The following is a 56,470-nucleotide window of genomic DNA, read 5'->3' as shown; positions in this document are numbered from 1 at the left end:
GCCTGCAGATGGACACCGCCCACCTGGGCGCACGCGACGTCGTGCCGTTCCTGCTGGAGGCGGACGTCGACGGCCCCGCGGCCCGGGCCCAAGAGGTCCTGGCCGACTGGGACATGGACCAGGACGCCGACTCGGCCGGAGCGGCGTTCTACAACGCCGTGTGGCCCCGCCTACTCGACCTGACCTTCGACGAGCTCCCCGAGGAGTATCCGATGGGCGGGTCGTCGCGCGGCTGGCTGGTGGTCTCGCGGCTCCTTGAGGACCCGGACTCCCACTGGTGGCAGGGCGAAGAGGTGAGCGGCCGGGACGCGGTCCTCGCCGCGGCCATGGAGCAGGCCGCCGACGAGCTGTCGGAGCGCTTCGGCGACGACCCGTCCGGGTGGCGCTGGGGCGAGATGCACACTCTCACCCCCACACACCCGTCCCTGGGCACGTCGGGCATCGGCCCGGTCGAGTGGATCTTCAACGGCAGCCCGGTCCAGACGTCCGGAGGCTCCAGCACCGTCAACGCCACGGGCTGGGACCATGCCGAGGGCTATGAGGTGACGTGGGTGCCGTCCATGCGCATGGCCGTGGACATGGACGACCTGGACGCCGCACGCTGGATCGACCTGACCGGTCCCTCCGGGCACGCCTTCCACCCGGACCGCGGTTCCCAGACCGAGGCGTGGGCGACCGGGGAGACCGTTCCGATGCCCTTCACCCGTGGTGCCGTGGAGGAGGCGGCTGAGGACACCCTCGTTCTCGTCCCCTAATCCCCTGGGGACGGGGCGGTTCCGTTCTCCGCACGTGCCGCGCGGCGCAGCAGGACCCCTCCGACCTGGGGGAGCACCAACACGCTGAGCATCGCGGCTCCCACCAGGGACGCGGACAGCGCTCCGTCGAGGGCCCCGGTCTCCTGGCCGATGGCCGTCAGGACCACCACCAGGGGTAGCGCCGTCGCCGACATCAGGGCCAGCGGCGCGCGCTGCCCTCCGGGCAGGTCCCCCTTCGACAGGAGGTAGTCCGGGCCTCCGCGCACCACCAGGAAGGCCGCCAGGAACACCGGGACCAGCAGCAGGGCGACCGGGTCGGACAGGAGCGCCCTCAGGTCGAAGCGGACGCCGGTCATCACGAAGAACAGGGGGATGAGGAACCCGAAGCCGAGCGCGTCCATCTTCGACTCGACCTCCTCCGCCTCCTCGGGGTGGTTGGTCGTGAGCATGAGCCGCACGATCACCCCGGCGGCGAACGCCCCCAGCAGCGCGTCCAGCCGCATGCTCGCGGCCACCCAGACCAGCAGGACGGTCAGCAGCATGCACAGCCGCACCGCCAGCTGCGCGCTGGAGCCGAGCGTGGCCCTGAGGAGCCGTCCCAGCCGCTCCGAGGGCGGGCGGGTGGCCCGCCAGGCCGCCAGCCCTGCCAGTGCGAAGAACCCGAGCAGCAGGAGGGTGCCCTCCAGCGGGCGGTAGCCGCTGAGCAGGAGGGCGATGAGCACGATCGGCCCGAACTCGCCCACCGTGCCCGACGCCAGGAAGCGCGTGCCGAAGGGGCCTTGGAGCGCCCCGGCATCGCGCAGGATGGGCAGCACCGTTCCCAGCGCCGTGGTGGTCAGCGCCAGCCCGACGATCAGCGCCGTCTGCGACGCCCCGAACGCCGCCCCGGCCAGGAGCAGTCCTACAGCGACCGAGACGATCCAGGCCAGCAGCGCGCGCCTGAGCGGACGCCCCGCGATCCGGGCGAAGTCGATCTCGTACCCCGCCATGAACATCAGCAGGGCCAGTCCGAGGTCGGCGAGCATCCCGACGGCCTCGTGCTCGTGCACGACGCCGAGGACCGCCGGCCCCAGGACGATGCCGAAGACGATCTCCAGGACGGTGGCCGGGATCAGCACCCAGCGCGCGAGCTGGTCGCTCACCAAGGGCGCCAGGAAGGCCGCCACCAGGATCACGAGCAGGATGCCCAGGGCTTCAGCGCCCGCCTCTTCCACGTCTCCCCCTCCGCCGAACGCAGGGGAACCCTATGGCGCGCAAGGGGTGTCACCCGGGGTGACACGCCCAGGTGCGCGCCCTGCCTGCGGGGTCAGGAGCCCGTGGTGGGGGCGGTGAGCGGGATGTCCCAGTCGAGCGCGCGGGAGAGCTCCTCCTCCCGCCGGCGAGCGGTCTCCGGGTCGACCGGATCCACCGGGCGCTCCAGGCTCATGTCGCGGCTGCGTCGGACGTTCTCCTCGGCCCGCCCTCGCCGCACCTCCTCGTAGGCGTTCAGGGCCGCCTCCGTCCCGTCGCAGTCCCGCAGCGCCTTGGCCAGCACGACGGCGTCCTCGGCCGCCATGGAGGCGCCCTGCCCCGTGGCCGGGGAGGCGGCGTGCGCGGCGTCCCCGATGAGCAGCGCGCCCCCCTTGCGCCAGGGGGCGCCCGGCGCGATGTCGTGGGCGTTGGTCGCCATCACCCGCTCCCCCGTCGCCTCCACGATGCGCGCGGGGACGGGTGCGTCCCCCAAGGCCGGCATCAGTCGGCGCTCCCAGGCCCCGGGGGCAGGGGAGGAGAGCTCCTCACGCGTCAGTTCCGGGGCGCTCAGGCGGGCGAACCAGAACACCTCGCCTTCCGGGGAGACGGTGTAGCCGAAGAACCAGCCCTGGCCCCGGATCATGTCGATCCTGCCGCGCGCGTGCGGCGGCTCATGGTCGCGCGTGTAGCCGTAGAAGATGTTCTGTCCGGCGTAGCGGATGCCGGCCGCGCCCCCTCTGCCGGGGTCGACGTAGGACCGCACGGACGAGCCGAGCCCGTCGGCACCCACCAGTACGTCGCCCGAGGCCTCGCCGCCGCCGGAGAACACGGCCGAGACGCTCCCCTGACCGTCGTGGCGTGCGGAGATGAAGCGCTCCCCTTGGCGGACGGTGATCCCGCGCCGCACCGCCTCGTCGTGCAGCGCACGCCGCAGGTCCGCCCTGCGCAGGCAGCGGAACCGGCTGAGCGGGTCCCCCGGCGCGTCCAAGCGCCGATCGGCCTGCACCTGCCCGTCCGGCGTCGCCGAGCGCAGGTCGGTGAGCGCGAACCCGGTCTCGGCCACCGCCTCGGCCGCCCCCAACCGGTCCAGGGAGCGCATGCCGTTGCCCGCGATGGTCAGGAACGCCCCGATGTCCTCGCCGCTGCGCGGGTGCGCCTCGTGGACCGTGGCAAGGACCCCGACCCGCTCCAGTGCCAGTGCGGACGCGAGCCCTGCGATGCCGCCCCCGATAATGAGCGCGTGCACGGTGGCACCACCGTCCCTTCCGCAGCCGTCGGGCCCCTGCCGTCGCCCCCACTCTGCCACCCCCGCCCTGCACCGCCGGCGCCCCGCCCGGTTCCGGCCGGCGGCGCCGCCGTAGAATTCCGCGGGTCGGACGCGCCCGGAGCGGCGCGGATGCCCCGGATGCGGTGAGGGAGTGAGCGGACCATGGCGTTCTTGGAGCGCATCGCCTCGTTCGTGGGGCGCTGGTTCGCCCTGCTGGTCCTGGCCGGAGCGGTCGCCGGGATGCTGCTGCCGGAGCGCTCCGCCGCGCTGGCCCCGCACATCGCTCTGCTGCTGGGCGTGATCATGTTCGGGATGGGCCTGACGATGCGGCCGGTGGACTTCACGATCGTCGCCAAGCACCCCAAGGCGGTGCTGCTGGGGGTGGCCGCCCAGTTCGTGGTGATGCCGCTGCTGGGCTGGGGCATCGCCCACCTGTTCGGCCTGGAGCCGCTGCTGGTGGTGGGGATGGTGCTGGTCGGCGCCTCGCCCGGCGGGACGGCCTCCAACGTCATCGTCTACCTGGCCCGCGGCGACGTGGCCCTGTCGGTGGCCATGACCTCGCTGTCCACGCTGCTGGCGCCCCTGGTCACGCCGCTGCTGGTGCTGGGGCTGGCCGGGTCGACGCTGCCGGTGGACGCGGGTGATCTGTTCGTGTCGATCCTGGAGGTCGTCCTGGTCCCGGTGCTGATGGGCCTGGCCCTGCGCGCGCTGGCCGGCCGCCTGGTGGCCCGGGTGCTGCCGCTGCTGCCGCTGGTCTCGGTGGGCGGCATCGTGGTCGTGGTTGCCGCGGTGGTCGGCGCCAACGCCGACGCGGTCGCCTCCACCGGCCTGCTGCTGGGCGCCGCGGTGGTGCTGCACAACCTGTGCGGCCTGGCGCTGGGGTACGGCGTGGGGCGCGCCACGGGCCTGCCGGAGTCGGCGCGCCGCGCGGTGGCCATCGAGGTCGGCATGCAGAACTCGGGGCTGGCCTCGGCGCTGGCGGCGGCCCACTTCGCCCCGCTCGCCGCGCTTCCGGGCGCCCTGTTCTCGGTGTGGCACAACATGTCCGGGGCCCTGGCGGCGACCCTGTGGGCGCGCCGCCCGACCGGTGAGGCGGCCGACGGGGGGCCGGATCCCGCGCGTTCTTCGCGCTAGGACGGGAGATCCGGCGCGGCCGGGGTACAACCGCAGGTAGGACGCACCGCGGAACGCCTTTCCCCAGGGTATGGGCGGTGTTCCGACCGGCGCGCCCCGCACCTGCACAACTACTGTCCGTATTCGAATGTGAGCCGTCCGTACATGCCTGCCGAGCGGCCCCTCCCCTCCCCCCGGAGACGCCATGCACCTGGATTCCTGCCGAGAACTCAAGAACAGACTGCGCGGCCGGATGGTCGCCCCCGCCGACGCCGCCGCCCCCACCCTCGCCCTGGGGATCGGTGAGCCCCAGCAGGGCCGGTTCAGGCTGGCGGTGCGGGTGCGGGAGAGCGCACCCGTGAGCGACCTGCTCGCACGGATCTCCGATGAGGCCCGCGGCGAGGTCGACGTCGTGGAGGTGGGCGAGGTCCAGGCCCTGTCCCCCTTCGCCCCGGACGCCCTGCGCAAGCCGCTCCGGCCGCTGGTCCCCGGCTGCTCGGTCGGCCACCCGGAGGTCACCGCCGGCACGCTCGGGGCGTTCGTCGAGGTCGACGGCGCGCTCTACGCGCTGTCCAACAACCACGTGCTCGGGAACACCGGCCGGGCGAGCATCGGCGACCCGGCGCTGCAGCCCGGCGTCGCCGACGGCGGCCGCGAGGACTGCGACCGCGTCGGCGAGCTCGCCGCGATGAGCGAGCTGAGCGACGTGCGGGCGAACGTGGTGGACGCCGCGATCGCGCGGGTCGACGACCGGGCCGGGCACGACCCCGGCCGCTACCCGGGAGGCCCCGTCACCGGGGCCGCCCCGGAGCCCGGGGGCGCGAGGGCCGTGGAGAAGGTGGGGCGCACGACCGGGCACACCCGCGGGCGGATCACCGCCTTCGAGGTGGACGGGCTGCGCGTGGCCTTCCCCGGCGGCACGCTGGTCTTCGACGACCAGCTGGAGGTCTCCGGCGACGGCGGCCCGTTCAGCGCCGGCGGCGACTCCGGGTCGCTGATCTGGACCGGCGAGGAGCGCGAGGCGGTCGGCCTGCTGTTCGCCGGCAGCCGCTTCGGCGGCCCCGACGGCACCGGGCTGACCTACGCCAACCCGATCTGCGCGGTGCTGGAGGCGTTCGGCGCCCGGCTGGCCGCGCCGTGACGACGCTGCGCCAGGCGAGGCTGGCCAAGCGGCTCGTCCGCCGGTGGCTGGGCGACGACCCGCGGGTGCGGGGCGTGGGCATCAGCGGCGGGCCGCAGGCCGGCTTCGCGGTGGAGGTCCTGCTGGAGCGCCCGCTCGACGAGGCTCCTCCGGACCGCCAGCCGGTCGACTCGTCCGAGGACGGGCCGGGCGAGGTCCCCCTGCTCTGGCACGTGGTGGGGCCGGTCGAGCCCCGGGAGCAGGATTCGGGGCAGGACCCCGGGCAGGGGCCGGGCGGCTGACCGCCGCCCGGCCCCGCCCTGTCAGGCCAGGGCGCTCATCACGTGCTTGACCCGCGTGTAGTCCTCCAGGCTGTAGGCCGACAGGTCCTTGCCGTAGCCCGAGCCCTTGAACCCGCCGTGCGGCATCTCCGATGCGAGGCCGCCGTGGGTGTTGACCCAGACGGCGCCGAAGTCCAGCTCGCCGCTCATGCGCAGCGCGCGGGCGTGGTCCCGGGTCCACACCGACGACGCCAGCCCCTGCTCGACCCCGTTGGCCAGTTCGACGGCCTCCTCCTCGGTGGTGAAGGACTGCACGGTCAGGACCGGCCCGAAGATCTCCTCGCGCACGATCTCGTCGTCCTGGCGCAGGCCCGAGACGACGGTGGGCGCGATGAAGTAGCCGCGCTCCCCCGCCCGGGTGCCGCCCGTCTCCACCTTGGCGTGCGAGGGGAGGCGCTCCAGGAGCCCGAGGACCCGGCCGAACTGGTCGGCGTTGTTGAGCGGTCCGAAGTCGGACTCCTCGGTGGCCGGGCGGCCGGTGCGCTGCTCCGACGCGCGCGCTACGAGTTCGGCGGTGAAGGCCTCGCGGATCGGCTCGTGGACGATGACCCGGCTGGCGGCGGTGCAGTCCTGCCCGGCGTTGAGCATCCCGCCCGCCAGGATGCCCTGCACGGCCGCGGGGATGTCGGCGTCCTCGAAGACCACGGAGGGGGCGTTGCCCCCGAGCTCGAGGTGCGGGCGTTTCAGGTCCTCGGAGGCGGACTTGGCGACCTGGACGCCCGCGCGCGTGGATCCGGTGAGCGAGACGAGCTGCGGGACGCGGTGCTCGACCACGAGCCGCCCGGTGTCGCGGTCCCCGGGCAGGACGTTGAGCGCGCCCTGGGGAAGGCGGGGGGCGGCGATCTCGGCGAGCATCACGGTCGTGGTCGGCGTGCTCTCGGCCGGCTTGAGCACGACGGTGTTGCCCGCCGCGAGGGCGGGGGCGATCTTCCAGACCGCCATCATCAGCGGGTAGTTCCACGGCGTGATCTGCGCGCACACCCCGACCGGCTCGCGCCGGATCCAGGAGGTGCAGCCCTCCATGTACTCGGCGGCCGAGCGCCCTTCAAGGTGCCGGGCGGCCCCGGCGAAGAAGCGCAGGTTGTCCACGCACATCGGGATCTCCTCCTCCAGCATGGAGGAGCGGGGCTTGCCGGTCTCGCGGCATTCGGCGTCGGCGAACTCACCGGCCCGCTCACGCAGGGCGTCGGCGATGGCGAGCAGGGCGTCCTGGCGCTGGGCCGGGGAGGCCCTGCGCCAGGTGCGGAACGCGCCCTGGGCCGCCTCCATCGCGGCCTCCGCCTCCGGGGCGCCGCACACGACCGCCTGCCCCGCGCGCGCTTCGGTGACCGGGTCGGTCAGCTCCAGGGTGCGGCCGTCGGCGGCGGGGACGAAGTCCCCCGCGATGAAGGCCGGCAGGGTGTCGAACTCACGAGTGCGCATCGGGTCGGTCGCCTCTCTTCTTCGGTTCATCGTCGAACGGGTGCGCTCCACCGGCCGGTCAGTCCAGGTAGGTGGGGGCGAACATGCGCAGCACGGCGGGCAGGACGACGACGCTCGGGCCGGGGGCGGCCAGAGCGGCGGCCAGGTCGTCGCCGAGCCGTTCGACGCTGGAGAGCACCGCGGGCACCCCGAAGGACCCGGCGAGCGCGGCGAAATCGGGGCGGGCCAGTTCGGTGTGGGAGGCGCGGCCGAAGGCGCCGTTCATGTACTCGCGGAGGATGCCGTAGCCGCCGTCGTCGACGATCAGCCAGGTGACGTCCAGGTCGTGCTGGCGGGCGGTGGCCAGCTCGGCGATGCCGTACATCGCGCCGCCGTCGCCGGAGACCGCGAGCACGGGCCCGTCGTGGGCCGCGGCCGCTCCCAGCGCGGCGGGCAGGCCGTAGCCGAGGCCGCCGGTGCCCTGGGCGCTGTGCATCGCGCCGCCCCTCGGGTCCCAGGCCGACCAGGCCCAGTAGCCGAGGACCGTCATGTCCCAGTAGCTGGGGGCACCGTCGGGCAGCGCCTCGCGCACGGCCTGGAGGACGCGGATCTCGGTCTCCAGGTCCTGTCCTGCCAGGCGCTCGGCCACCTTGCGCTTGACCTGGGCGGTCTCCCGCTCGGCGCGCTCCCGGCGCTCAGCGCGTTCCGAGCCCTCCCGAGGCCTGAGGCGCGCCGAGATCGCCTCCAAGGCGGCGGCCGCATCGGCGTGGAGGCCGAGCGCGGTGCCGTTGGCCTCCAGCTTGCCCAGGTCGGCCTCGATCTGGATGACACGGCCCTTGGGGCGCATCGTGTGGTAGTTGCTGGACAGCTCACCCAGGCCGGAGCCGACGACGAGGAGGACGTCGGCCTGCTCCAGGTAGTCGGTGGTGTGGCGGTCCTCCAGCCAGGACTGCAGGGAGAGCGGGTGCTCCCAGGGGAAGGCGTCCTTGCCGCCGAAGGTGCAGGCGACCGGCGCCTGCACGTGCTCGGCCAGGCGCAGCAGCGCGTCCTGCGCCCCGGCCCGGGACACACCGCCTCCTGCGAGGACGACGGGCCGCTCCGCCCCGTCGAGCAGGCGCACCGCCTCCTCCACCAGCTCGGCCCGGGGGCGCAGGGGCTCCGGGGCGCCGTCGACGTCGGCGACCGCGGGCAGCCCGGCCGGGCCGAGAAGGACGTCCTGAGGGATTTCCACCCAGGTGGGCCCTGCGGGCCCCGACGCGGCGCTGCGCCAGGCCTCGGCGATGGCCGAAGGGATCTGCGACGCATGGCGCACCGTGTGCACGGACTTGACGACCCCTCGGGCCGCGGCCGACTGGTCGGGCAGCTCGTGCAGGAACCCGCGCCGCGCGCCGCCCAACCCCTCGGAGGGGATCTGGCTGCTGATGCACAGCACCGGCGCCGACGCGGCCGCCGCCTCCTGGAGGGAGGCCAGGGTGAGCAGGGCCCCGGGCCCGGTCGACACCAGCAGGGGCGTGACCTCCCCCGTCAGGCGCGCGTGCCCGTCGGCGGCGAACGCGGCGTTGTTATCCACCCTGCTGGAGACGAACCGCACCTCGGGCCGGGCGTGCAGGGCGTCGAACAGTCCGAGCGCGTGCTGGCCGGGGATGCCGAACGCGGTGTGGGCCCCTAGGGCGATCAGCGTCTCGACGGCGACATCGCCGCCGTTGCGGGGTCGGGTCACGGGGCACGGCCTTTCGGTGCGGTTCAGTGCGGTCCGGTGCGGTTCGGCTCGGGTGGACGGCTGGGTGCTTTCGGGGCCGCGGCGCCGCCCCGCAGGGAGCGGACGGGAGGGGCGGCGCCGCGGCGGCCGCTCAGCCCTTGTTCAGGGCCAGGACGCTGACCAGGTCGTAGGCGACGTGGCTGGCGGCGGTGGCGGTGATCTGGGCGTGGTCGTAGGCCGGGGCGACCTCGACGACGTCGGCGCCGACCAGGTTGCACGAGCCCAGGCCGCGCAGGATCTCCAGCAGTTCGCGGCTGGTCATCCCGCCCGCCTCGGGGGTGCCGGTGCCCGGGGCGTGCGCGGGGTCGAGCACGTCGATGTCGACCGACACGTACAGCGGCCGGTTCCCCACCCGCTGCCGGAGCGCGTCGGAGATCTCGTCGACGCCCTTGCGCATCACGTCGGCGGCGGTGACGATACCGAAGCCGAACCGGCGGTCGTCCTCCAGGTCCTTCTTGCCGTAGAGGGGGCCGCGGGTGCCCACGTGGCAGATGGCCTCGGTGTCGAGGATGCCCTCCTCCACGGCCCGGCGGAAGGGGGTGCCGTGGGTGTAGGGCTCGCCGAAATAGGTGTCCCAGGTGTCCAGGTGGGCGTCGAAGTGCACCATCGCGATCGGGCCGCGCTGAGCGTGCAGCGCGCGCAGCAGCGGCAGGGCGATGGTGTGGTCGCCGCCCAGGGTGACCATGCGGGTCCCGGCCTGGAGGAACCCGGTGGCGGCCTCCTGGAGGGTCTCCACCGCGTCGCCGACGGAGTAGGGGTTGACCGCGATGTCGCCGCCGTCGGCCACCTGCACCTCGGCGAAGGGCGACACGTCGAGTCCGGGGTTGTAGGGGCGCAGCAGGCGGCTGGCCTCGCGGATGGAGGCGGGGCCGAACCGCGCGCCTGGCCGGTAGGAGACGCCCGTGTCGAAGGGCACCCCCACCACCGCGATGCCGGCGTGGTCGACCTGGTCCAGCCGGGGCAGGCGGGCGAAGGTCGCCGGCCCGGCGAACCGGGGGACGCGGCTGGAGTCGGTGGGGCCGATCGGTGCGGACATCGTGGAAGGCCTTCCTGGTGTCGGGTTCGCTGTCGGTGGAGCGCGGGAGGGGCGGGCCGGGTCAGCCCGCCCCCTCCTGTGCGGCGGCCGGGCTCGTCCGGTCGCCGGGGCCGGGGGCGGGCCGCTCGTGCGCGTCCGCCCCGGCGTCCGCGCCGTCCCCGGGCCCGGCCCCGCCGCGGACGCGGCGCTGCCAGGCGGCCAGGACGGCGGGGTCGGTGGGCCTGGTGGCGAGGCTGACCGCGACGTAGGCGATCAGCGCGGCGCCCAGGCCGTAGTAGATGGGCTCGTTGGCGAGCATCCCCTCGGCGGCCATCGTGGCGACGACGGTGACCGATCCGGTGAGCATGGAGGCCAGGGCCCCGGCGCGGGTGCCGCGCTTCCACACCAGCCCGCCGAGGACGGCCACGAGCAGGCCGCCGACCAGGATGTTGTAGGCGACGGTCAGCCCGGCGACCACGTCGTCCACGAGCAGGGAGACCCCGATGGTGCCCGCGCCCAGCACCAGCGTGGTGATGCGGTTGGAGGCGACCCCGTCGCGCCCGCCGCCGGCGTCCTGGCCGTTCTCGCCGCCGGTGTCGTTCCCGCCGCCCGTGCCGCGCCGCCACAGCCGCCGCACCTCGGGCATCAGGTCGGTGGAGGTCACCGCCGAGCAGGCGATCAGGGCGCCGCTGGCGGTGGACATGACCGCCGAGAGGGCGGCGGCCAGCACCAGCCCGGCCAGGCCCGTCGGCAGGGTGTCGGCGACGATGACGGAGAAGGCGTCGTCGGGGTTGTCCAGGCCGGGGAAGAGCACCGCCGCGGCGGTGCCGATGAGCGCGCCGGCCACGGCGTAGACCAGGCAGTAGATCCCGGCGCCCAGCCCGCCGCCGGTGACGGTGGCGTCGTTGCGGCCGGTGAAGACCCGCTGCCAGATGTCCTGGCCGATGAGGATGCCCAGGGAGTAGATGAGGAAGTAGGTGAGGATCGTGCCGCCGCCGATGGTGAACGGCGCGAAGTGGTCGGGTCCCAGCGATTCGCGCATCCCGGAGAACCCGCCGGCGTGCCAGACGGCCACGGGGGTCAGGACCAGCAGCAGGCCGAAGGTCTTGATGAGGAACTGGGCCATGTCGGTCAGCGTCACCGACCACATTCCGCCCAGGGCCGAGTAGGTGACCACGATCGCGCCGCCCAGGACGACGGCGACGGCGCGGTGCATGTCGAACAGCCCGCTGAACACCGTGGAGAAGGCCAGGGTCGAGGGCACCGTGAGCATGAAGGTGTAGCCCCACATGACCAGGCCGGACACCGCGCGGGAGTTGCCGCCGTAGCGCAGGTCGAGCATCTGGGCCACGGTGTAGACCCGCAGGCGGGAGATGCGGCGCGCGAAGAAGGCGTGCAGCGCGATGATGCCGGCGCCGATCGCGCCGACCATCCAGGCGCCGGACAGGCCGTAGGTGTAGCCCAGGCCGACGCCGCCGATGGTGGAGGCGCCGCCCAGGACGACGGCGGCCATGGTGCCCGCGTACATGAACGGGCCCAGCCTGCGGCCCGCGACCAGGTAGTCGGAGCGGTCGCGGGTGCGGCGCATGCCCCACCAGCCGAGGGCGACCATGCCCGACAGGTAGAGCGCGATCACCGCGAGGTCGATCGTCATGGGGGCTCCTCGAACGGGGGAGTGTCCTGGCCTACGGGGGTCCGAGACGCGGATCACCGGATTCCTGCACGTTAAGGCCGCATAAGCTGGCCCGTAACTGGATGTTCCGTACAGTCCGGTCCCTATTCCCTGGTCGTTCGGTCTCGTTCCCCCTCCCCCGGCCCCTCGTCGGTGACCTGCGGGAAACACGCGCCCGGGGAGCGGGCGGACGGAGAGGGGGGCCGGTGCACGGTGACGGGAGCGTGCCGCTCAAGAGCCTGCTGGACCGGCGCGACCTGGGGCTGCGCGCCGTGGTGCTGCCCGAGGGGGAACCGCCGTCGGTGCGCTGGGCCGCGGTGAGCGAGCTGCGCGACCCGGCCCCCTACCTGATCGGCGGGGAGCTGGTGCTGACCGCCGGGGTGAACATGTCCACCGACCCCGCCGACCTGGAGGAGTACGTCTCCGGACTGGTGCGGGTCGGCGCGGGCGCGCTGGGGTTCGGGGTGACCCCGGTCTTCGACGAGGTCCCGGGCGGCCTGGTGGAGCGGTGCGCCGCGCACGGGCTGGCGCTGGTGGAGGTGGCCCGCACCACGCCGTTCGTGGCGGTGGGGCGCGCGGTCGGCGCGCTGGTGGAGGAGGGACGCGTCGAGGCCGTGCGCCGGGTGAGCGAGGCGCACCGGGCGCTGGTGCGGTCGGTGACCGCGGCCGCCCCCGCCGAGCGGGTGCTGTCCACGCTGGCCGGCGCGCTGGACTGCTGGGCGGTGCTGCTGGACGGGCCGGGGGCCGGCGCGCGGCTGGGCGCCGCCTCGCCCCCCGGGGAGCTGGGCGCCGAGGTGGCCGAGCTGGCCGGGCGGCTGCGCCGCCCGCGGGGCCCACGCAGCGCCAAGGCGGTGCTCGGCGGTGACGAGGTGTTCCTGCACGCGGTGGGCGAGCCGCCGCGCGAACAGGGCGTGCTGGTGCTGGGGCGCCCCGAGGCGCTGGACATGGCCGAGCGGGCGGTCCTGGGCACGGCGGTGGCGCTGCTGGGGCTGCTCTCGCGCGGGACGGCCTCGGCGGCGCCCGGCCCCCTGCTGTGCCGGCTGCTGCTGGACGGGCAGGGGGCGCCGGGGCTGGGGCCGATGCTCGCCCCGCTGGCCGGCCGGGCGGCGGAGAACGGCGCCGGCGGCGCCGGCGGCACCGACGACGCAGCCCCGGAGGGCGGCTACCGGGTGCTGCACGCGGTGCGCGCCGGGCGGGGTCCCGCGCCCTCGGCGGCGGACGCGGCGGCCGCCCTGGGGACCGAGGTCGCGGACCCGGGGACGCCGGGCGGCCGGGGGCCGGTGCGGGCGGTGGCGGCCGACCTCGGGGACGCCCGGGCGCACGCCGACGCGCTGGACGACCTGTACCGCCGGGGGTGGCTGGGGGCGCTGAGCAGGCCGGTCCCGGTGCAGGAGCTGCCCGAGGCCGACCGGGAGGCGGCCGCACTGCTGGTGCGGGCGCGCGCTGCGGCCCGCCCGCTGGTGGCGCAGGGCGGGGAGGACCCGTTCGAGGCCGTCATCGACCCGGCGGCGGCGGAACGGGCGGCGGTGGGCCTGCTGGGGCCGCTGGCGGCCGAGACCGAGAGCGCGCGCATGCTGCGCGGGACCCTGCGTGCATGGCTGGCCCGGAACGGCAACTGGGACAGGACCGCCGCCGACCTGGGCGCCCACAGGAACAGCGTGCGCTACAGGATCGGAAGGATCGAGAGGGACCTGGGCATCGACCTGTCCGACCCCGAACAGAGGATGCGGATGTGGTTCGCCGTGACACGCGCGGGCCAGGCGACGGGCTAATACGGAGTAGCAGGTACCCCGCTCCGGCCCGCCTGGCGGGCGGCGGTCCGCAGGGGCGCTGGGTCGTGTCCGTGTCCGGCGCCGTGGTGCGGCTTGCGCCCTCTCCGTTGTTGATCTCGGGGAAGTCGGCCTTGTACCGGCCGGTACAAGGCCGACTTCCCCGAGATCAACAACGGGCCTGCCCGCGGGGGTGTCCGCCGGGTCCCCGACCGACCTGTCGTTGCAGTACTAAGGCCTTCCCGATCCGGTGTACCGCTCCGCTCCGGCCAGGGCCAGGGAGACGATGCGTTCGGTCAGGGTCTCGGGGGTCTCCTCGGGGTGTTGGAGGAGCCAGTCGGTCAGGGCGTCGGCGGCGCCTGCGGCGAGGTGGGCCAGGACCTCGGCGTCCTTCTGGGAGACCAGGCGCCCGCCGTCCGGGGCGGCGGTGCCCGTGACCACCAGGGAGGTGATCTCCTCCATCACCCGGCAGCGCGCCTGGAAGACCTCGCGGGAGAAGGGCTCGCCCTGGGTCCGGGCCTGCTGGTAGAGGACCACCCAGCTCTCCCTGTTGTCGGCGACGAACTGGAAGAACGCCCGCAGCCCCGCCCACAGGCCCTCCTCGGGGGCCGCGCGGCCGGAGACGCCGGCGCGGACCGCCTCCACCAGCCGGTCGGCCTCGCGGCGGATGCACGCGGTGAAGACGCCCTCCTTGGAGCCGAGGTAGATGTAGACCATCGGCTTGGAGATGCCCGCCTCCTCCGCGATCTCCTCCACGCCGGCGCTGTGGTAGCCCCGGCGGGAGAAGACGCGGATGGCCGCGTCGATCATCTGCTGCTCGCGGACCTCCCGGGGGAGCCGCCTGTGCTTGGTGCCCACGGCGCACGAGCCTATCGAGGCGCGCCCGCGCCGGCCCCGGCCGGTCGGCAGGGCCGAAGGTCCGCACGAGGTCCGCACGAGGTCCGCACAGCGCCACCGGGGTACCCGGTTGATTGCACTCCGTATACAGCGATTGGCCTGATCCGGCCAGGAAACCCCCCTGGATATGCCCCCCGTCGCCTTTTATGGGGCCCATTGCGACCGGCCTGACCTGAGGAGATAAGGCGCAGCTAAAAGCCGATCGCCGAGTTGGACCGGTGCGCCCGAACGCGCGCCGTCCGCTGTTCCGATGTATCACGAGCCGCGCCTCAGCTAGGCACGTTGTGCAACAACCGTGTTGCTCAGCGGAGGATTCGCTTATAGTCGCCAACTGTTTACCGATCGTCCGGTGGACATCCGCCCGGCCCACAAGGCCGGGTTGCCCCGGGACGCCCGCCGTTGCGGCTCCGGCCGCCAGCGGCGGCGTCCGAACCGCTCGACCCGTTCGATTCTCCCCACCGCAAGGAGTAAGGAACGTGCGGAAATCCCCCTGTATTCGCATCCTCGGCGGATCGGCCCTGGCCCTGGGCCTGATCGCCGCCGCCCCCGCCGGCGCGCAGGCCGACGCCTTCCCTGAGGGCACCGAGCCGCTCGCCGAGGCGATCGAGCGCGACCTCGGCGTGGCCTCCGGCCAGGCCGACGAACTGCTCACGGCCGAGGAGAGCGCCCGCTCCCTCGAGAAGGAGGCCGAGAAGGCCGCCGGCGAGGCGTTCGCCGGCGCGGTCTTCGACACCGAGACCCACGAGCTGACCGTCTCGGTCGCCGACCCCTCCGCCGTTGAGGCGGTCGAGGCCACCGGCGCCGAGACGCGCGTGGTCGAGGCGAGCCAGGACGAGCTCGACGCCGCCATGGCCGACCTGGACGCCGCGTCCGAGGACGGTGTGTCGGAGGAGGTCACCGGCTGGCACGTGGACCTGGAGTCCAACACCGTCGTCGTCGAGGCCCTGGAGGGCTCCGAGGACGCGGCCGAGGACCTCATCGCCGACGCCGGCCTGGACTCGGCCCCCGTGGTGGTCGAGAAGGCCGACGCCCAGCCCGAGACCTTCGGCGCCATCGTCGGCGGCGACGCCTACTACCCGGGCAACAGCCGCTGCTCGATCGGCTTCTCGGTGCGCGGCGGCTTCGTCACCGCCGGGCACTGCGGCAGCACCGGCACCTCCGTGAGCGGATCGGCCGGCGAGTCGGGCCGCGTGGCCGGCTCGGTCTTCCCCGGCCGCGACATGGGCTATGTGCGCGCCAACTCCGGCTGGACCCCCAGCCCCTACGTGAACAACTACCGCGGCGGCCGCGTGGCCGTGCGCGGCAGCAACGAGGCCTCCGTCGGCGCCTCGGTGTGCCGCTCGGGCTCGACCACCGGCTGGCACTGCGGCACCATCCAGGCCAAGAACCAGACCGTCAACTACCCGCAGGGCACCGTCCGCGGCCTGACCCGCACCACCGCCTGCGCCGAGCCCGGCGACTCCGGCGGCTCGTGGCTGAGCGGCAACCAGGCCCAGGGCGTGACCTCGGGCGGCTCGGGCAACTGCTCCTGGGGCGGGACCACCTTCTTCCAGCCGGTGAACCCGATCCTCAGCCAGTGGGGCCTGTCCCTGACCACCACCTGACCCCGTCCCCCTTCCCCTGCCTCTGACCGGCGGCGGCGCCCCTGCGGGGCGCCGCCGTCCGGCGCGTGCGGGCCGGACGGCACCACCCGCCGCACCGCCCACCCTGGTGAACCGACCGGTCGGTCTTGTAGGCTCGCGCACACCCGGGGCGCGGCCCCTCCCCGTGCCCCACGCCACGCACGCGCGGGAGACACCACATGAGCACCACCGTCCGGGCCGCCCTGTTCACCTCCGTCGGTGAACCCCCCGCCATCGAGCGGGTGGTCCTCCCCGACCCGGGTCCGGGCCAGGTACGGGTCCGGCTGGCCGCGGCGGGGGTCTGCCACTCCGACCTCTCCCTGTCCAACGGCACGCTCCCCCAGACCATGCCGGCCGTGCTCGGGCACGAGGGGGCGGGCACGGTCGAGGCCGTCGGGGAAGGCGTCACCGCCGCCGCCCCAGGCGACCAGGCGGTGCTGAACTGGGCCCCCGCCTGCCGCACCTGCTGGTTCTGCACCAATGACGAGCCCTACCTCTGCGAGCGCTCAGGGGACGCGGCGCGCACGCCCTACGCCTCCCTTCCCGACGGCACCCCCGTGCACGCCGGGCTGGGCACCGCCGCCTTCGCCGAGGCGACGATCGTCCCCGAGAACGCCCTGGTCCCCCTGCCCGACGGGGTCGACCCCGCCGCCGCCGCGCTGCTGGGCTGCGCCGTGCTGACCGGGTGGGGCGCGGTCGCCAACTCCGCCGACGTGCGCCCGGGCCAGTCGGCCGCCGTGATCGGCCTGGGAGGCGTCGGACTGGCCGCCCTGCAGGCCGCCCGCAGCGCCGGGGCCGACCCGCTCATCGCCGTCGACGTGTCCACCGCCAAGGAGGAGCTCGCCCGCGCGCTGGGCGCCACCCACTTCGTCACCGCCGGGGACGCCGCCGCCAAGGAGGTGCGCGGCCTGACCGAGGGCCGGGGCGTCGACCACGCCTTCGAGGTGGTCGGCTCCTCCGCCGCGGTGCGCAGCGCCTGGAGCATGACCCGGCGCGGCGGCACGACCACCGTCGTGGGCGTGGGCTCCAAGGACGACCGGGTGTCCTTCAGCGCCCTGGAGCTCTTCCACTTCGCCCGCACCCTGCGCGGCTGCGTCTACGGCTCCTCCGACCCGGCCCGCGACGTGCCCCTGCTGGCCGGGCTCGTCCGCGACGGCTCGCTCGACCTGGCCTCGATGGTCACCGACGAGATCGGCCTCGACGGCCTGCCCGACGCCTTCCTGCGCATGCGGCAGGGGCGCGGGGGCAGGTCCCTCGTCCGCTTCGCCCCCTGACCCGGGGCGGGGCGACCGCGGTTCCCTCCCCGCCCTGCCCCGGGCGGGGCCCGACCCTAGGGAGTGTGCGCATGACCGAACCCCCCGTCCAGCGACCGGTGCGCGCGATCGGCGCCGTGACCGCCCGCCTGCTCCATGCGGGCAGCCCCTACGAGATCGAGATCGCCGACGTCGCCGGGGTCCCCACGCGGGTGTGGAAGAACGCCGTGCCGACCCTGCGGGACGCCCTGGAGGCGGGGAAGGCCTTCGGCGACGCGCCCGCCCTGGTCTACGGGGACGAGCGGCTGACCCACGCCGAGTTCTACCGGCACGCCGCCACCATGGCGCGGCGGATGGCCGAGGAGTACGGCGTGGGCAAGGGCGACCGGGTGGCCCTGGCGCTGCGCAACTACCCCGAATGGGTGATCGCCTACTACGCGGCCGCCTCGATCGGCGCGATCCTGGTCCCGCTCAACGCCTGGTGGAGGCGCGAGGAGCTGGAGTTCGGGCTCACCGACAGCGGGGCCCGGCTGCTGGTCGCCGACGGCGAGCGCATCGCGGAGCTGGGCGGGGCCCCCGCGCGCCTGGGCCTGCCGGTGATCGCGGTGCGCGCGCAGGGGGCGCTGCCGGAGGGGGCGCGCCCGTGGCCGGAGGTGCTGGGCGCGGTGGAGCCGGACGCCGAACCCCCCGCGGCCGAGCTGCACCCCGACGACCCGGCGAACATCTTCTACACCTCCGGCACGACCGGGCGCCCCAAGGGGGCGGTGGGCTCGCACCGGAACATGATCTCCAACCAGATCTCGGCCGACTACGCGCGCATCCGCTCGCTGATGCGGCTGGGCCTGGACATGCCCGACGCCCAGGCCTTCCTGGACGCGGTCGGGGCGGCCACCGTGCTGTGCACGGTCCCGCTGTTCCACACCACGGGCGCCCAGTCGGTGATGTACCCGGCGCTGGCCAAGGGCGGGGCGCTGGTGCTGATGTACAAGTGGGACCCCGAGGAGGCGCTCCGCCTGATCGAGCGCGAGCGGGTCACCGCGATCACCGCCGTGCCGTCGATGATCGCGCAGATGCTGGCCTGCCCCCGGCTCGACGAGTACGACCTGACGAGCCTGCTGGTGCTCTCCAGCGGCGGCGCCCCGGCGGCGCCCGCCCTGGTCTCGCGGGCCCGGTCCGGGCTGCACGAGCTGATGCTGGGGCAGGGCTACGGACTGACCGAGTCCTCGGCGATCGCCACGGTCAACGGCGGCAGCGACTACCTGCTGCGGCCGGACAGCGCGGGCCTGCCGGTGGCGGTGGTCGACATCAAGGTCGTGGGGCCGGACGGTACGGAGCTGCCTCCGGGGGAGGTCGGCGAGGTCCTGATCAGCGGGCCGGGCATCGTGCACGGGTACTGGAACCGCCCGAAGGAGACCGCGGAGACGTTCAAGGACGGCTGGCTGCACACCGGCGACCTGGGGCGCCTGGACGAGGAGGGCTTCCTCTCCATCGTCGACCGCGCCAAGGACCTGATCATCCGCGGCGGGGAGAACGTGTACTGCGCCGAGGTCGAGGCCGCGGTGCACGAGCACCCGGCGGTGGGCGAGGTCGCCGTGGTGGGCGTGCCGCACGAGGTCCTGGGCGAGGAGGTGGCGGCGGTGGTCGGCCTGCTCCCGGGAACGGAGCTGACCGAGGAGGAGCTGCGCGCCTACCTGGAGCCGAAGCTGGCCGCCTTCAAGATCCCCGCGCACATGCGCATCGTCACCCGGGAGCTGCCGCGCAACGCGGCGGGCAAGCTGCTCAAGAAGCGGGTGAAACAGGAGTTCGGGCTGGCCGGGGACGGGGAAGCGTAGGGGCCTCCCCTCATGAGCGGCGGTCCCGGGGCAGACCGAGGACGCGTTCGGCGATGATGTCGCGCTGCACCTCGTCGGTGCCGGCGTAGATGGTGTCGGCCCTGGAGAAGAGGAAGAGCCGCTGCCAGCGGTCCAGCTCGTAGGGCGGCCCGGAGGCGAGCGCGCCTCCGGGGCCGGCCACCTCCATGGCCAGCTCGCCGAGGCGCCGGTGCCACCGCGCCCAGTGGATCTTGGAGATCGACGCCTCGGGCCCCGGGACGCCGTCGGCCAGCCCCGCCATGGTGCGCAGCGCGGTGGCGCGCATGGCGCGCACATCGATCCACGCGCGTGTGAGGCGGTCGCGTAGGAGGGGGTCGCGCGCCGCCCCGTTCGTCCGGGCCCGCTCGGCCAGCGCGCGCAGCTCCCGCTCGTAGCCGACCTGCCGTCCGAGCGTGGAGACGCCGCGTTCGAAGCCCAGGGTGGCCATGGCGACGCGCCACCCCTCCCCCGGTTCGCCGACGATGTGGTCGGGCTCGGCGCGCGCACCGTCGAAGAAGACCTCGTTGAACTCCGATGTCCCGGTGAGCTGGGTGATGGGCCGCACCTCCACGCCGTCCTGGCGGAGCGGGACGAGCAGGAAGCCGAGCCCGTCCCTGCGCGTCGATCCCGGGTCGGTCCGGGCCAGGACGAAGCACCAGTCGGCCTCGCGCGCGTGGGAGGTCCACACCTTCTGGCCGTGGACGCGCCAGTGGGGGCCGCCGGGCCCCTCGCGCCGTTCGGCCCGGGTGGAGACCGCCGCCAGGTCGGACCCGGCCCCCGGCTCCGAATAGCCCTGGCACCACAGTTCCTCTCCGCGCCTGATGGGCGGCAGGAAGCGGTGCCGCTGCCCGGGGGTGCCCAGGGCGATGAGGGTGGGGCCGAGGAGTTCCTCGCCGATGTGGCCGACCCGCGCCGGGGCGTCGGCCAGAGCGTACTCCTCGTGGAAGGCGACCTGCTGCCCGATGGTGGCGCCGCGCCCGCCGTGCTCGGCCGGCCAGCCGATGCAGGTCCACCCGGCGGCGGCCATCCGCCGCTCCCAGGAGCGGCGCAGCGCGAAGGCCTCGTGGTCGCGGCCGGGGCCGCCCGTCCCGCGGGCGTCGGCGAAGGCGCCGGCGAGGTTCTCCTCCAGCCAGGCGCGGATCTCGCGGCGGAACCCGGCGACCGGGTCGGCTTCGGCGGTCATGGGCCCCCTCTGGTCCGCGGCGGCGCACACGGCTAACCTAGCAAACGATTGGTAGGTGATCGAGGGCCGTGTGCCCGGGAGGCCGAGATGCGTTTGCGCGCCGAGCACGCCGAGCTGCGCGACACGGTGCGGCGCCTGTTGGCCCGCCATCGCGGCGCGGCGGCATGGCGGCCCCTGGCCGAGCAGGTGGGGGCGTCCGGACTGGCGGTGCCCGAGCACCTCGGCGGCGGGGGGTTCGGTCCGCTGGAAGTGCACGTGGTCATGGAGGAGCTGGGACGTGCGCTGGCGGAGACCCCGTTCCTGTCCTCGTCGGTCCTGGCCGGGCAGGCGCTCGTGCAGTGCGGCCCGTCGCCTCTCCGGGACGCCTGGCTCGGCCGCCTGGCGGAGGGGACGGCCACGGCGGCGCTGGCGTGGGCCGAGGACGGCGGCTTCGACCCGACCGGCCTCACCGCGCGCGCAGAGCCCGCGAACACGTCCCGCCCGGGGGCCGGGGAGGGCCCTTGGAGGGTCACCGGCCGCAAGCGGCACGTCCTGGGGGCCGGAGACGCCGACCTCCTCGTCGTCGCGGCGTCGACCGCGGACGGCCCCGCGGTCTTCGCAGTCGACCCGCGGGCCGAGGGCGTATCGGTGGCCGAGCACGTCCCCGTGGACCTGACCCGGCCCCAGGCCGACACCGTCCTCGACGGCGCTCCGGCGCACGCCCTCTCCCTCAGCGGAGAACGCATCCTGTGGGACGTCCTGACAGCGGCGTGCACGGCACTCTCTGCCGAACAGGTCGGGGGCGCGGCGCGCTGCGTGGAGATGACGGTCGCCTACGCGGGGACACGGGAGCAGTTCGGGCGGCCGATCGGCTCGTTCCAGGCGGTCAAGCACCGCTTGGCCGACATGTACGTGGCTTTGGAGAGCGCCCGTTCGCTGTCCTATGCGGCCGCGTTCGCGCTGGACGACGGCTCCCCTGAGGCGTGGATCGACGCCTCGGCGGCCAAGGCGGCCTGCTCGGAGGCCTACCGGGCCATCGCCGGGGAGGCGATCCAACTGCACGGGGGCATCGGGGTGACATGGGAGCACGACGCCCAGCGGCACTTCAAGCGCGCGCACGGATCGGCGCTGCTGTTCGGCACGCCCGAATGGCACCGGCGGCGACTGGCGCCCGTCCTAGGGCTGGACGCGGTGGCACCCCCGCCCTGACCGATTGCGGCAAGGGGGGACACACCGGCACGACCGCCCTGACATGGAAGAATCATGCCCCGACCGACACACCGCGCATGTACCGACGACTCGGGAGTCGACGGGATGACCGTGATCGAAGGCGTCCGCGCGCGCCCCGGCGGACGGCGCGCCCTGCGGTTCGAGGCGACGGGCTACCGTGCCGATCCGCGCCCGGCCGTGCGGTTCTTCAACCGCGTCTTCTCCGCCTGGCCGATGTTCACCGCCGGCGTGCTCCTGGCCGCCTCGATCGCGGCGGCGCTCGCCCTCGACCCGTCGGCCGTCGACGAGCGGCTGCGCACAGCCGTCATCGCGGTGCTGGTCGCCGCCCTGCTGTACCTGGTCGCGGGGCTCCTCTACCACCAGGGCGGCGAGATCGTCGGCGAGCTGCTGGGCTCTTTGCTGGTGGGGCTGCTGCTGGGACTGCTGGCGGTGTGGGCGGCCGTGTGGCTGTTCCTGCTGCCCTTCCCCCGGCTCCGGCGACGGGCGTCCGCATGGTGGAAGGGGCGCTGGCCCGACGAGGAGCGCCGCCCCAAGTGGCGCTCGCGGGCCGCGTACCAGCGCGTGCCGTTCGCCGAGCTGGCGTCGGGGAGCATCACCTACGACGGCCAGGGCGACGTGGTGGCCACCGTGCGGTTCAAGGACGGCAGCGAGGTGGTGTACACGGCCCGGGGCGAGTCGGGGGAGAAGCTGGACCGCGAGTTCCGCAGGGCACTGGGCAACCGGCTGGGCGCCGGCCGCCGGACACCGTGAGGGCCGGCGGCCGCAGCGCGCCTACCCGGTGCGCTCCTCCAGCCCTCTCAGGAACGCCTGCCATTCGGCGCACGGGAACGCCAGGTGACCGAGGCCGGGGTTCCTGCTGTCGCGGACGTGGACGCGCTGCACGGCCAAGCGGGACTCGACGCAGTTCGTGTCCCCCTTGCTGAAACTCGACTTGCGCCAACCCGTCTCGCTGATCATTCGATCTCTCCTTGCACCTGTTCCATGAGGGCGAGCGACTGCTCGGGGGGCAGTGCCACTCCCCTCAGATCCGCCATCAGCGCCATGTGCTCATCGACGAGTTCCTGGTCGACGACCACACCGCCGCCGGAGCGGGTCTCCTGGTAGAGCACCAGGTTCGACTCGGGGAGGCGGACGAGTTTGAAGCCCCCCTCCAAGCCCGGATGGTTCAAGGTCGCGGCGGGCACCACCAGCACCTCCGCCTGCTCCCACGAGGCGATGGCCCGCAGATGATCAAGCTGCCCCTTCATTGTCGCAGGGCTTCCGACTCGTCTGCGCAATACCGACTCGTCCAGGACGACGCTGAGGAAGGGGGCCTCCTCCCCTTGGAGGATGGCCTGCCTCTCGACGCGCTCCTGGACCTTGCGGCCGACATAGGACCGGGGCGCCCTCCTGTCTCCGGCCTCGATGGAGGCCCGAGCGTAGTCCTCGGTCTGGACCAGGCCCGGCACGAGCAATGGATGGTACTCCTGGATCTCCAGCGCCCGACGCTCCAGAAGCGGAAGCTCTCGGAACCACTCCGGCGGTTCATAGGCCTTGAAAGCGTGGTCCCATGCGGTGACCAACCGCCCCTCAGCGGTAAGCACACGGTCGATTTCGACCGCAAAATCCCTTTTCGGTCGTTTCTTTCCGCATTCGAAATCGCTGACCGTGCTCTGGGAAGCGAGAACGGCCGCAGCCAGCTCCTGCTGTGAGATCCCTGCACTGACACGGGTCCGACGCACCTCGGCACCGAACCTCTCCATCGCGGTGAGTCGGTTTACCACCATGGATCTGCTTTTACCATCCACTCATCGCGCGCAACCGCCCTCTACGGAGAGATCAAGGCGCTCAAAGCGATACATGGATCTCACCGGTTCGCGATGACACGGTAATCGCAGAAAAGGCCCCGGCGACCGCACCACCGGCCCCGGGGCGTGGTCTCACCCGGACAAACCAGAGAGGCGAGACGAATGGACGATATCCCACTGGCCGCGGACTCGGAGTACCAGGCCGCCATCGCCCGTGTCGCGAACAAGGCCGCCGTCTACGGCCTGCGACTGACGCGCCGCCCCACGCCCGTCGGGCAGCTCTACACCCTGGCCGACCCGAGCGGCCGCCCGCTGACACGGCGGCCCTACCTGGCCGACATCCAGACCACCCTGCGCCGCCTGGGCATCGACGCCTGAAATCGACGCCTGGAGCCGGGCTGCTGCGCGGCAGGCGAGGGGGCCGCGCAGCAGCCCTTTCCTTCCCGGGCACGCCGCGTTCGCGGCGAAGCCCGCCGACGCCGTGGGCGCGGAGGAGCTGGCACGGACCCTGGAGGCGATGCGCCGTCTGGCCGAGGCGGTCGAGTCCTTGGAAGGCCCCGACGGGAGGGCGTGAGCGCCGCCCCGGGGCCCGCCTCAGTCGCCCTTCAGTCGGCGTTGTCCGCCTCGTAAGCGTCGACGACCTCGGACGCCGGGCCGTCCATCACCAGTTCACCCCGCTCCATCCAGAGCGCGCGGTCGCAGGTGTCGCGGATCGTCTTGTTGCTGTGGCTGACCAGGAACACCGTTCCGGCCTTCTCCCGCAGCTCCTTGATCCGCTTCTCCGAGCGCTTGCGGAAGGCGCGGTCGCCCGTCGCCAGCGCCTCGTCGATCATCAGCACGTCGTGGTCGCGCGCCGCGGCGATGGCGAACCTCAGACGGGCCGCCATGCCCGAGGAGTAGGTGCGCATCGGCAGGGAGATGAAGTCGCCCTTGTCGTTGATCCCCGAGAACTCGACGATGTCGTCGTAGCGCTCCCGCACCTCGGCGGGCGTCATGCCCATCGCCAGGCACCCCAGGACGACGTTGCGCTCCCCGGGAAGGTCGTTCATCAAGGCCGCGTTGACCCCCAGCAGCGACGGCTGGCCGTTGGTGTACACCTGGCCGCTCTCCGGCGGGATCAACCCGGCGACCGCCCGGAGCAGGGTCGACTTGCCCGATCCGTTGGAGCCGATGACGCCGATCGCCTCTCCCCTGCGGGCGACGAAGCTCACACCCTTGACGGCGTGGACCCTGCGCGCGCCGCCGCTCCCCTTGCGGCGGGTCAGTGCCCGCATCAGGGCCGCCGGCCCGCCGCCGCCCGAGCGCCCTGCGGCGCCGCGCACCCGGTAGACCACGTGCAGCCCGTCGGCGATCACCGTCGGCTCTCCGAGGTCGGAGGGGACGCCCGCGGGGTCGGACCTCGCCTCGGCCGTCGCCGCGGCCTGCGCGGTCGCCGTGGCCTGATCAGTCGCGGCCATAGCTCTCCTCCGCCTTCCAGAAGTAGACGAACCCGCCGACGAGCGCCGCCAGCGCCCAGGCCGCGGCCACCCACCAAGCGTAGGGAGGCAGCTGCGAGGCCGTGAAGCTGTCGATCAGTGAGAAGCGCATCAGATCGATGAAGATCGCCGCCGGGTTGACGTCGAGCACGAACCGCACCGGCGCCGGGGCGCCGGCGGCCATGACCTCGATCGAGTACATGACACCCGAGGCGTACATCCAGGTCCGCAGCACGAACGGCATCAGCTGGGCCAGGTCGCTCACCTTGGCGCCGGCGCGGGCGAAGACCAGCGACAGCCCGGTGTTGAAGAGCGACTGCAGAAGCAGGACGGGGACCACGAGGAACCAGTTCCACTGCGGGAGCTGCCCGGTGGCCACCACGATGACGAACAGGACCCCCATCGTCACCAGCATCTGGCGCATCTGCACGAGCGCCAGCGCGATCGGCAGCGCGGCGCGCGGGAAGTGCAGTGCGCGGATCAGGCCGAGGTTGCCCGAGACCGCCCGCACCCCGGACAGAACGGTCTGCTGGGTGAAGGTGAACACGAAGACCCCGGTCACCAGGAAGGGGATGAAGTCCTCGACCCCGCGGTCGGTCTGCAGAAGCAGGCCGAAGATCAGGTAGTACACGGCCGCGTTCAGCAGCGGCGTGCCGACCTCCCACAGCCGGCCGAGGTTGGCCCTGCTGTACTTGGCGCTGGCCCGCGCGCGGGCGAAGGTGTCGATGAAGTGCCGGTGGTGCCACAGCTGCTTGAGGTACCGGCCGAAGGGGGGCCGCTTGCCGCTGGGGGCCAGTCCGTGGCGCGCGGCCAGCTCCGCGAGGCCGGCGGCCTCCGCGGTCGGGTCCGCGTCCGCCGGATCCGCCGCCCGTGCGGGGGACGGGGAACTGCTCACGCTCGGCTCGCTTTCGATCGGGATCCGCGGTGGACGGCAGGGCGGCGGCCGCCCTTCCGGGGCGGGACCGTTGCGCCGCCTGGAGAGCGTAGGCGACCGTACGACAGAACGCAACCGTTTCGTCGCGACCCTGCGTTAGGCTTTCGGCATGGCCGAACCCGAATCTCCCGCCCCCCGGCGCGCCCCGGCCGGCGCCGCGGTCCTCCAGGAGGACGTGACCCGCGCCATCCGGGCCGCCGTCTTCTCCGAGCTCGCCTCGGTGGGCTACGGCCGGCTGTCCATCGAGGCCGTCGCCAAGCGCGCGGGGGTCGGCAAGACCGCCGTCTACCGGCGCTGGAAGTCCAAGCTGGAGATGGTCCTGGACGTGGTCTCCGAGGCCGCCGGGCAGGTGACCCCCGTCCCCGACACCGGCTCCCTGCACGGCGACGTGCACGAGCTGATCACCACCGCCGCCCAGGCCCTGCGCCACCCGCTCGCCCGGCAGATCGTGCCCGACCTGCTGGCCGAGGCCGCCCGCGGCCCGGAGATCGCCGCCACGCTCGAAGAGGCGCTCCAGCGCACCCAGCGCGGGATCGCCACCGTCGTCATCCGCAACGCCGTGGGCCGGGGGGAGCTGCCGGAGGGCACCGACCCCGAACTCGCCCTCGACCTGATCCTGGGCCCGGTGTACTGGCGCCTGGCCGTCATCCGCGAAGAGCTCAGCCCGGCCCAGGCCCGCGGCCTGGCGCGCGCCGCCGTGGCGGCCCTCGCCGGCGCCGGCTCCGATGCCTGATGCGAATGACGCCTGAAGGCCCCCTTTCGTTCTCCGCAATCCTCCCCTGAAAAGAAGTCCTGCGTTTTAAGGTGGAGCGAACGCTGGATTAGAGAGGATCTGCGCATGCTCCACCGTGAGCGCGGTCGGGCCCGCCGCGCGGTCACCGAGGCGGCGAACGAGTACAGACGCGCTCTCAAGACGTTCGACGTCGGGAACCCGCCCCACGGCACTTGGCGCCAGCACCCCTTCGACACCGATCCCGGACGCCGCTCCCAGGTCAGTTCCGCCCGCGTCCGCGCGGCCCTGGCCGACGTGGACACCGCCCTGCTCCGCATGCCGGAGATCCTGGAGGCCATCGACTCGGTCACCGTCGACGACCTCATGGCCCAGGAGCTGATCAAGTTCAGCGACGGCGACCCCGACTCCTTCTCCGAGGAGCTGGACAACGCCGTCTGCGAGGAGCGGCTGCACCGGTCCGAGGAGCTCGGCTACACCGACGAGGTGGCGGCCTTCCTGCGCCTGGGCAACCTCGTCGTGCAGGAGCGCTCGACCGACCGCTACCGGTGCCTCGTCATCGACGTCGGCACCTACCGCCCTGAGCCCGACCTCGCCTTCGGCATCTACGACGCGCTGCGCGTGTACAACAACCTGAGCAGCTCCCGCTTCCACGACACAGTGAAGATCTTCCGCGACATGGGGCGGATCGACTAGCACGGCGGCCCCGGGGCGGGGACGTGCGCGCCGCCGGCCCCCGGTAGCCTGCGGCGCGAAGGGAGACCCCCATGGACGCCGTCGCCGCCCCTCCACGCCCGCGGATCGGCGCGCCCGCCGCGGCCGCCGCCCTCCTCGCCGCCGTCGGGGGCGCCGTGTGGGCCTCCGGCCCGCCCTCCCCCGTCCCGGACTCGGCCCCCGAGGACGCGTTCAGCGCCGAGCGCGCCGCCGTCCACCTGGAGGCCGTGGCCGCCGATCTGGCCGCCCCCGTCGCCGAGGTGCGGCCGACGCCGGAGGACGGGGTCGCGGGGCGCGGGCGACCTGCGCGTGGACCTGGAGCGCGCCCCCGAGGAGCTGGTGATCGCCTATCCGGGCCTGCCGGAGCGGACGGCCGAGGTCCAGCGCGGGGCGTCGGAGGGCCAAGGGCTCCACCTGTCCCTGTCGGCGGTCCCGGAGGAGGGGGTGGAGCTCCGGATGCGCTTCGACACCGAGGAGGAGGTGGAGGTGCGGGTCACCGACCGCACGCACGGGCTCGAGGGGCTTCCGGGCCGCTCCGCGCCGCCCGGGGACGTGGGCCCGTGGGTCCTGTCGGACTCGCACTCGACGCTGGTGACGCGCGCGGTCCGGATCTGACGGCGCGCTAGTCGCGGCCGGGGCCGGGAACCCGGCCCTGGCGGCCGGGCACGTGCGCGAGCGCCATCTCCACGATCGGGTAGACGTCCAGGAGCTCGTCCACCTTGAGGGCGTCCAGGGTGCGCTGGACCTGCGGGGTGGGCTCGGCCAGGACCATGTGCCGCCCCTGGGCGGTCAGGGCCCTGTGCGTGGAGAGGACCGCCCGCACGGCGCTGGCGTCGAAGAACGTCACCCGGGACAGGTCGACCACGACGAAGTCGCATTCGCCGACCGCGGCCGCGTGCAGGATGTCATCGCGCATCCGGTCCGCGGTGGCGATGTCGATCTCGCCCCGCACCGGCACCACTGCGGCGCTTCCGCAGGGGAAGCGCTCCATAGGTCCTCCGTGCACGCCGCGCCGCCTCTCAGTCGCGCCCCCGCGTAACTTCACGATCACCCCCGTGCACAAGATCGTATCGCCCCTTTGGCGCCTTGAGGGGGTTTTCTCGGAAATCCGCGGCGTGCCTCGACGTCGAGGCGCTTTCGCCCCCGGCATGTTCTCCTCACCATGCGGCCGGCCGGAATCAGGGGTTCCGGCCGCTCACCGGCGCCGCCTCCAGCAGGCGCATCTCCAACGGCATCTCGGATTCGCCGACGGTGCGCAGGCCGGCCTGCTCGAGGACCGCCTCGTACCGGGATCCCGTGCGTTCCGCGCCTCCCGTCATCACCATCATGTGCAGATCGAACGCCAGCGACAGCCAGGGGTGCCCGCTGTCCGGGAGCACGCGTTCGGCGATGAGCACCCGGCCGTCCCCGGCGGGCATGGCGGCGCGGCAGTTGGCGAGAATGCGCCGCGCGGAATCGTCGTCCCAGTTGTGCAGGATGCGGCTGAGGATATGGACGTCGGCCGCGGGAACGCGTTCGAGGAAATCGCCTTCGACGACCGAGCAGCGCCCTTCCGCGATGAACGGGAGAAGCCGTTCCCGCGCGGGCTCCATGGAGGCGGGCAGGTCGACGAGAACGCCGATCACGTGTTCGTGCCGGCTCAGGACGGCCTCGAGGACGGCGCCGTCGCCGCCGCCGACGTCGGCCACCTTCGACACCCCGGAGAAGTCGAAGGCCGATGCGAGCGCCTCGGCGTAGCCGGCGCCGGCGGCCATGCCCGAGGAGAAGCGCAGCGCCTCCTCAGGACGGGCGGCGATGAAGGAGAAGACGTCCTCCCCGAAGGCGGAGACGAAGGGCTGCTCCCCGGTGCGGACCCCGTCGGCGAGGCGGTCCCAGGCCTCGCGGAAGTAGTGCGAGTCGTACAGGAGCGCCTGTTCCCTCATGGAGGCGGGGTGGGAGGCGCTGAGCAGCTCGCCGGTGGCGGTCAGCCGGAACCGGCCCGCGTCGTCGTCCACCAGTCCGACGGCGGCCAGCAGCCGCAGCAGGCGTTCGAGCGGCTGCTGCCGGACACGGAGCTCGGCCGCCAGCTCGGCCCCCGTGCGCGGCCCGTCGGCGAGTCCGTCGGCGATCCCCAGCTCGGCGGCCGCGGCGACCGCCTTGCCGATCCACGGGCCCACGAGCAGCCTGAGCATCTCCCTGCGCTCTGTGTCTCCCCCGGTCACAGCACACACCCTCCGACCTCGCCCTGACCCCGCTCACCCACCGTATCTCTACAGACACGGACCGGCCGGGCCTCACCTCGTGATCCCGACACCCTAAGGCGCCCGCCCCGGGCGCGGAGGGTTTTCGCCCGCCGCGCCGGCAGGCCGGGAAATGTCGTACCCGGCCCGTAGATTGCGGGTGTGAGCACACAGTGGAGCGCCGACGACGTCCGGGGCCTGCTCCCCGGCGGCTCCGCCCCGCCGGAGGTCCTCGCGATGGCCGGCGACGGCCGCTGGCCGGTGCTGGGCGCGGCACGGCAGGACTGGCCGGACGGCGCCGGGCAGGACGGGCCCGGTGCCGGGACCACCGTGTGGGGCGAGTACGCCGGGGAGCCCGCCCGGCCCCTGCGCGTCGCCGTGCGCCTGCCGGACGGGGGCGGGCCGGTCCACCGGTGCGGGTGCCCGGTCCGGCGGCGCCTGTGTTTGCACGCCCTGGCCCTGCTCGTGCTGTGGGGCCGGGGCCGGGCCTGCGGAGGCGCCCCGCCGCCGTGGGTGGTGCGCTGGCCCGAGCGGCGCGCCGCCGCCCTGCGGGCGGCCGAGCAGCGCGCGCACCGCCGCGCCGACCGGGTCGCCTCCGGCCTGGCCGACCTGGAGCTGTGGCTGCGGGACCAGGTCGAGGCGGGCCTGGCCGGCGCGCGCACGGCCGGATACGCGCACTGGGACGGCATGGCGGCCCGGCTGGTGGACGCCCAGGCGGGACGGGCGGCCCGGCGGGTGCGCGCGCTGGCGGGGGCGGCCGGGTCCGCGGGGTCTCCGGCCTCCCCCGACTGGCCCTCGCGCCTGCTGGCCGGGGCGGCGCTGCTGCGCCTGCTCGCCGCCGGCCACCGCAACCGCGACGGCCTGCCGCCGGGGCTGCGCGCCACGGTCGCGGCCCGCGCGGGGCTCGGGCCGGGCCCGGTGTCGGCCCCGGTCCGGGACGCCTGGCAGGTGCTGGGGCGGCGCGACTTCGCCGCGGACCGCCTGTCCGGGCGCCGCACGTGGCTGCGCGGGACGTCGAGCGGGCGGATCGCGCTCCTGCTGTCGTTCGCCGCCGAGGGGCGCGCGCCGGAGGCTCCGGCGCCCCCGGGCACCGTCGTCGAGGCGGACCTGTCCTTCCGCTCCGCCGAGCACCGCGCCGTGTTCACCGGGGTGCCCGGCCGCGCCCCGGCGCCCCTGCTGCCCGCACCGACGGGCGGCGGCGCGCACGAGGCGCTCCGGTCCTGGTCCCGGGCGCTGGCGGAGGACCCGTGGCTGGAGGCCTGGCCGGTGGTCCTGGAGGGGGTGCGCCCCGTCCGGGACCGGTCCGGGGGGTGGGGCCTGGCCGGGGCGGACGGGGCCGCGCTCCCGGTGGCGGCGGCCGCCTCGCCGCCATGGCGGCTGCTCGCGGTCGGCGGCGGCGCCCCCGTCACCGCCGCCGCGGAGTGGACGCCCGACGGGCTGCACCCCCTGACCGTCTGGCCGCCGAACCCCGCGGACCCGCCGGTCCTGTTATGAGCCCTCCCCGGGACGGCGCGGCCGTCCCGGGGAGTCCGCCCGGTCGCGGGCGGCGTGGTCTTCCCTCGCGCCGCCCGCGACCGGTCACCTGTCCCCGCCGAGCCGCGTGCGCGGTCCCCGGGGCCGTGCACCCCGGAGTGGACCACCCCCACCCTCGAAAGGCATCCGTTGGCCCCCTCCCCTCCTCCCTCCTCTCCTCCGGAGCCGCCGGCGCCTTCGGTCCCCTCGGTGCCCTGGGACGCCCTCGTCGCCGCGGCGCTCGTCGGGACCTCGCGCGCCGGGGTACCGGGCGGTGAGGGCACTGCCGGGCACCCGGCGCTCGACCTGCTCGACCGGGCCGCCCTCGCGGTCGTCCGCGACCGCGCCGGGGTGCGCCCCCTCCGCGCCCCGGACACCGAACCGCTGCCGCCGGCGCCCGCCGAGTCGGCCCCCTGGGTCCCTCGGGCGGCGGGCGAGGTCCTGGACGACTTCCTGGAGCGCGACGACACCGAGCTGATCGCCGAATGGCTGGACCTCGCCCGCGCGCGCGCTGCGCTGGTCCCGCCCTCCCTTCTGCCCGGCCTCTTGGAGGCGGGCTCCCGCCACCGCGCGCTCCGGACCGCGATCGCCGCGGCCTCCGGCGAGCGCGGCCGGTGGCTCGCCTCCCTGTCGGCCGACTGGTCCTGGCTTGCCGGCCTCCACCCCTCCGACGGGCGCCCGGACACCTCCCCGGAGCGCTGGGCGCACGAGGACGACGCGGGGAGGCGCCGCCTCCTCATCTCCCTGGAGGAACACCTGTCCCCCGCCGACGAGGACTTCCTGTCCAGGGCACTGCGCGCCCCCTCGCCCGGCGTGCGCGCGCTCGCCTCGGCCCTGCTGGCGCGGCTGCCCCGCTCCGAACGCGGCGACGCGCTCGCCCGCCGGGTCCGCGCCCACGTCCGCCCCGGCCCGGACGGCCGCCCGTCCGTGCGCCTGCCCGACCCCGCAGACCGCGCGCTGGGCGCCGCCCTGGGCCTGCGCCCCCGTCCGTCCTCGGGCGTCCCCGCCTCCGCGGACCTCCGGCGCGAGTGGCTGTGGACCCTGGTCGCCCACGCCCCGCTGCGCACCTGGACCGGCCACCTCGGCGACGACCGGGCGGAGGTCGTCCGGGCCGCCTCCTCCGCCCGCGACTGGGACCTGCTCGACGCCCTGGCCAACGCGGCCGTCGTTCAGCGCGACCGGGAGTGGGCCGACGCCCTGGCGGGCCCGGTCATGGAGCGCCTGCTGCACGGCCGCTCGGTGCACGGCAGCCGCGGCCCGGCCCTGCTCGCGCTGCTGCCCGCCGAACGGCGGTGCGCCTGGGCGGTGCGGGCCGTCGGCGACGCCGGTGCGCCCTCCGCGCTCCCGGTGCTCGACCACGTGCCCGGCCCCTGGAGCGAGGAGCTCGCCGCGGCCGCGGCACGGGCGATCGACACCGCCGCCGACGGGGCGGGCGAGGCGTACCTGCCCGAGCTGTGCCGGGTGGCGGCCCGGCGCATGCCGCCCGGGGCCGGGGCCCGCCCGCGCCGGCCCCGCCCCGGCGACCACCCGCGCACCGCCGCCGCCCTGGCCGACATGGAGGCCGTCCTGCGCCTCCGCCTCCGGATCCACGAGGAGCTCCAGTGACCCCTTCCGAAGCCGGGCCGCCCGCCGACGTGCTGCGCCCGCACGCCGAGCAGCGCCACGCCGACGAGCTCGCCGCGCTGGCGCGGGCGGACGACCGGGTCCGGCCGCCCGGCTGGCGGCTGTCGCCCTGGGCGGTGGTGACCTATGTCCTCGGGGGCGGGCTCGACGACGGCACCCTGGTCTCCCCCAAGTACATCGGGGACCGGCGGGTGGTGGAGGTCGCCGTGGCGACGCTGGCCACCGACCGCGCACTCCTGCTGGTCGGCGCCCCCGGAACCGCCAAGACGTGGCTGGCCGAGCACCTTGCCGCCGCGGTCTCGGGCGACTCCACACTGCTGGTGCAGGGCACGGCGGGCACCTCCGAGGACGCCGTGCGCTACGGGTGGGACTATGCGCGCCTGCTCTCCGAGGGCCCGTCCCGGCGCGCGCTGGTGCCCGGCCCGGTCATGACGGCCATGGCCGAGGGGCGGATCGCGCGCGTGGAGGAGCTCACCCGCATCCCCTCAGAGGTGCAGGACGCGCTGATCACGATCCTGTCGGAGAAGACGCTTCCCGTTCCCGAGCTGGGCGAGGAGGTACAGGCGCGGCGCGGCTTCAACCTGATCGCCACCGCCAACGACCGGGACCGCGGGGTGAACGCCCCCTCGGGGGCGCTGCGGCGCCGATTCAACACGGTGGTGATGCCGTCCCCGGCCACCGCCGAGGAGGAGGTGGACATCGTCGCCCGGCGGGTGGACGAGCTGGGCCGCTCGCTCGGCCTGCCGGAGGTGTCCTCGGGCATGCAGGAGATCCGCCGCGTGGTGACGGTCTTCCGGGAGCTGCGCCGTGGCGCGACCGAGGACGGCCGGGCCGAGGTGGCCTCCCCCGGGGCGCCCCTGAGCACCGCCGAGGCCATCTCGGTGCTGACCCAGGGGATGGCGCTGGCGGCGCACTTCGGCGACGGGGTACTGCGCCCGGCCGACGTGGCCGCGGGCGTGCACGGCGCGGTGGTGCAGGACCCGGTGGCCGACGGGGTGGTGTGGCGGGAGTACCTGGAGACGGTCGCCCGCGACCGCGAGGGCTGGCGCGAGTTCTACCGCGCCTGCCGGGAGGTGGGCGACTGACAAGGAGCAGCGGACGCACGGGAGGGAGCGACGTGAACACCACCGATTCCGGCAGGGTCCGTGTCCTGGGGGTGCGGCACCACGGGCCGGGCTCCGCGCGCGCGGTGCGGGCCGAGCTCGAGGAGTTCGCGCCCGGGGCGGTGCTCGTCGAGGGCCCCGCCGACGCCGACCCGCTCCTGTCGTTCGTCGGCGGCCTCGAACCGCCGGTGGCGCTGCTCGCGCACGCCACCGGCGCGCGCGGCGGCCCGGCGCGGTCGGCGTTCTGGCCGTTCGCCTCCTTCTCCCCCGAGTGGCAGGCCCTCCTCTACGCGCATGAGAACGGCTGCGACGTGCGCTTCTGCGACCTGCCGGCCGCGGTCTCCCTCGCCTCCCCCAGGGGAGCACGGGGCGGCCGCCCCTCCGATCCGCTGGCCGGGCTCGCGGCGGCGGCCGGCTACGACGACCCCGAGCGGTGGTGGGACGACGCCGTCGAGCACCGGGGGCGCGAGCGCTCCGGCGGGGCCGCGGCGTCCCCGTTCGCGGCCATCGCCGAGGCCATGGCCGAGGTCCGGGCCCGGACGGCCCCGGGTGCGCCGCCGCGGCACGAGGCCCGCCGGGAGGCGCACATGCGCCGCGTGCTGCGCTCGGCCCTGCGGGCCGGGCACGCCAGGATCGCCGTCGTGTGCGGCGCCTGGCACGTCCCCGCGCTGCTGGAGCGCCCCAAGGCCGCCGAGGACGCCGCCCTTCTGCGGGGGCTGCCCCGGACGGGCGTGCGGACGACGTGGATCCCCTGGAGCCACGGCCGCCTCGGCGCCGCCTCGGGCTACGGCGCCGGGGTGCGCGCCCCCGGCTGGTACCACCACCTGTTCACCGCCCCGGACCGTCCCGTGGAGCGGTGGCTCTCCGAGGCGGCCCGGCTGCTGCGGGCCGAGGGCGAGCAGGTCTCCCCCGCTCACGTCATCGAAGGGGTCCGGCTCTGCGAAGCGCTGGCGTCGCTACGGGGGCGCCCCCTGCCCGGCCTGGAGGAGGCCGCGGAGGCCGTGGCGTCGGTTCTGTGCGAAGGGGCGGCGGCCAAGGCGGAGCGCGTCCGCTCGGGGATGGAGACCGCAGAGCGGATGGGCGGCGTGCCCCCGTCGGTCCCCAAAGTGCCGCTCCAGCGCGACTTGGAGGCGCAGCAGCGCCGGGTGCGTCTGCCTCCGCGGGCCGAGCCGCGCGAGGTCGACCTCGACCTGCGCGAGGACACCGGCCGCGCGCGCAGCGCCCTTCTGCACCGGTTGCGCATGCTGGACGTGGAGTGGGGCGTTCCCGTCGCCGATCCCGTGCGGGTACTGGGCTCCTTCCATGAGCGCTGGAGCCTGGCGTGGCGTCCGGAGATGGAGGCGGCGGTGGTCGAGGCATCTGTCTGGGGCGAGGACGTCGCTTCGGCCGCCGACGCGCGCACGCGAGAGCGCGCACGGCACGCCGATCTGACCGAACTGACGTCGCTGGCGGAGCGGTGCCTGAAGGCGGGCCTGGGCGACGCCCTGGAGTCGGTGCTCGGCCGCGCCTCTGCGCGCGCTGCGCACGCCTCCGACACGGCGGTCCTCATGGAGTCGCTTCCTCCGCTGACCCGGGCCGCCCGCTACGGGGACGTTCGCGGCACCGGAAGCGGCTCCCTCCGCCAGGTGGCCGCCCTGCTGGTGGACCGGGTGTGCGCAGGGATCGGTCCCGCCGTGTCCGGGCTCTCGGAGGAGGCGGCCGAGGGGATGTGCGCTTCGCTGGAGGCCGTGCACCGGGCCGCCGTGCTGCTGGGCGGCGCCTCCGAACAGGCCTGGTGGGAGACCCTCCAGCGGATCTCCGCGCGCGCTGGGGTGCCGGGCCTGGTGGCGGGGCGGGTGCACCGGCTGCTGCGCGACGCCGACCGTTTGAGCGACGCGCGGTTGCGCAGGCGCTTGGACCGTGCCGTCTCGCGGGGCTCGGATCCTCAGCGCGCTGCGGCCTGGATCGCGGGCTTCCTCGGCGGCGAGGGTCTGCTGCTCGTCCACGACGAGGGACTGCTGAACCTCGTCGACGACTGGTTGTGCGGTCTGGACGGCGCATCGTTCGTCGCGGTGCTGCCGCTCCTGCGCCGCACCTTCGGCGGCTTCGCCGCCGGTGAGCGCCGGGGGATCGCCCGCCGGGTAGCGGAGGCGCCGGTCTCTGAGGCCCCGAACGGTTCCGAAACCGACATGGAGCGCGCGGCCGCCGCGATGGCCACCGTCACCCTCCTGCTGACGGGAGAGGGGTCCCGATGAGCCCGACGCCCTTGAACGCCGACACCCCTGGCCCCGACCCCGCGGAAGGCGAGCGGCTGCGGCGTTGGCGCCTGGTCCTGGGGGACCCGGCCGACGGCCCGTGCGGACGCCCCGCCGGGCGCGACGCCCGGATCGACTCCGCCCTGGGCGCCCTCTACGACACCGGATCCGGCGCCGCCCCCGGCGGGGCCGCTCCGCGCGGGGCGACACTGGGCGAGTCGTCGCCGCGCGTGGCCCGCTGGCTCGGCGAGGTCCGCGAGCTCTTCCCCTCCCGGACCGTGCACGTCATGCAGGCCGACGCGCTCGATCGCCTCGGCCTGCGGCGCATGCTGCTGGACCCCGGGCTCACCGAGGCGGTCCGCCCCGACGTCCACCTGGCGGCGGCGGTCCTGGCGCTGGCCGACTCCCTGCCCGAGGAGGCCCGCGCGCCCGCGCGGGCCCTGGTCCGCACGGTCACCCGGGACCTCGAAGAGCGCCTGGCCGACGGGACGCGGTCCCGCCTGCGCGGCGCGCTGGACCGCTCGGCCCGTACGCGCCGCCCGCGCACCGCCGCCGACGTCGACTGGCACGCCACCATCCGCAGGAACCTGCGCCACTACGTGCCCGAACAGGGCGTGCTGGTGCCCGCCTCGATCGTGGGCCGGGCGCGGAGCGGCCCGGGTGTGCGCGGCGACGTGCTGCTCGCCGTCGACCAGAGCGGGTCGATGGCCGCCTCCGCGGTGTACGCGGGCGTGTTCGCGTCGGTCCTGGCCTCCCTGCGCACACTGCGCACCCGCCTGATCGCCTTCGGCACCGACGTGGCCGACCTGACCGACCTGCTCGCCGACCCGGTGGACGCCCTCTTCGGCGCCTCCCTCGGCGGCGGCACCGACATCGACCGCGCCCTGGCCTACTGCGAGCGGCTCATCATGCGCCCGGCCGAGACGGTCCTGGTCCTGATCTCCGACCTCCACGAAGGGGGCCCGCCGGAGGCGATGCTGCGGCGGCTCGCCGCCCTCCGCGCCTCCGGCGTGCGGGTGGTGGTGCTGCCCGCGCTGTCCGACGACGGGACACCCGCCTACGAGCCCGGAGCCGCCGCGGCCCTGGCCGCCTTGGACATCCCGGCCTTCGCCTGCTCCCCCGACGACTTCCCCGACATGATGGCCGCCGCCTTGGAAGGCCGCTCCCTGGCGGCCTGGGCGGAGGAGCACGGAGCCGACGGGGGGTGACCGGCCCTCACATCCAGTCGCGCATCCGGAACACCGCATAGAGGGTGAGGCTCAGGCCGACCATCAGGACCACGGCCATCGGGTACCCGAAGACCCAGTGCAGCTCCGGCATGTGGGTGAAGTTCATTCCGTACACGGCCGCGATCAGGCTCGGCGCGAAGAGGATCGCCGCCCACGCGGAGATCTTCTTGGTGTTCTCCCCCTGCTGGTAGCTGGCCTCGGTCAGGCGGCGCATCTCCTCGTTCTGGCGCTGGGAGACCAGTGTGGCGTTGACCTGCAAGATGCCCTGGAGCATCTGGCGGAAGCCGTCGACGCGCTCGGCGACCGTGGTGGCGTGGTCGGCCACGTCGCGCAGGTGCCGCCGCAGCTCCTCGTCGGTGCCGTAGCGGTCGAACCCCTCGGCCAGGCTCCTGTGCATGGACAGCAGCGGCCGGGCCGCGCGCTGGAACTCGATGACCTCCCGCGACAGCTCGTAGATCCGGCGGGAGGCCGCCGGGTCGCCGTCGAACACCTGGGTCTCGATCTCGTCGATGTCGTTCTGCAGCCCGGCCACCACCGGCGCGTACCCGTCGACGACGCTGTCCATGATCGCGTAGAGCACCGCCTCGGGCCCCAGGGCGAGCAGGCCGGGGTCGTCCTCCAGCCGCCGCCGCACCGCCGTCAGGTCGGGGGCCTCGGCGTGGCGCACCGTCAGCACGAAGCGCGGGCCGGTGAACACGTGCACCTCGCCGAACCGGACCTCTTCCTCCTCGTCGAGGTAGCGCGCCGCCTTGAGCACCACGAACAGGGTCTGGCCGTAGCGCTCCAGCTTGGGCCTCTGGTGGGCGACGATGGCGTCCTCGACGGCGAGCTCGTGCAGCCCGAACTCCTCGGCGGCGGCGACCAGCTGGGCGGCGGAGGGCCGGTACAGCCCCACCCAGGCCATGGCGCCCTGCCGCGCGTAGGTGCGCCGGTGCAGTTCGGCGAGGTCGGAGAGGTCGGCGGGCGCCCCGGTGCGCCTGCCGTCGACGTAGATGGCGGCGTCGATGACGCTCTGCTGGACCGGTGGGGCCTGCTCCTCGTGGTCGGCCCGCGGGTCCAGGGAGTACTCGGGCGCATCGCCCCGGCGCTCCTGCCGCCGGGGGCCGCGGCGGACGGGGAACCAGCCCAGCGGTCGGCGCTGCGGCACGGGGACCACCTCCGGCCCCCACCCTAGCCAGCGGGCCGGCCCCGGCCGCCGTGCCGCGCCGCATCCTGCGCAAAACGGACGCCGGGCAGGTCAGGCGGGCACATTTGCCTCCGCGGGGCCGGAGTGGTGGCATTGGCCCATGTCCCCGTCACCGCCCGGAATCCCGGTCCGCCGCGCCCTCCCGGAGGACGCCGGGCCGATCGAGCGGATCAGGACCGGCGGTTGGCGGTCCGCCTACCGCGGGCTCGTTCCGGACGGGGTCCTGGACGGCCTGGAACCGCGGCCCGAACGGCGCACCGCCCAGCTCGACGACCCCGGCAGCACCGATCTGGTGGCCACCGTGGACGGGAGGGTCGCCGGCTGGCTCTCCTACGGACCCGCGCGGGACGGCGACGCCCCGGACGCCTGGCGGAGCGGCGTCGGCAGCGCGCTCATGCGGGCGGCGCTGCCCGCTCTGGACGGGGCACCCGCCCTGCTGTGGGTACTGAAAGGGAACGAGCGGGCCATCGCCTTCTACAGCGCCTTCGGGTTCGTCCCGGACGGGGCGGAGCGCGCGCTGGAGCGCCTGAACGTCTCCCCCGGGCAGGGCGTCCGCGAAGTGCGCTGCCACCGCGACCCGGAAGGACGTCCCCGATGAGCGAGGCGCTGTTCGAGCCCGGCCCGGTGGAGGTCGCCCCGGGCGCGGTCCACGTCCCCGGCTGGCTGCAGCCGGACGCCCAGGGCCAGCTGGTCGAGTTGTGCCGGCGCTGGTCGCGCGGCCCGGGCGGGATGCTGCGCCACCGCACGCCCCGGGGCGGCGAGATGAGCGTCCGCATGACCTCGCTGGGATGGTTCTGGCGGCCGTACGCCTACAGCAGGAGCCTGCCGGGCGGCGGGGCGGTCCGTGCGTTCCCCCGCATCCTGGGGGAGCTGGCGCACGACGGCGTCGCCGCCGCCTACGGCGCTCCCCCGCCCGAGGAGGCGCCGGAGTACGACGTTGCCCTGGTGAACTTCTACGACGCCGACGCCAGGATGGGCATGCACCAGGACCGCGAGGAGCAGGCGGACGCCCCGGTGGTGTCGCTGAGCCTGGGCGACGCGTGCGTCTTCCGGTTCGGCAACACCGAGACCCGCACCCGCCCCTACACGGACGTGGTGCTGCGCAGTGGCGACCTGTTCGTCTTCGGCGGGCCGTCGCGCATGGCCTACCACGGCGTCCCGCGCACCATGCCCCACACGGCCCCGCCCGACCTGGGGCTGGAGGGTCGCCTGAACATCACCATCCGCGCGTCGGGCCTGTCCTGAGCGCCGGCCCCGTCCGGGCCCTACCCCGGGACCTCACTCCTCGGCGGCGGCGAGCCCGTGGCGCGTCTGACGGAACAGCAGGTCGACGACGTCGGTCAGGCGCCCGCGCCTGGCGTAGGCCGCGCGCTGGCGCCCCGCGCCCGAGCCGGCCGCGAGCACCCGTTCGATGAGCGCCGCCGTCACCGCCGCCTCCCCGGCGGCGGCCAGGGCCGGCTCGGCATGGGCGAACATCCGCTCCACCAGAGCGCGCGCGGGCACGGTGTCCCCGCTCACGGGGTCGAAGCCCTCGCCCTCCAAGCCGTCCTTGGCCGCCCGCCACAGGGCCAGGCGCAGGGGGCGGTCGGCGGGTTCGGGCCGCCGCACGGGGACCTGCACCAGGGCGCGCACCAGCAGCGCCGCCAGCACCGCCTCCTCGGCGGTGGCGGCCACGTCGCCGACCCGGGTCTCGACGGTGGGCAGGTCCGGCGCCGGACGCACGTCCCAATAGACCATGCGCCGGTCCAGGGCGGCGCCGGAGGCGGTCAGCTCCTCGACCGTCCGCGTGTACTGGGCCGCCGACACCAGGCGCGGCGGGGGCCCGGCCGAGGGCAGCCACCCCCAGCTCACGCGTCGCCAGCTGGCATGACCGGTATCGCGCCCGCGCAGGAACGGCGAGTTGGCAGTCAGGGCGAGCAGGGCCGGCAGCCAGGGGCGGATCCGGTTGACGGCCCGGAACGCCGCTTCGGCCCCCGGGGCGCCCACGTGGACGTGGCACCCGCACACCGCGTGGCAGTCGCGCAGCGCGCCGAAGCGCTCGGCGATGGCGCGGTAGCGCCGCCCCGGCGTCAGCGGGGCCGCTGCGACGTCGCCGAGGACGGCCGTCCCGGTGGCCGCCAAGGCCAGGCCGCGCCCGGCGGCGGCGTCGGCGAGTTCGGCGCGGGCCCGTTCGAGGCCGCGAACCATGTCTTCAGCGGTTCGGCACACCGGTCCGGACGCCTCGACCTGGAACTGGGTCATCTCGGCGTCCATGCGCGCACCGGACCCGGGGTGGTCCCCGTGGCGGTCGCGGACGGCGGCCAGGACCTCGCCCGAGCGCGGGGCCACCCGGCGGGAGCGGGGGTCGACGACGAAGAACTCCTCCTCCTGGCCGAAAGTGGGGGCCGCGGTGCGGTGGGGCGGCCGTGCTCCGGAGAGGGCGGGTGCGCCTCGCGCGGGCGGGCGCTCAGGGGTGGGGTCGGTTCGGTTCATACGGCGCCTCGTTTCGACGGGCCCGGGGGCTGGGGGCGGGAAACGGCACACGGGTCGCAACGGGTCGCAGGGACGGGTGCCCGGGAGCGCTGTGGAGGGACGGTGCGGGCGGATGCGGGCACACGGCACCCGTGGCGGCGGGGTTCCGGGCCGGAGTGATACCCGCCGCACCGCCCTCTCGACCGCGCCGCGGGGGCCCGGATCGGCACCGTCCGGCACGGATCCCCGGGGCGAAGGTCCCCCGGGGAGAGGGGCGCCGGAAAGGACGACGAGGGCGGCCCCGGGAACCCGGGCCGCCCTCGTCTCCGGCTCCTCAGGTCACTTGCGCACCAGGTCGCGGATGTTCACGAAGAGCAGGATCGCGACCACGATCCCCGTCGGCACCACCACCGCGATGCGCCAGTTGAGCATGAACGCCACGATGATGCCCGCGATCACCGCGGCCACCAGGACCAGGATCGCCACGCCGGTCAGGAACGACCACAGCTTGCGCCGGGCGAAGGCGTCGATGGTCGCGAAGGCCAGCACGATGCCGAGCATCGCCGGCACCACGTCGGTCCCCCTGAAGAAGAACAGGCTCGCGCCCAGGGCGATGATGAGCAGCGGGGTGCTGAGCGTGGCCCAGATGTGCAGGAAGCGCGATGCGCGCTGCTCGCCGGAGGCGAAGGGCAGGTGCGGGGCGTGCAGGTGGTCCGTGGGCCCCAGGGCGATGGGCGCGTCGGAGGCCAGGGCCTCCTGGTGGGCCTCGCGTTCGTCGACCATCAGCGCGCGCCGGTGGTGGACCTCGGCCAGTTCGCGCTCGCCTTCGGCGATCTGCTCGGTGTACTCGGAGGCACGCTCGCGCGAGTGCGCGTCGCGTTTGAGGACCACGCGGGCGGAGGACAGGCGGCGCAGGCGGTCGCGGCGCTCGACGATATCCTCGTCGGCCCGGGCGATCCGCTCGTCCAGGTCGGCGATGTGCTCTCGGAGGCCGGCCCGGGCGGCCTCCTCGGAGGCGGGCACCTTCTGCAGGCCCACCCACTCCAGGGGGTCGGCCCAGGAGCGGCGCACGTTGCCGTCGCGCTCGTACCGGGGGCCGCTGGGCGCGCGCTCTCCGTCGAAGAAGTCGCGGGTGTCCCGGCCCCACAGTCCGCGGAAGCCGCGCACCCAGGGGGTCCGGTCGTCGACGAGCACCGGGCGCCACTCGCGGTCGCCGCCCGGGCCGACCACGACGCCGTCCCCGCGCGCGTAGTCGACGAAGGGGACCCCGATGCCGTGCCGCATGGCGCTGCTGCCGGGGAAGAGCCGCTCGGTGATGCGCCGCCAGAAGCGCACCACCCCCCGCAGCACCGAGGGGTCGACCTGGATGAGGTAGTCGCCGGGCAGCATCTGGTGGGAGTGCGAGCCGGCGCCCGGGTAGACGACCGGGTGGTCGTTGATCCGGTGCAGCGACGGGTCGTCCCAGGAGCGGCGCAGGTCGTCGCCCCGGTACTCGTGGGAGGAGGCGCCCACCCACAGCGGCCGGGTGGAGCCGTCGGGCTCCTCGACCACGTAGACGGTGATCTTCTCCCAGTCGGCCTCGTGGTCGTTGACGCCGCCGTAGATCGAGCGCCAGTCGTTCATGGCGTAGAAGAACCAGTACTGCAGCGCGATGTAGCCGCCCTCGCGGACCACCCGGCCGTAGTACACGGCGCCGCCGTCGTCGACCCGGTCCCGGTAGCGGGTGGCGGCCGCGGCGGCCACGCCGCCGGGCACGGCGCCGCGGATCAGCAGGGAGAACTTGACCAGGACGTCGAGCAGGCGGCCCAGCACGCCCACGGCGGCCAGGCGGCCGTGCTTGGGGATGACCGGCCGCATGGTGCGGCGGAAGCGGCGGGCCTCGGCCCGCAGCGAGGACTCCTGCACGAACCTGAGGTGGGCGTAGCGCCCGGGGAACTCGCGGTCCGCGCCGGCGAGCCGGTCCAGGTCGAGCTCTCCGGCGGGCACGACTTCGCGCTCCTTGCCGCCCTCCTCCACCCAGAGGCTGCAGGCCTCGACGTAGGGACGCACATCTGTGGGGAAGAACAGCTCGCCTCTGGTGTAGCGGAGCACGGGCTCGTACCGGCGCAGCAGTTCCAGGTCTGATTCGTTGCTCATGGTCGGATCCGACAGTAGTGGATCCCGGGACCGTCCGATTCCCCGGCGGCTCCCCGCAGCCCCCTGTGCACGGCGCTTCCGGCCGTGACCCGGTAGGCGTCCGGGAGGCGTAACTTGGGTGCCATGGATCAGGACACGATCGCGGAACTGGCCGAGTCGGTGCACGACGAGTCGCCCATGGTCGCGCTCATGGCCGGCGTCAAGCTGCGCGACGAGGCGGAGCGCCTGCTGTCACTGCACGTGCGCCGTGCGCGCGCGCAGGGCGCGACATGGTCGGAGATCGCGACGGTCCTCGGGATCAGCAAGCAGGCCGTGCACAAGAAGTACGGCGGGAGCCGGCGCGACCGCTGAGGCCGGGGGCGCCCGGACGCGCCCGGGTCAGACGCGCTCGGGCGAGCGCCCCGCCCCGGAGCTCGGCGCCTCCCGGCCGGACTCGGACGGCGTAGATGGCACAGACGGCGCAGACGGCACGGCCGGCCCGGGCGGCGGGGTGCGGTCGCCCCGCGCGGCGCCCACCCCCGCGGCCACGACCAGCATCATCCCGGCCGCCTGGCCCCAGCCCGGCACCTGGTGGATGAGCAGCAGGCCCATGATGAGGCTGACGGCCGGCTCCAGGCTGGCGAAGACGCTGAAGGCCGTGCGGCTCATCCGCTGCAGCGCCACCATCTCCAGCAGGAACGGCACCACGGGGAACAGCAGGGCGATCCCCAGTACCGCCGCCAGCACCTCAGGCGCGGGGTCCGCGAGCGCCGCCGGCGCCCCGGCGGGGGCGGTGACGACCGCGCCCACCGCCATGGACAGGGCCAGGGCGTGCACGGGGCGGAAGCTGGTGCCGACCTTCTGGGTCAGCACGATGTACAGCGCGACGGTCACCGCGCCGACCAGGCCGAACCCGATGCCGACCAGGTCGGCCCCGCCCGAGAAGGGGCGGGTCAGCAGGGCCACGCCGGCCACCGCGCAGGCGATCCACACCAGCTCGGCGCGGCGGCGCATCGCCACCACGGCCACCACCAGGGGGCCGAGGAACTCCAGAGCGGTGGCGGTGCCCAGCGGGATGCGGGCCGTGGCTTCGGAGTAGAAGGCCATCATCCCCGCGCTCACTGTGCCCAGGATCACCACCGACCCCAGCTCGCGGCGGGTCGCGCGGCGCACCGCGGTCCACAGCGAGGGCCCCGCCAGCAGCGCCAGCAGCACCGCGGCGAAGGTCAGCCGCAGCCAGGTCACGCCCATCGCGCCGATCCGGTCGAACAGGTGGACCGCCAGCGCACTGCCGGTGTGCAGGGCGAACATGCCGAACAGCACCAGCAGCGGTGCGGGCGTCCGCGCGCCCGCGGCGCGCACTCGGGTGAGGAAGGAGATGATCACCCGACCATTGGATCCACGCGCTTTGTTTCTGTCCACGGACCAAAAGCGAACGGACCATGTAGTTTTCAGACATGGATGTGACACGGCTCCGGCTGCTCGTGGAGCTGCAGCGGCTGGGCACGATGGCGGCCGTCGCCGAGGTCGCCGGGATGGGCACCTCCGCGGTCTCCAAGCACTTCGCGGTGTTGGAGAAGGAGGTCGGGGTGGCGCTGCTGGCCCCGGACGGGCGGCGGGTCCGGCTCACCCCGGCCGGGCACCGGCTGGCCGAGCACGCGGTGGACATCCTGGCCCGGGTGGAGGCGGCCGAGGCCGAGCTGGCCGGGCGCGGCGAGCCGGCCGGGCGGGTGGACCTGGCGACCTTCATCAGCGTCACCACGCCCATCGTGCTGCCGGCGCTGCGCCGCCTGGAGACCGGGCACCCGGGCGTGGACGTGCGGATCATCGAGCACGAGCCGGACGAGGCGCTGGCGCTGCTCCAGGACGGCGGCGCCGACCTGGCCCTGGTCTACGAGTACAGCCTGGTCCCGCGCCGCTTCCCCGAGTCGCTGACGCTGCGGCTGATCGGCACCGAGCCGCTGCTGCTCTCCCAGCCCTCCTCCGCCCCCGGGGCCGACAGCCGCCCGCTGACCCGGAGGCGGCTGCGGCGGCTCTCCGAGGCGCACTGGATCGCCAACTCGCGCGGCAGCGACGAGGACGAGCTGGTGGGGCGGTTGTGCGCGGCGGCCGGGTTCGCCCCGCGCATCCGGCACCGGGTGGACAACCTGGAGGTCGTGGAGCGCTTCGTGGCCGCGGGGCAGGCCGTGGGGGTGATGCCCGAGCTGGCGGCGGCCACCCGGCGCGGGGTGGTGCACTCGCCGCTGGGCGACCTGGGCGGCAACCGCAGGGTCTACCTGGTGGGACGGACCGGGGCGTGGGCCTGGGCGCCGATCCGCCTGGTCGCGCGGCTCCTGCACGAGGCGGCCGGCGACGTCCTCGACGACGTGGGGCCGCTGCCCGCCGAACTCGCCGCCCCCGTCGGCGGGAGCGGCGGCCCCTCCTGAGCCTCCTGGGCCTCCTGGGCCGCTCAGCCGCCCGGGGAGCCGGCGTCGACGGTCATCATCGGCCCCACGGCGGGGACCGGGACCTTGCTCGCGGCCTCGCGGATCGCGCCGAGCAGCGGCTCGGGCGAGGCGCCGGCGCGGGTCAGGGCGATGATGTGCCGGCGGGCGGTGTTGCGCACGGTGCGCACCACGACGTTGGGCGAGGCCAGGCCGGTCCACCCCATCCGGGGCATCAGCGCCACCCCCAGGCCCGCCTGGACCAGCGCCATCACGGCGCTGAACTCGTCGACGGTGTGCACGATGCGCGGCTGGAAGCCGGACTGGTTGCAGGCCGCCGTCACGCAGTCGTACCAGGCGGTGCCCGGGGCCGACATGATCCAGTCGGCGTCGGCCAGGTCCGCGGCCAGCTCCAGGTCGGGGCGGGTGGCCAGCGGGTGGTGGTAGGGCAGCACCGCGTCGAAGGGCTCCACCATGATCGGGTCCATCCGGAACTCCGAGGAGCCGCTGTGCGGCAGGTGCACCGAGGACATGGTCACCGCCAGGTCCAGGGCGCCGGTGCTGAGCAGCTCGGTGCTCTCCTCCGGCTCGGCCTGGACGATCTCGAAGCGCCAGCCGGGGTGGGTGCGGCCCAGCGCCGCCACGGCCGGGGCCAGCAGGTCCGAGACGCCGGTGGAGAAGGAGCCCGCGCGGGCCACCCCGGTCCCGCCCTCGGCGTAGGCGGCCAGGTCGGCCTCGGCGCTCTCCATCTCGGCGAAGATCACGTCGGCGTGCTCCAGCAGTACCCGGCCGGCGCCGGTGAGCAGGAACCTGCGCCCGCGCCGCTCCACCAGTGCGGCGCCCGCCTCCTTGGACAGCGCCGCCAGCTGCTGTGAGACGGCGGACGGGGTGACGTTGAGGGCCTCCGCGGTGCCCGCCACGGTGCGGTGCTTGGACAGCGCCTGCAGCAGCTGCAATCGCCGGACGTCGATCATGATCTTTAATCTAGGTGAGACCGGAACGCGTTCCGGCACATTCGGCGGCCGCGGCGCCGTCCGGTGATGAGAGACTCACCGCTCGCCCGCGCCTCCTGCGCTCCGCGCGGCGGCCCGGTTGGCCGCGTCGACGCGTTCGAGGTCGGCGACGATGCGCGCCGTCACCGGGACCTCCACCCCCGCCGCCTCCGCGGCGCGCAGGAGGGCGCCTCCGAGGGCGTCGACCTCCATCGGCCGCCCGGCCTCGCGGTCGCGCAGCATGGACGGCTTGGTCTCGGCGGGGATCGCGTCGGCCGTGCGCACGATGTGGTCCGTGTCCAGGGAGACCCCGCGGCGGGCGGCCACCTTCTCCACCTCGCCCGCCACGGCCAGCAGGTCCGAGCGCCGCTCCCCCGTCCGGGCGCCGCCCATGGGCGACTCGGCGTGCGTGCACACCAGGGCGGTGGGCAAGAGGAAGTGCATCTTCCTCCAGAGCACGTCGTCCTCGGTCCCCCCTGCGCTCATGGACAGTCCGGTGGCCTGGAGCGCCCCGAGGAGCGCCTCGGCACGCGGGCCGGGGGCGGGCTCGGTGGCCATCGCGAAGGCGGCGAAGGGGCTCGACTGCACGATGTGCCCGGGGGCGACCCGGGTCGACTCGACTCTGATGGCCGAGCCGACCACGGTGGACTCGGGGAAGCGCTCCCTCAGGACGGACATGTGCTCGAAGCCGTTGAGCAGCGGGACGATGAGCGCGCCGCGCACATGCTCGGCGGGGATCCGCTCCAGGGCGTCGTCGAGTGCGGTGGCCTTGCAGCCGATGACGAGGACGTCGGCGGCGGATTCCAGGCGCGGGGCCGCAGGGACGCGGACGGTGAAGTCCCCGAAGGCCGAGGAGTCCACGCGCAGTCCGCGCTCGTCGATGCGGCGGGCCGTCGGCTCGGTGGCCACCACCGTCACGTCGTGCCCGTCCCGGTGGAGGAGCCCGGCGAGCAGTCCTCCCACGCCGCCGGGGGCGAGGACCTCGATGCGGCCCGGCCCCTCAGGGGTGGCCCGGGGGCGCTCCCGGTCCTCGGCGGCCGTCCGATCCTGATTCGCCATGGTGGCTCCCTGTGTTGAGACCGGTTCCTGAGCACCGGACCGTCACCGCCGACCCGGCCCTCGTTCTGCCCGAATTACCCCTATCTTCTAAAACCGGCGCCGGACGGGCGCCACCGGCCTCCGCATCACCCCTCCCGGGGGCGCTCAGCGCTCTCCGCCTCCCATGCCTGGAGGTCGGAGACCAGGCGCTCGGTGACGGGCGCCTCCAGCCCTGCGGCCCGTGCGGCGCGGACGAGTGCACCGCCCAGGGCGTCGGTCTCCATCGGGCGCCCGGTCTCCCGGTCGAACAGGAGCGAGGGGCGGGTGTGCGCGGGGCGCTCGGCGATGGTGAGCCGGACCGTGTCCGCATCGACCGCGACACCGCGGGCGGCGGCCACGCGCACCACCTCCTCCAGCACCGCCTCCATGTCGGCGCGCCTCTCCTCGCGCGCGCGGCCGATCGGCATCAGCGCGTGCGCACAGACCAGGGCGGTCGGCAGGAGGAAGGCGTACTTGTCCCACAGGACGCGGTCGCCGCCCTCGACCACCCGGGCCTCGACACCGGCCCGCTCCAGCGCGCCGGCGAGGGCCTGCGCCCCCTCCCCCGCGACCTCCAGGCGGTTGTAGGGGCTGGTGTGCCGGATGACGCCGGGCTCGTCCCGGGAGGCGCCGACGTGGATCGCCGCCGGCAGCACGCGGGAGGCGGGGAAGCGCTCGCGGAGCAGGTCGAGGTGTTCGAAGCCGTTGAGCAGCGGGACGATGAGCGCGCCGCGCACGTGCTCGGCGGGGACGCGCGCCAGCGCATGGCCGAGGCCGGTGCCCTTGGTGGTCACGAAGAGGACGTCGGTGGGCCCGGTGAGCCGCGGCGCCGCGTCCGGCGCGGCGGTGAAGTCGCCGTAGACCGGCGAGGCGATCCGCAGGCCGGAGGCGGCGATCCGGGCCGCGGTCCCCTCGGTGGCCAGGACGCGGGTGCGCTCGCCGCCGCGGGCGAGCAGCCCGGCGAGGAGGCCGCCGACGCCCCCGGGGCCCAAAATCGTAAAATCCTTCAATTCTTCTGCCTTCGACACGTCAGACCGTCCTTTTCTTCGTGTCGGCCACTTGCCCCACGGGGCATGCACGTAGTGTCAGGGACACACCTCAACCCCGCTAAGGATGCGGCCTGTAGCGGGGAGAGGGCGCACCGATGCGGGTGGAACGGGTGGGAAGAAGATGCAAACTTCGCTGGCTGCCAACACGACGATGCCGACCGAGGGCCACATGCGGTTCCGCTACCTGGGCGCCGACGGCGTCGATGAGCTCGCGGAACTGTGGAGCGCGGTGCACGAGCGGCACACCTCCGTCGCACCCGACCTGCACGACGTGATCGCGTCGCTCGGGGCGGAGGAGGCGTGGCGCCGCCGCCGTGCCCAGTACCGGCTCTGGCTCGCCGAGCCCTCGTCGCTGGCGGTGCTCGCCGAGCGCGCCGGCGTGCCGGTCGGGTACGCGATGGTGACCGTCCGGGAGAACCCCCAGGGCAGCTGGGACCGCGGCGAGAGCGTCGCGGTGGTGCAGACCCTGGCGATCCACCCCGAGGCCGAGGGCACCGGCGTGGGGTCGGCCCTGCTCGACGAGATCCGCCTCCAGGTCGCCGCCCAGGGCGTGCGCGACATCGAACTGTCCGCGCTCGCCGGCAGCTCCGAGGACATCCGCTTCTTCGAGCGCGAGGGCTTCCGCCCCTTCGTGACCACGATGGTCTGCCGCATCGGCGGCACCGGGGCGCTGGACTGAGCTCACGGCCCGCAACGTTACGCGGGGGCGCCATCCGCCGGCCGGGCGGGTGGCGCCCCTTTCGTGCGCCTTCACTCCTCTGGGGACGTGTGCTACAACTAAGCACTAGTACATAATTGCTTCCTCGCTAGGACAAAGATGCCCCGATGGACGACACCACCGCCTACGCCCCCACCGCCCGCACCCGGCCCACCCGCAACCGCGACCGTGCGCGCTACGACGCCGCGACCGTGCACGCGATCCTCGACGAGGGGCGCCTGTGCCACCTGGGGTTCGTGGCGGACGGGGCGCCGGTGGTGCTGCCGACCCTCTACGCCCGCGTCGGCGGGGTGCTCTACCTGCACGGCTCCACGGGCGCCCGCGCCATGCGCGCCGCCGACCAGGGCGGCCTGGAGGTGTGCGCGACCGTGACGCTGACCGACGGCCTGGTGCTCGCGCGCTCGGGCATGCACCACTCGATCAACTACCGGTCGGTGGTCGTCCGGGGCACCGCCCGCCGCGTGCGCGAGGAGGCCGAGCTGCGCGCGGCGCTGGACGCGGTCGTCGACGCCGTGGTGCCGGGCCGCTCGGCCGACTGCCGCCCCGCCGACGCCAAGGAGCTGGCGCAGACGGCGGTGCTGCGCCTGGAACTGGACGAGGTGTCGGCCAAGGTGCGCACGGGCGGCGTGTCCGAGGAGCCGGAGGACGCGGACCTGCCGCACTGGGCGGGCGTGGTGCCGGTGCGCGAGGTCGTCGGGGCCCCCGAGCCCGACCCCGGGACCGCGCCCGGGAGCCCGCTCCCGGACTACCTGCGCGCGTTCGCCGCGTCCCGGGGCTGAGCCGTTAGGGTCGTCGGGTGGCCGACGACGCGAACACCTGCAACTTCCCCGGATGCGACCGTCCGGTCCCGCGCAGCACCTCCCCGGGGCGCCCGCCGCAGTACTGCGACCTGCCCGAGCACACCCGCTGGCGCGCATGGAAGGAGCGCCAGCGGATGCAGCAGGAGCAGGAGCGCGCCCTGGAGGCCGCCGAGGGGGCGGACGCCGCCCCCGCCGCGGACCGGACGGCGGACGACGGTGCGCCCGCACGGCCGCCCTCCCCGGCCGCGTCGGCGCCGGCCACGCCGGTGAGCGACGCGCGGCTGCGCGCCGACGACCTGCTCCGCCGGTTCGCGGTCCAGGCCGAGCAGCTGTCCTCGACGCTGGCCTCGGCCACCGACGCCTTCCGCACGATGACCGACCCGGCGAGCGCGGAGGCCCAGGTGGAGGCCGCCCGCCTGGAGTCCGCCCGGCGCGTGGCCGAGGCCGACGCCGCCCGGCTGGAGGCCGAGAACCGCAGGCGCGAGGCCGAACGCGAGCGGGAGCGCGCCGACGAGGCGGCGTCCTCGGCGGTCGCCGCCGCCGGGGCGGCCGAGCGGATGGCCGACACCGCCCTGCACCGGCGCGAGGAGGCCCTGGAGGAGAAGCGGCGGGCCGAGGAGGAGCGCGAGGCCGCCGCGCGCGAACGCGACGCGGCCGTGCACGAGCGCGAGAGCGCCCTGGCCGAGGCCGAGCGCCGGGTGCAGGAGGCCCGCGCGGAGGCCGAGGCGCGCGTGTCGGAGACCGAAGAGCGCGCGGCGGAGCAGGTGGAGCAGGCCCGGCAGGAGGCGGCCGGTGCCGCCGAGGAGCGCGACCGCGCCCAGGAGGCCCTGCGGCGCGCCGAGGAGGACGCGGCCTCCGCGGTCCGGGCGAAGGAGCAGGCGGAGGCCGAGGCCTCTGACGCGCGGCGGCGTTCGGCGTCCCTGGAGCAGGAGGTCGCGGACGAACGGGAGCGCGCGGCCGCGGCGGTCGAGGACCTCAGGACCCGCCTCGACGAGGAGCGCGAGCGCGCGCGGACCGAGCTCCAGGAGCAGCGCAGGGGCGCGAGCGAGGCGTTGTCCGAGGCCAAGCAGGCCGCGGCGGAGCGCTTGGCCGCCATGGAGGACGCTCGTGCCCAGGCCGTTCACCGCGCCGAACGCGCCGAGGCCCAGCTCGACGAGGCCCTTTCCGAACTGCGCCGCCTGCGCGACCCGTCTCGGAGCCCCGCCGCCGAGGAGGCCTGACACCGGGGCAGGGGAGGTAGACCCCCCGGAACTACGGACCTGTTGTCCACCCCGTCCGGCTTTTGAGGGCCCGGACGAGCCGATCGAGGCTCGGAGCCCCGTCGACCCCTTCTGGAGTCGTGTAGACCCGACAACTCAGGCCGTAGGGAGGGCCGGGGACCGGGAAGAGGTCCCGTCCCTCGACACGGATCGTCGGGGAGCCGGGGAAGCACAGGTCCGCCGCCTGCTGTTCTGTCTCCACCTCGATCTCCGCGATCGCCGCGCCTGCGTACCCGGTGCGCTTCAGGGCCGCCCCCAGCCGTCGGCGAGCCGGGCCCCGATTGGGGCATCCGGGGACGTACAACAACTCGGCCTGCATATCCCCATCTTGAGGAGGAGGCCTCCTCAGCGCCAGGGGACGACACACGGGTTCCGACAGGCGCGCGCCGTTCGCGAGTGCGGTCCCGGTCACCTCCGACTGTGGCCTGCCCCCCTGGCCAATGGGACGGGAGCCGCTCAACGAAAGGGCCGCTTCACCTGCGCCGTCGCCCTGGTCGGGGCGCGCCAAGGGCGCCCCGGGCCGCGCCGGCGGGGCGCCGGACTCCCCACGAGGAATCCGGCTGTGAACACCGCTCCAGGGCGTTCGCACACGAACCGCCCCTGAATCGCTTTTACCATTGAGGGCGTGACGGACCAGGGGACCACGGGGAGCGAGACGGCCCGACCTGCATCGGAGGCCGACGGCCCCGACTGGAGTCCCCCGGCGCGCATGCGCGCCCAGGTGTCCGCGCGGCCTCGGCCGCGGATCGACCTCACCGCCCTGTTCGGGTTCGCCTCCGGCGGCTGGGCCTGGACCACCGCGGCCAAGGCCGCGATCGCCATGTCCGCCTCCTTCGCCCTCGCGGCCCTGCTGCTGGGCCCCCAGGTCGGCGCGCTCGCCGCCCTGGGGTCGATGACCGTCCTGTACGAGAAGAACACCCCCTACGCCTACCGGGCCGTGGCGCTGGGCATGGTGGGGCTCGGCTTCGTCGCCGCCGTCGCCGTCGGCTCGCTCGCCTCGCTCAACCTGTACACCTCCGCCCTGGCCATCGGGGCCGTCGCCGGCGTCGCCACCTGGCTCTGCCAGGCGCTGCGGGTGGACAAGCCCGGCCCGCTCTTCTTCGTGCTGGTGTGCGCCATCACCTCGATCGCCCCCGGCGGGCTCGCCGAGGTCCCGCTGCACGCCGGGGTCGCCGCGCTCGGCGCGGCCGTGGGATGGACGGTGTCCATGGCCGGCGCCCCCGTGCGCAGCCGCCACCCGGAGAACCGCGCCGTGGCCGGCGCCTTCCGGCAGCTGGCCGCCCTGCTGCGGGCCGTGGGCACCCCCGAGCTCGACCACGTCCAGCACGAGGCCTCGCTCGCCGTCGCCGAGGCCTGGCGCATCGTCCTGCTGGGCCAGACCCGCGGCTACCGGGACACCGCGCAGGCGGCCCGGCTGCGCGCCCTGCTGCGCTGGGTCTCCGACATCCACCTGGCCGCCACCGACGTGTGCCTGGCGCGCACCGACCCCCTCCCCGAGGAGGCCGCGCGCTTCGCCGACCGGCTCGCCGACGCCGTCGGCAAGCCGGACCGCTGCCCCGCCCCCACCGACCTGGACGAGGTGCGCAAGGGGCTGCGCCCGCGCTCTCTGGAGTCGCGCCTGTACTCGCGCCTCGCGCGCGCGGCGCAGGCCGCCCGCAAGCCCACCCACGAGGACGACAGCCGCGGCCTGGAGCTGTACGACCAGCGCCACCCTCCGCTGCTCAGCCTGATGCGCTCCAGCCTGGACAGGGACTCCCTGGTCCTGCCGACCGCACTGCGCATGGGGATCACCGTGACGCTGGCGGGCATGGCGGCCCTGCTCCTGGGCTTCGACCGCTTCTACTGGGTCTCCATCACCGCCACCGCCGTCCTGCAGGCGGGCAACGTGGTGCTGACGGTCAACCGGGGGATGCAGCGCGCGCTGGGCACCCTGCTCGGCGTGTTCATCGCGCTGGGCATCCTGCTCGTCGACCCGCCCCTGCCGGCGGTCATCGCCCTGGCCGCCCTGTTCCAGGGGCTGACCCAGCTGGTGGTGCAGCGCAACTTCTTCTACGCCAGCATCCTGCTCACCCCCATGGCCCTGCTGCTGGCGCACACGGCCGCCCCCTACCCGGTGGACGAGCTGGCCCAGGCGCGCGTGGTCGACACCGTCCTGGGGGCGGTGGCCGGAATGCTGGGGTCGGTGCTGCTGTGGCGCAAGGCCTCGGCGTCGCGCCTGCCGCAGATGATCGTCGATGTGCTGGACCACACGCGCGCCTCGGTCCTGGCCGTGCTCGACCCCGACGTGCGCATCACCCCCGAGCGGCGCTACGAGCTCAGGCGGGACCTGCGGGCCGCCCTGATCGGCCTGCGCGGCGTCTACGACAGCGCCATCGGGGACGTGCCCCGCGCCACCACCACCCAGCCCCTGTGGCCGGTGGTGGTGGCCACGCAGCGCGCGGGCTACCTGGCCCTGGCCACGCTCGCCCTGGAGAACGCGCCGACCGCCTCGCAGATCACCCTCCAGCGGCTGGACCTGGCGTTCAGCGAGCTGATGGCCGCGATGCGCGAGCGGCGCACCCCGCGCCTGGGCGCGCTGCCCCGGTTGGTGGACTATCCGCGCATCAACATGGAGCTGCGCATGCTCTCGTCCTCGATGCGCACCGCCGTCGCCGAGGACGAGCGCTCGGCCGAGCTGGAGCAGGAGCGGCGCGCCCAGCGCGAGCGGCGCCGCGCGCGCGAGGAGGCCGACGCCGACCTGTAGCGCCTCCTCCCCGCGCGCCGGGGCCTCAGCCGTCCAGGACGGCGAAGGCCCGCACGGGGAAGGTGCCCATGCCGCGCACCTTGGCCGGGACCGCGAAGAAGCGGAAGCCCTGCGAGGGCAGCCGGTTGAGCAGGCACAGGTGCTCCAGCACGGGCACGCCCGCCGCGAGCAGGACCGAGTGGGCCGGGCGCGCCCCGCGGGCGTCCTCGGAGGTGTCGTCCATGTTGACCGAGTCGATTCCCACCAGGCGGGCGCCCCCTTCCGCGAGCAGCCGGGCGCCCTCCTCGGTCAGGAAGGGGTGCTCGGGCGAGCCGTACTTGTCGGTGCGCCAGTGCCGGTCCCAGCCGGTGCGGATGAGCACCGCCCGCCCGCGCACCGGAACGTCGGCGAAGGCCTCGGGGCCCACCTCGCGGCCGGGGGCGTCGACCACCGTGCCGGGGACGTCGGCGACCTTCTCCAGGTCCAGGTCGGCCAGGTCGGCGCCGTCCCGGTAGCGGTGGGCGGGCATGTCGATGTAGGTGCCGGTGTTGGCGACCATCGAGATGCGGGTGATGCTGAACTCGGTGCCGGAGGCGTAGGCGCTCTGCGAGGCATCGAAGGTGACGTGGTCCTCGATCTGGGGACCCGGGAGCCCGGGATAGGTGGTCATCCCGTGCGTGATCTGGTGGCTGACGTCGACGAACCGTCCCATGTACGCCCTCATCTCCCTCGGCGGGTCACAGGTCTAGACCAACACTAGCGCCCGCCGCCGCGCCGCGCCCGGGGATCGCCGCGCCCTCCTGCGGTGCCGCCGCCGGAGGCGGCGGGCGCGCCCGGTGCGCACTCCGCCGGTCGGCGCCGTTAAGGTTCCCTATCGGCGCCGACCGGCTCGGACGCCGCCCCTCCCCCCACCCGCACCGACGAAGAGAGGGACTCCCGAGTGTCGCTGTACGGGGCCGCCAAGGCGGTCATCGCCCCCGCCACACGGACGCTGTGGCCGATCGAGGCCGACGGGGTCGACCACGTTCCCGCACGGGGCCCGGTGATCCTGGCCTCCAACCACCTGTCCAACATCGACCCGCTGTTCATCGGGGTCGCCGTGCCCCGCCCGGTGGTCTTCATCGCCAAGGAGGAGCTGTTCGCCGACGGCAACGCCGCCCAGCGGGCCCTCACCCGCGCGCTGCGCGGCCTGGGGCAGCTCTCGGTGGACCGCAAGCCCGGCCAGAGCGCACAGGAGGCGATGGACAACAGCCTTCAGGTGCTGCGCGAGGGCAACGTGTTCGGCATCTTCCCCGAGGGCACCCGCTCCCCCGACGGCCGCCTCTACCGGGGGCAGACCGGCCTGGCGTGGCTCGCGCTGTCCTCGGGCGCCCCGGTGGTCCCGGTCGCCCTGTACGGCACCGACCGCATCCTGCCGCACGGCCGCACGGTTCCGGTGCTGCGCCGCGTCGGCATGCGCTTCGGGCCGGCGGTGGACCTGTCCCCCTGGCAGGGCGAGGCGGGCCGGGCGCGCTCGCGGCGCGCGGCCACCGACGCGATCATGGCGGCGATCCAGCGCCTGTCCGGCCAGGAGCAGGTCCCGCGCTTCGCGGCCACGGTCAAGGCCGAGATGGAGGAGGAGCGCGCGGACCGGGACGGCACCGGCCGGGGCTGACCCCGGCCCGGACGGGGATTCGCCCGTTCGGCCCCCGCGCCGGCGCCCCCCGGTCTAGAGTTGGCCCCCAGATGACCGGTCCCCTCGCTCTTCCGGTCGCAGCGGACCCGGCCGCGCCGTGCGGTCGGCGCGTCGGTTGCACGCGTGAGCGCGGAGGTGGAACGAAGGTGGCCCGGTTGAGCCGTTCGCTCTTCCCCGTCCTGCCCGAGGACGGCGTGTTCCGGATCTACGGCCGGGGCGCCCGGCCGGACGGCCCCGGCGTCCCCGCCCCGCCGGGCGGGGAGCTGCTCGCCTGCGGCGTCGACCACATGGAGCTGCGCACCCTTCAGGGGCGCGTGCCGGTCGGCGTGACCGTGGAGGAGTGGGACGGCCCGCCCCTGCAGGAGGCGGAGGAGGCCGACGCCTGGGAGGAGCGCGCCCTGGGCTCGCTGGTGCTGCGCGGCCAGGTCGCGGTGCGGGGCGGGATGAACCGCAGCCCCGTGCGGATCCGCCTGGCCGGCGGCGCCCGCCGGTACGCGGCCGAGGTGCGGGCCCGCCACCGGCGCGAGGTCGCCGAGGACTGCGTGCGGCTGCTGCGGCGTCATCCGGACCCGCGCTGCGAGGGGTTCCAGGCGGCGGCGCGTATGCTCGGCGGCCGGGAGGCGTTCCTGATCCGGCTGTGGCCGGTCGCGGCCGCGCCGGAGCAGCGCCCCTCGCCCGCGGCCGCGGTGAGGTACCCCACAGTCGTTTCGGGCTGAGTCCCGCCCCGTCGGCGCGTTCTTTCTCATTGGGCGCCCTTTGCACCTCGGTGACGTGCGCCGACGCCGCCGGCCGCGAAGGCCGTGCCCCGGTCGGCGGACCGGAGAGGGCAATGCCTATCTTGGAGATAGGGTTTATAGGGAACCGGATCCTCCTATAAATTAGGTTAGCCTCGCCTGATTTACCGCGCCCAGGGGGCGTGGACGGCGGCCCGCGCGCCCGGCGGGACCGCGCGACGACCCGGCGCGACGAATGGAGAACTGAGAGATG

51 protein-coding genes (1 of these 51 running past the window's edge) are annotated in these 56,470 nt (G+C 74.8%); 29 read left to right on the top strand and 22 right to left on the bottom strand.

The genetic code is table 11. The features are described from left to right. Nucleotides 1-755, top strand: the 3' end of a protein-coding gene (locus tag C892_RS0100505; protein ID WP_051060456.1) for a penicillin acylase family protein. Its footprint begins 1,804 nt before the window's first position; only the last 755 of its 2,559 coding nucleotides appear in the window; its start codon lies off the left edge, out of view; the stop codon is at nt 753-755. Here C892_RS0100505 and C892_RS0100500 read toward each other — a convergent pair. Next, nucleotides 752-1,969: a cation:proton antiporter gene (locus C892_RS0100500; RefSeq protein WP_017555557.1), complete on the bottom strand. Its 1,218-nt coding sequence runs from the start codon at nt 1,967-1,969 to the stop codon at nt 752-754. The two genes, C892_RS0100505 and C892_RS0100500, sit on opposite strands and share 4 nt — an antisense overlap. Nucleotides 1,970-2,061: 92 nt before the next feature. Then, nucleotides 2,062-3,231 (bottom strand): FAD-dependent oxidoreductase, encoded by a 1,170-nt coding sequence (locus C892_RS0100495; protein ID WP_017555556.1) that lies wholly within the window; start codon nt 3,229-3,231, stop codon nt 2,062-2,064. 183 nt (nt 3,232-3,414) lie between these two features. Between C892_RS0100495 and C892_RS0100490 the strand changes: the two genes are divergently transcribed. The 3 genes from C892_RS0100490 (at nt 3,415) to C892_RS0100480 (ending at nt 5,787) form a co-directional block, all read left to right on the top strand. Next, nucleotides 3,415-4,386 (top strand): bile acid:sodium symporter family protein, encoded by a 972-nt coding sequence (locus C892_RS0100490; RefSeq protein WP_017555555.1) that lies wholly within the window; start codon nt 3,415-3,417, stop codon nt 4,384-4,386. A gap of 184 nt (nt 4,387-4,570) precedes the next feature. Then, nucleotides 4,571-5,506, top strand: coding sequence for a chymotrypsin family serine protease (locus tag C892_RS0100485; RefSeq protein ID WP_017555554.1), 936 nt, complete (start codon nt 4,571-4,573; stop codon nt 5,504-5,506). Then, on the top strand, nt 5,503-5,787 hold the full coding sequence (locus C892_RS0100480) for a hypothetical protein (protein WP_017555553.1): 285 nt from the start codon (nt 5,503-5,505) through the stop codon (nt 5,785-5,787). The genes C892_RS0100485 and C892_RS0100480 overlap by 4 nt, the downstream gene beginning before the upstream one ends. A 21-nt stretch (nt 5,788-5,808) precedes the next feature. On the opposite strand, the gene C892_RS0100475 is transcribed toward C892_RS0100480, so the two are convergent. The 4 genes from C892_RS0100475 to C892_RS0100460 form a co-directional block, all read right to left on the bottom strand. After that, nucleotides 5,809-7,248: an aminobutyraldehyde dehydrogenase gene (locus C892_RS0100475; RefSeq protein WP_017555552.1), complete on the bottom strand. Its 1,440-nt coding sequence runs from the start codon at nt 7,246-7,248 to the stop codon at nt 5,809-5,811. Between the two features lie 58 nt (nt 7,249-7,306). After that, entirely contained in the window at nt 7,307-8,947 is a 1,641-nt protein-coding gene (locus C892_RS0100470) for a thiamine pyrophosphate-binding protein (RefSeq protein ID WP_017555551.1), read from the bottom strand. 130 nt (nt 8,948-9,077) lie between these two features. Next, nucleotides 9,078-10,022, bottom strand: a complete 945-nt coding sequence (gene speB / locus C892_RS0100465; protein ID WP_017555550.1) for an agmatinase — start codon at nt 10,020-10,022, stop codon at nt 9,078-9,080. Between the two features lie 61 nt (nt 10,023-10,083). After that, nucleotides 10,084-11,655, bottom strand: a complete 1,572-nt coding sequence (locus C892_RS0100460; protein ID WP_017555549.1) for a sodium:solute symporter family protein — start codon at nt 11,653-11,655, stop codon at nt 10,084-10,086. 224 nt (nt 11,656-11,879) lie between these two features. Here C892_RS0100460 and C892_RS0100455 point away from each other — a divergent pair, with 224 nt between their 5' ends. Then, complete coding sequence (locus C892_RS0100455; RefSeq protein WP_017555548.1) at nt 11,880-13,445, top strand: PucR family transcriptional regulator; 1,566 nt, start codon at nt 11,880-11,882, stop codon at nt 13,443-13,445. A 228-nt stretch (nt 13,446-13,673) separates the two neighbouring features. Here C892_RS0100455 and C892_RS0100450 read toward each other — a convergent pair whose 3' ends face one another. Beyond that, nucleotides 13,674-14,300 (bottom strand): TetR/AcrR family transcriptional regulator, encoded by a 627-nt coding sequence (locus C892_RS0100450; protein WP_017555547.1) that lies wholly within the window; start codon nt 14,298-14,300, stop codon nt 13,674-13,676. A 515-nt stretch (nt 14,301-14,815) separates the two neighbouring features. Between C892_RS0100450 and C892_RS0100445 the strand changes: the two genes are divergently transcribed. The 3 genes from C892_RS0100445 to C892_RS0100435 all read left to right on the top strand — a co-directional run bounded on the left by C892_RS0100445 (nt 14,816) and on the right by C892_RS0100435 (nt 19,046). Further along, nucleotides 14,816-15,943, top strand: coding sequence for a S1 family peptidase (locus C892_RS0100445; protein ID WP_017555546.1), 1,128 nt, complete (start codon nt 14,816-14,818; stop codon nt 15,941-15,943). A gap of 197 nt (nt 15,944-16,140) precedes the next feature. Beyond that, a complete protein-coding gene (locus C892_RS0100440) occupies nt 16,141-17,235 on the top strand; it encodes a Zn-dependent alcohol dehydrogenase (protein WP_017555545.1) in 1,095 nt (364 codons plus the stop codon). Between the two features lie 71 nt (nt 17,236-17,306). Continuing rightward, complete coding sequence (locus C892_RS0100435) at nt 17,307-19,046, top strand: class I adenylate-forming enzyme family protein (protein ID WP_017555544.1); 1,740 nt, start codon at nt 17,307-17,309, stop codon at nt 19,044-19,046. 10 nt (nt 19,047-19,056) lie between these two features. Here C892_RS0100435 and C892_RS0100430 read toward each other — a convergent pair whose 3' ends face one another. Continuing rightward, the gene (locus C892_RS0100430) at nt 19,057-20,247 is read right to left on the bottom strand and encodes an acyl-CoA dehydrogenase family protein (protein WP_017555543.1); all 1,191 of its coding nucleotides are present in this window, start codon (nt 20,245-20,247) and stop codon (nt 19,057-19,059) included. 87 nt (nt 20,248-20,334) lie between these two features. Here C892_RS0100430 and C892_RS0100425 point away from each other — a divergent pair, with 87 nt between their 5' ends. Both C892_RS0100425 and C892_RS0100420 read left to right on the top strand, forming a co-directional pair. After that, complete coding sequence (locus C892_RS0100425; protein WP_040685202.1) at nt 20,335-21,435, top strand: acyl-CoA dehydrogenase family protein; 1,101 nt, start codon at nt 20,335-20,337, stop codon at nt 21,433-21,435. Between the two features lie 105 nt (nt 21,436-21,540). Continuing rightward, nucleotides 21,541-22,206 (top strand): hypothetical protein, encoded by a 666-nt coding sequence (locus C892_RS0100420; RefSeq protein ID WP_017555541.1) that lies wholly within the window; start codon nt 21,541-21,543, stop codon nt 22,204-22,206. Between the two features lie 21 nt (nt 22,207-22,227). Here C892_RS0100420 and C892_RS0100415 read toward each other — a convergent pair whose 3' ends face one another. Both C892_RS0100415 and C892_RS0100410 read right to left on the bottom strand, forming a co-directional pair. Further along, entirely contained in the window at nt 22,228-22,413 is a 186-nt protein-coding gene (locus tag C892_RS0100415; protein WP_017537318.1) for a DUF397 domain-containing protein, read from the bottom strand. Then, entirely contained in the window at nt 22,410-23,222 is an 813-nt protein-coding gene (locus tag C892_RS0100410) for a helix-turn-helix domain-containing protein (protein WP_017555540.1), read from the bottom strand. The genes C892_RS0100415 and C892_RS0100410 overlap by 4 nt, the downstream gene beginning before the upstream one ends. A 183-nt stretch (nt 23,223-23,405) precedes the next feature. Here C892_RS0100410 and C892_RS0100405 point away from each other — a divergent pair, with 183 nt between their 5' ends. Continuing rightward, a complete protein-coding gene (locus C892_RS0100405) occupies nt 23,406-23,621 on the top strand; it encodes a hypothetical protein (RefSeq protein WP_017555539.1) in 216 nt (71 codons plus the stop codon). A gap of 227 nt (nt 23,622-23,848) precedes the next feature. On the opposite strand, the gene C892_RS0100395 is transcribed toward C892_RS0100405, so the two are convergent. Together C892_RS0100395 and C892_RS0100390 are read right to left on the bottom strand one after the other, a co-directional pair. After that, nucleotides 23,849-24,700: an ABC transporter ATP-binding protein gene (locus C892_RS0100395; RefSeq protein WP_017537313.1), complete on the bottom strand. Its 852-nt coding sequence runs from the start codon at nt 24,698-24,700 to the stop codon at nt 23,849-23,851. After that, nucleotides 24,687-25,613: an ABC transporter permease gene (locus C892_RS0100390; RefSeq protein WP_017555537.1), complete on the bottom strand. Its 927-nt coding sequence runs from the start codon at nt 25,611-25,613 to the stop codon at nt 24,687-24,689. Before C892_RS0100390 ends, C892_RS0100395 begins: the two co-directional genes overlap by 14 nt. A gap of 148 nt (nt 25,614-25,761) precedes the next feature. On the opposite strand from C892_RS0100390, the gene C892_RS0100385 reads away from it, so the two are divergent. The 3 genes from C892_RS0100385 to C892_RS0100375 all read left to right on the top strand — a co-directional run bounded on the left by C892_RS0100385 (nt 25,762) and on the right by C892_RS0100375 (nt 27,711). Further along, nucleotides 25,762-26,385, top strand: coding sequence for a TetR/AcrR family transcriptional regulator (locus C892_RS0100385; protein WP_017537311.1), 624 nt, complete (start codon nt 25,762-25,764; stop codon nt 26,383-26,385). A gap of 105 nt (nt 26,386-26,490) precedes the next feature. Beyond that, entirely contained in the window at nt 26,491-27,078 is a 588-nt protein-coding gene (locus tag C892_RS0100380) for a hypothetical protein (protein WP_017555536.1), read from the top strand. 327 nt (nt 27,079-27,405) lie between these two features. Then, nucleotides 27,406-27,711, top strand: a complete 306-nt coding sequence (locus C892_RS0100375; protein ID WP_017555535.1) for a hypothetical protein — start codon at nt 27,406-27,408, stop codon at nt 27,709-27,711. Between the two features lie 7 nt (nt 27,712-27,718). On the opposite strand, the gene C892_RS0100370 is transcribed toward C892_RS0100375, so the two are convergent. After that, nucleotides 27,719-28,087 (bottom strand): STAS domain-containing protein, encoded by a 369-nt coding sequence (locus C892_RS0100370; protein ID WP_017555534.1) that lies wholly within the window; start codon nt 28,085-28,087, stop codon nt 27,719-27,721. Between the two features lie 187 nt (nt 28,088-28,274). Next, nucleotides 28,275-29,267 (bottom strand): methyltransferase, encoded by a 993-nt coding sequence (locus C892_RS0100365; RefSeq protein ID WP_017555533.1) that lies wholly within the window; start codon nt 29,265-29,267, stop codon nt 28,275-28,277. A 210-nt stretch (nt 29,268-29,477) separates the two neighbouring features. Between C892_RS0100365 and C892_RS28300 the strand changes: the two genes are divergently transcribed. From C892_RS28300 to C892_RS0100340, 5 genes are all read left to right on the top strand, one after another. Continuing rightward, nucleotides 29,478-30,809 carry an SWIM zinc finger family protein gene (locus C892_RS28300; protein ID WP_017555532.1) on the top strand — a complete coding sequence of 444 codons (1,332 nt, stop codon included), beginning with the start codon at nt 29,478-29,480 and terminating at the stop codon, nt 30,807-30,809. Between the two features lie 228 nt (nt 30,810-31,037). After that, nucleotides 31,038-32,432: a DUF5691 domain-containing protein gene (locus C892_RS0100355; RefSeq protein ID WP_017555531.1), complete on the top strand. Its 1,395-nt coding sequence runs from the start codon at nt 31,038-31,040 to the stop codon at nt 32,430-32,432. Continuing rightward, nucleotides 32,429-33,535, top strand: coding sequence for an ATP-binding protein (locus C892_RS0100350; protein WP_017555530.1), 1,107 nt, complete (start codon nt 32,429-32,431; stop codon nt 33,533-33,535). The genes C892_RS0100355 and C892_RS0100350 overlap by 4 nt, the downstream gene beginning before the upstream one ends. A 32-nt stretch (nt 33,536-33,567) precedes the next feature. Next, entirely contained in the window at nt 33,568-35,787 is a 2,220-nt protein-coding gene (locus C892_RS0100345; protein ID WP_017555529.1) for a DUF5682 family protein, read from the top strand. Next, nucleotides 35,784-36,995: a VWA domain-containing protein gene (locus C892_RS0100340; protein WP_193374727.1), complete on the top strand. Its 1,212-nt coding sequence runs from the start codon at nt 35,784-35,786 to the stop codon at nt 36,993-36,995. The genes C892_RS0100345 and C892_RS0100340 overlap by 4 nt, the downstream gene beginning before the upstream one ends. Nucleotides 36,996-37,002: 7 nt before the next feature. On the opposite strand, the gene C892_RS0100335 is transcribed toward C892_RS0100340, so the two are convergent. Continuing rightward, nucleotides 37,003-38,163: a magnesium and cobalt transport protein CorA gene (locus C892_RS0100335; protein ID WP_017555527.1), complete on the bottom strand. Its 1,161-nt coding sequence runs from the start codon at nt 38,161-38,163 to the stop codon at nt 37,003-37,005. A 139-nt stretch (nt 38,164-38,302) separates the two neighbouring features. Here C892_RS0100335 and C892_RS0100330 point away from each other — a divergent pair, with 139 nt between their 5' ends. Continuing rightward, nucleotides 38,303-38,800: a GNAT family N-acetyltransferase gene (locus C892_RS0100330; RefSeq protein ID WP_017555526.1), complete on the top strand. Its 498-nt coding sequence runs from the start codon at nt 38,303-38,305 to the stop codon at nt 38,798-38,800. Next, complete coding sequence (locus C892_RS0100325) at nt 38,797-39,447, top strand: alpha-ketoglutarate-dependent dioxygenase AlkB family protein (protein ID WP_017555525.1); 651 nt, start codon at nt 38,797-38,799, stop codon at nt 39,445-39,447. Before C892_RS0100330 ends, C892_RS0100325 begins: the two co-directional genes overlap by 4 nt. 33 nt (nt 39,448-39,480) lie before the next feature. Here C892_RS0100325 and C892_RS0100320 read toward each other — a convergent pair whose 3' ends face one another. Together C892_RS0100320 and C892_RS0100315 are read right to left on the bottom strand one after the other, a co-directional pair. Next, complete coding sequence (locus tag C892_RS0100320; protein WP_017555524.1) at nt 39,481-40,674, bottom strand: carboxylate-amine ligase; 1,194 nt, start codon at nt 40,672-40,674, stop codon at nt 39,481-39,483. Nucleotides 40,675-40,992: 318 nt separating this feature from the next. Further along, nucleotides 40,993-42,789 (bottom strand): Na+/H+ antiporter NhaC family protein, encoded by a 1,797-nt coding sequence (locus C892_RS0100315; RefSeq protein ID WP_017555523.1) that lies wholly within the window; start codon nt 42,787-42,789, stop codon nt 40,993-40,995. A gap of 123 nt (nt 42,790-42,912) precedes the next feature. Between C892_RS0100315 and C892_RS0100310 the strand changes: the two genes are divergently transcribed. Then, on the top strand, nt 42,913-43,140 hold the full coding sequence (locus tag C892_RS0100310; protein ID WP_017555522.1) for a hypothetical protein: 228 nt from the start codon (nt 42,913-42,915) through the stop codon (nt 43,138-43,140). Between the two features lie 27 nt (nt 43,141-43,167). On the opposite strand, the gene C892_RS0100305 is transcribed toward C892_RS0100310, so the two are convergent. Continuing rightward, nucleotides 43,168-44,154, bottom strand: a complete 987-nt coding sequence (locus tag C892_RS0100305; protein ID WP_017555521.1) for an EamA family transporter — start codon at nt 44,152-44,154, stop codon at nt 43,168-43,170. Between the two features lie 71 nt (nt 44,155-44,225). Here C892_RS0100305 and C892_RS0100300 point away from each other — a divergent pair, with 71 nt between their 5' ends. Further along, entirely contained in the window at nt 44,226-45,194 is a 969-nt protein-coding gene (locus C892_RS0100300) for a LysR family transcriptional regulator (protein ID WP_017537295.1), read from the top strand. A 23-nt stretch (nt 45,195-45,217) separates the two neighbouring features. Here the strand turns inward: C892_RS0100300 and C892_RS28295 are convergent, their stop codons facing one another. From C892_RS28295 to C892_RS0100285, 3 genes are all read right to left on the bottom strand, one after another. After that, complete coding sequence (locus tag C892_RS28295; RefSeq protein ID WP_017555520.1) at nt 45,218-46,165, bottom strand: LysR family transcriptional regulator; 948 nt, start codon at nt 46,163-46,165, stop codon at nt 45,218-45,220. 75 nt (nt 46,166-46,240) lie between these two features. Continuing rightward, nucleotides 46,241-47,242 carry a ketopantoate reductase family protein gene (locus C892_RS0100290; protein ID WP_017555519.1) on the bottom strand — a complete coding sequence of 334 codons (1,002 nt, stop codon included), beginning with the start codon at nt 47,240-47,242 and terminating at the stop codon, nt 46,241-46,243. 125 nt (nt 47,243-47,367) lie between these two features. Beyond that, the gene (locus tag C892_RS0100285; protein WP_017555518.1) at nt 47,368-48,252 is read right to left on the bottom strand and encodes a ketopantoate reductase family protein; all 885 of its coding nucleotides are present in this window, start codon (nt 48,250-48,252) and stop codon (nt 47,368-47,370) included. A 208-nt stretch (nt 48,253-48,460) separates the two neighbouring features. Here C892_RS0100285 and C892_RS0100280 point away from each other — a divergent pair, with 208 nt between their 5' ends. The 4 genes from C892_RS0100280 to C892_RS0100260 all read left to right on the top strand — a co-directional run bounded on the left by C892_RS0100280 (nt 48,461) and on the right by C892_RS0100260 (nt 53,829). Continuing rightward, nucleotides 48,461-48,988, top strand: a complete 528-nt coding sequence (locus C892_RS0100280) for a GNAT family N-acetyltransferase (protein ID WP_017555517.1) — start codon at nt 48,461-48,463, stop codon at nt 48,986-48,988. Between the two features lie 146 nt (nt 48,989-49,134). Then, nucleotides 49,135-49,806, top strand: coding sequence for a pyridoxamine 5'-phosphate oxidase family protein (locus C892_RS0100275; protein ID WP_017537290.1), 672 nt, complete (start codon nt 49,135-49,137; stop codon nt 49,804-49,806). A 17-nt stretch (nt 49,807-49,823) separates the two neighbouring features. Continuing rightward, the gene (locus tag C892_RS0100270) at nt 49,824-51,047 is read left to right on the top strand and encodes a coiled-coil domain-containing protein (RefSeq protein WP_017555516.1); all 1,224 of its coding nucleotides are present in this window, start codon (nt 49,824-49,826) and stop codon (nt 51,045-51,047) included. A 748-nt stretch (nt 51,048-51,795) separates the two neighbouring features. Next, a complete protein-coding gene (locus C892_RS0100260; protein WP_017555514.1) occupies nt 51,796-53,829 on the top strand; it encodes an FUSC family protein in 2,034 nt (677 codons plus the stop codon). A gap of 25 nt (nt 53,830-53,854) precedes the next feature. On the opposite strand, the gene C892_RS0100255 is transcribed toward C892_RS0100260, so the two are convergent. After that, nucleotides 53,855-54,520 carry a cyclase family protein gene (locus C892_RS0100255; protein ID WP_017537287.1) on the bottom strand — a complete coding sequence of 222 codons (666 nt, stop codon included), beginning with the start codon at nt 54,518-54,520 and terminating at the stop codon, nt 53,855-53,857. A 228-nt stretch (nt 54,521-54,748) separates the two neighbouring features. Here C892_RS0100255 and C892_RS0100250 point away from each other — a divergent pair, with 228 nt between their 5' ends. Both C892_RS0100250 and C892_RS0100245 read left to right on the top strand, forming a co-directional pair. After that, nucleotides 54,749-55,462, top strand: a complete 714-nt coding sequence (locus tag C892_RS0100250; protein ID WP_017555513.1) for a lysophospholipid acyltransferase family protein — start codon at nt 54,749-54,751, stop codon at nt 55,460-55,462. Nucleotides 55,463-55,629: 167 nt separating this feature from the next. Continuing rightward, nucleotides 55,630-56,199 (top strand): hypothetical protein, encoded by a 570-nt coding sequence (locus tag C892_RS0100245; RefSeq protein ID WP_017537285.1) that lies wholly within the window; start codon nt 55,630-55,632, stop codon nt 56,197-56,199. The last annotated feature ends 271 nt before the right edge of the window (nt 56,200-56,470 follow it).

This window comes from Nocardiopsis baichengensis YIM 90130 (assembly GCF_000341205.1).
In the GTDB taxonomy this organism is placed as follows: Bacteria; Actinomycetota; Actinomycetes; order Streptosporangiales; family Streptosporangiaceae; genus Nocardiopsis_A; species Nocardiopsis_A halophila.
The sequence above is the reverse complement of the archived record's forward strand: the minus strand, read 5'-3'. Positions and strand labels throughout refer to the sequence as shown.

Excerpts from the sequence above, each read along its gene's own strand:
- speB (WP_017555550.1), bottom strand. The coding sequence starts at position 10,022 with ATGTCCGCACCGATCGGCCCCACCGACTCCAGCCGCGTCCCCCGGTTC.
- C892_RS0100275 (WP_017537290.1), top strand. The coding sequence starts at position 49,135 with ATGGACGACACCACCGCCTACGCCCCCACCGCCCGCACCCGGCCCACC.
- C892_RS0100460 (WP_017555549.1), bottom strand. The coding sequence starts at position 11,655 with ATGACGATCGACCTCGCGGTGATCGCGCTCTACCTGTCGGGCATGGTC.
- C892_RS0100260 (WP_017555514.1), top strand. The coding sequence starts at position 51,796 with ATGCGCGCCCAGGTGTCCGCGCGGCCTCGGCCGCGGATCGACCTCACC.
- C892_RS0100315 (WP_017555523.1), bottom strand. The coding sequence starts at position 42,789 with ATGAGCAACGAATCAGACCTGGAACTGCTGCGCCGGTACGAGCCCGTG.
- C892_RS0100385 (WP_017537311.1), top strand. The coding sequence starts at position 25,762 with ATGGCCGAACCCGAATCTCCCGCCCCCCGGCGCGCCCCGGCCGGCGCC.
- C892_RS0100440 (WP_017555545.1), top strand. The coding sequence starts at position 16,141 with ATGAGCACCACCGTCCGGGCCGCCCTGTTCACCTCCGTCGGTGAACCC.
- C892_RS0100370 (WP_017555534.1), bottom strand. The coding sequence starts at position 28,087 with ATGGAGCGCTTCCCCTGCGGAAGCGCCGCAGTGGTGCCGGTGCGGGGC.
- C892_RS28295 (WP_017555520.1), bottom strand. The coding sequence starts at position 46,165 with ATGATCGACGTCCGGCGATTGCAGCTGCTGCAGGCGCTGTCCAAGCAC.
- C892_RS0100405 (WP_017555539.1), top strand. The coding sequence starts at position 23,406 with ATGGACGATATCCCACTGGCCGCGGACTCGGAGTACCAGGCCGCCATC.
- C892_RS0100475 (WP_017555552.1), bottom strand. The coding sequence starts at position 7,248 with ATGCGCACTCGTGAGTTCGACACCCTGCCGGCCTTCATCGCGGGGGAC.
- C892_RS0100435 (WP_017555544.1), top strand. The coding sequence starts at position 17,307 with ATGACCGAACCCCCCGTCCAGCGACCGGTGCGCGCGATCGGCGCCGTG.
- C892_RS0100280 (WP_017555517.1), top strand. The coding sequence starts at position 48,461 with ATGCCGACCGAGGGCCACATGCGGTTCCGCTACCTGGGCGCCGACGGC.
- C892_RS0100420 (WP_017555541.1), top strand. The coding sequence starts at position 21,541 with ATGACCGTGATCGAAGGCGTCCGCGCGCGCCCCGGCGGACGGCGCGCC.
- C892_RS0100300 (WP_017537295.1), top strand. The coding sequence starts at position 44,226 with ATGGATGTGACACGGCTCCGGCTGCTCGTGGAGCTGCAGCGGCTGGGC.
- C892_RS0100255 (WP_017537287.1), bottom strand. The coding sequence starts at position 54,520 with ATGGGACGGTTCGTCGACGTCAGCCACCAGATCACGCACGGGATGACC.
- C892_RS0100395 (WP_017537313.1), bottom strand. The coding sequence starts at position 24,700 with ATGGCCGCGACTGATCAGGCCACGGCGACCGCGCAGGCCGCGGCGACG.
- C892_RS0100340 (WP_193374727.1), top strand. The coding sequence starts at position 35,784 with ATGAGCCCGACGCCCTTGAACGCCGACACCCCTGGCCCCGACCCCGCG.
- C892_RS0100325 (WP_017555525.1), top strand. The coding sequence starts at position 38,797 with ATGAGCGAGGCGCTGTTCGAGCCCGGCCCGGTGGAGGTCGCCCCGGGC.
- C892_RS0100485 (WP_017555554.1), top strand. The coding sequence starts at position 4,571 with ATGCACCTGGATTCCTGCCGAGAACTCAAGAACAGACTGCGCGGCCGG.
- C892_RS0100365 (WP_017555533.1), bottom strand. The coding sequence starts at position 29,267 with ATGCTCAGGCTGCTCGTGGGCCCGTGGATCGGCAAGGCGGTCGCCGCG.
- C892_RS0100310 (WP_017555522.1), top strand. The coding sequence starts at position 42,913 with ATGGATCAGGACACGATCGCGGAACTGGCCGAGTCGGTGCACGACGAG.
- C892_RS0100290 (WP_017555519.1), bottom strand. The coding sequence starts at position 47,242 with ATGGCGAATCAGGATCGGACGGCCGCCGAGGACCGGGAGCGCCCCCGG.
- C892_RS0100430 (WP_017555543.1), bottom strand. The coding sequence starts at position 20,247 with ATGACCGCCGAAGCCGACCCGGTCGCCGGGTTCCGCCGCGAGATCCGC.
- C892_RS0100320 (WP_017555524.1), bottom strand. The coding sequence starts at position 40,674 with ATGAACCGAACCGACCCCACCCCTGAGCGCCCGCCCGCGCGAGGCGCA.
- C892_RS0100330 (WP_017555526.1), top strand. The coding sequence starts at position 38,303 with ATGTCCCCGTCACCGCCCGGAATCCCGGTCCGCCGCGCCCTCCCGGAG.
- C892_RS0100425 (WP_040685202.1), top strand. The coding sequence starts at position 20,335 with ATGCGTTTGCGCGCCGAGCACGCCGAGCTGCGCGACACGGTGCGGCGC.
- C892_RS0100490 (WP_017555555.1), top strand. The coding sequence starts at position 3,415 with ATGGCGTTCTTGGAGCGCATCGCCTCGTTCGTGGGGCGCTGGTTCGCC.
- C892_RS0100380 (WP_017555536.1), top strand. The coding sequence starts at position 26,491 with ATGCTCCACCGTGAGCGCGGTCGGGCCCGCCGCGCGGTCACCGAGGCG.
- C892_RS0100410 (WP_017555540.1), bottom strand. The coding sequence starts at position 23,222 with ATGGTGGTAAACCGACTCACCGCGATGGAGAGGTTCGGTGCCGAGGTG.
- C892_RS0100415 (WP_017537318.1), bottom strand. The coding sequence starts at position 22,413 with ATGATCAGCGAGACGGGTTGGCGCAAGTCGAGTTTCAGCAAGGGGGAC.